55 protein-coding genes, 1 pseudogene and 1 riboswitch (1 of these 57 running past the window's edge) are annotated in these 54,953 nt (G+C 62.2%); of the genes and pseudogenes, 23 read left to right on the forward strand and 33 right to left on the reverse strand.

Going from position 1 to position 54,953, the window contains the following annotated elements:
• Positions 1-272, forward strand: a pseudogene (locus FF80_RS17325) (hypothetical protein); the annotation flags it as partial.
• A 76-nt stretch (positions 273-348) separates the two neighbouring features.
• Here FF80_RS17325 and uxuA read toward each other — a convergent pair.
• The 5 genes from uxuA to FF80_RS17350 form a co-directional block, all read right to left on the reverse strand.
• On the reverse strand, positions 349-1,551 hold the full coding sequence (gene uxuA, locus FF80_RS17330) for a mannonate dehydratase (protein WP_035102807.1): 1,203 nt from the start codon (positions 1,549-1,551) through the stop codon (positions 349-351).
• Complete coding sequence (gene ugpC / locus FF80_RS17335; RefSeq protein WP_035102808.1) at positions 1,548-2,639, reverse strand: sn-glycerol-3-phosphate ABC transporter ATP-binding protein UgpC; 1,092 nt, start codon at positions 2,637-2,639, stop codon at positions 1,548-1,550. The genes uxuA and ugpC overlap by 4 nt, the downstream gene beginning before the upstream one ends.
• Before the next feature lie 11 nt (positions 2,640-2,650).
• Positions 2,651-3,736, reverse strand: a complete 1,086-nt coding sequence (locus tag FF80_RS17340) for a carbohydrate ABC transporter permease (protein WP_035102809.1) — start codon at positions 3,734-3,736, stop codon at positions 2,651-2,653.
• Positions 3,729-4,727, reverse strand: a complete 999-nt coding sequence (locus FF80_RS17345; protein WP_081917519.1) for a sugar ABC transporter permease — start codon at positions 4,725-4,727, stop codon at positions 3,729-3,731. The genes FF80_RS17340 and FF80_RS17345 overlap by 8 nt, the downstream gene beginning before the upstream one ends.
• Positions 4,728-4,788: 61 nt before the next feature.
• The gene (locus tag FF80_RS17350) at positions 4,789-6,072 is read right to left on the reverse strand and encodes an extracellular solute-binding protein (RefSeq protein ID WP_035102810.1); all 1,284 of its coding nucleotides are present in this window, start codon (positions 6,070-6,072) and stop codon (positions 4,789-4,791) included.
• 282 nt (positions 6,073-6,354) lie between these two features.
• On the opposite strand from FF80_RS17350, the gene FF80_RS17355 reads away from it, so the two are divergent.
• From FF80_RS17355 to FF80_RS17365, 3 genes are read left to right on the forward strand one after another with little or no spacing between them, the layout of a single operon-like run.
• The gene (locus FF80_RS17355; RefSeq protein WP_035102811.1) at positions 6,355-7,371 is read left to right on the forward strand and encodes a Gfo/Idh/MocA family oxidoreductase; all 1,017 of its coding nucleotides are present in this window, start codon (positions 6,355-6,357) and stop codon (positions 7,369-7,371) included.
• A gap of 5 nt (positions 7,372-7,376) precedes the next feature.
• Positions 7,377-8,441: a Gfo/Idh/MocA family oxidoreductase gene (locus tag FF80_RS17360; RefSeq protein WP_035102812.1), complete on the forward strand. Its 1,065-nt coding sequence runs from the start codon at positions 7,377-7,379 to the stop codon at positions 8,439-8,441.
• 29 nt (positions 8,442-8,470) lie between these two features.
• A complete protein-coding gene (locus tag FF80_RS17365) occupies positions 8,471-9,211 on the forward strand; it encodes a FadR/GntR family transcriptional regulator (RefSeq protein ID WP_035102813.1) in 741 nt (246 codons plus the stop codon).
• Positions 9,212-9,228: 17 nt separating this feature from the next.
• Here FF80_RS17365 and FF80_RS17370 read toward each other — a convergent pair whose 3' ends face one another.
• Positions 9,229-10,287 (reverse strand): SDR family oxidoreductase, encoded by a 1,059-nt coding sequence (locus tag FF80_RS17370; protein ID WP_035102814.1) that lies wholly within the window; start codon positions 10,285-10,287, stop codon positions 9,229-9,231.
• A 111-nt stretch (positions 10,288-10,398) separates the two neighbouring features.
• Between FF80_RS17370 and FF80_RS17375 the strand changes: the two genes are divergently transcribed.
• The 3 genes from FF80_RS17375 to serA all read left to right on the forward strand — a co-directional run bounded on the left by FF80_RS17375 (position 10,399) and on the right by serA (position 14,336).
• Entirely contained in the window at positions 10,399-11,289 is an 891-nt protein-coding gene (locus FF80_RS17375) for a LysR family transcriptional regulator (RefSeq protein WP_035102815.1), read from the forward strand.
• A 129-nt stretch (positions 11,290-11,418) separates the two neighbouring features.
• Positions 11,419-12,591 carry a phosphoserine transaminase gene (locus FF80_RS17380; protein ID WP_035102974.1) on the forward strand — a complete coding sequence of 391 codons (1,173 nt, stop codon included), beginning with the start codon at positions 11,419-11,421 and terminating at the stop codon, positions 12,589-12,591.
• Between the two features lie 161 nt (positions 12,592-12,752).
• Positions 12,753-14,336: a phosphoglycerate dehydrogenase gene (serA, locus tag FF80_RS17385; RefSeq protein ID WP_035102816.1), complete on the forward strand. Its 1,584-nt coding sequence runs from the start codon at positions 12,753-12,755 to the stop codon at positions 14,334-14,336.
• A 62-nt stretch (positions 14,337-14,398) separates the two neighbouring features.
• On the opposite strand, the gene FF80_RS17390 is transcribed toward serA, so the two are convergent.
• On the reverse strand, positions 14,399-15,346 hold the full coding sequence (locus tag FF80_RS17390; RefSeq protein ID WP_052153710.1) for a DMT family transporter: 948 nt from the start codon (positions 15,344-15,346) through the stop codon (positions 14,399-14,401).
• Positions 15,347-15,502: 156 nt separating this feature from the next.
• Between FF80_RS17390 and FF80_RS17395 the strand changes: the two genes are divergently transcribed.
• The 3 genes from FF80_RS17395 (at position 15,503) to rpoH (ending at position 20,122) form a co-directional block, all read left to right on the forward strand.
• The gene (locus FF80_RS17395) at positions 15,503-16,792 is read left to right on the forward strand and encodes an adenylosuccinate synthase (RefSeq protein ID WP_035102817.1); all 1,290 of its coding nucleotides are present in this window, start codon (positions 15,503-15,505) and stop codon (positions 16,790-16,792) included.
• A 48-nt stretch (positions 16,793-16,840) separates the two neighbouring features.
• Positions 16,841-18,898, forward strand: a complete 2,058-nt coding sequence (locus FF80_RS17400) for a hypothetical protein (protein WP_035102818.1) — start codon at positions 16,841-16,843, stop codon at positions 18,896-18,898.
• Positions 18,899-19,249: 351 nt separating this feature from the next.
• Positions 19,250-20,122, forward strand: a complete 873-nt coding sequence (gene rpoH, locus FF80_RS17405; protein WP_035102819.1) for an RNA polymerase sigma factor RpoH — start codon at positions 19,250-19,252, stop codon at positions 20,120-20,122.
• 49 nt (positions 20,123-20,171) lie between these two features.
• Here the strand turns inward: rpoH and FF80_RS21150 are convergent, their stop codons facing one another.
• Positions 20,172-20,822, reverse strand: coding sequence for a hypothetical protein (locus FF80_RS21150; protein WP_152558417.1), 651 nt, complete (start codon positions 20,820-20,822; stop codon positions 20,172-20,174).
• Positions 20,823-20,901: 79 nt separating this feature from the next.
• Positions 20,902-21,570: a thiamine diphosphokinase gene (locus tag FF80_RS17415; RefSeq protein WP_052153712.1), complete on the reverse strand. Its 669-nt coding sequence runs from the start codon at positions 21,568-21,570 to the stop codon at positions 20,902-20,904.
• A 41-nt stretch (positions 21,571-21,611) separates the two neighbouring features.
• A riboswitch (TPP riboswitch) is annotated at positions 21,612-21,708 on the forward strand.
• Between the two features lie 74 nt (positions 21,709-21,782).
• Between FF80_RS17415 and thiB the strand changes: the two genes are divergently transcribed.
• The 3 genes from thiB to FF80_RS17430 all read left to right on the forward strand — a co-directional run bounded on the left by thiB (position 21,783) and on the right by FF80_RS17430 (position 25,231).
• Positions 21,783-22,787 (forward strand): thiamine ABC transporter substrate binding subunit, encoded by a 1,005-nt coding sequence (gene thiB, locus FF80_RS17420; protein ID WP_035102820.1) that lies wholly within the window; start codon positions 21,783-21,785, stop codon positions 22,785-22,787.
• A gap of 214 nt (positions 22,788-23,001) precedes the next feature.
• Positions 23,002-24,594, forward strand: a complete 1,593-nt coding sequence (locus tag FF80_RS17425) for a hypothetical protein (RefSeq protein ID WP_035102821.1) — start codon at positions 23,002-23,004, stop codon at positions 24,592-24,594.
• A complete protein-coding gene (locus tag FF80_RS17430; RefSeq protein ID WP_035102822.1) occupies positions 24,581-25,231 on the forward strand; it encodes an ATP-binding cassette domain-containing protein in 651 nt (216 codons plus the stop codon). Before FF80_RS17425 ends, FF80_RS17430 begins: the two co-directional genes overlap by 14 nt.
• A gap of 67 nt (positions 25,232-25,298) precedes the next feature.
• On the opposite strand, the gene FF80_RS17435 is transcribed toward FF80_RS17430, so the two are convergent.
• Complete coding sequence (locus tag FF80_RS17435) at positions 25,299-26,327, reverse strand: RluA family pseudouridine synthase (protein WP_035102823.1); 1,029 nt, start codon at positions 26,325-26,327, stop codon at positions 25,299-25,301.
• On the opposite strand from FF80_RS17435, the gene FF80_RS17440 reads away from it, so the two are divergent.
• Positions 26,326-26,679 (forward strand): DUF6476 family protein, encoded by a 354-nt coding sequence (locus FF80_RS17440; RefSeq protein WP_035102824.1) that lies wholly within the window; start codon positions 26,326-26,328, stop codon positions 26,677-26,679. The genes FF80_RS17435 and FF80_RS17440 overlap by 2 nt on opposite strands.
• A 140-nt stretch (positions 26,680-26,819) precedes the next feature.
• Here FF80_RS17440 and FF80_RS21155 read toward each other — a convergent pair whose 3' ends face one another.
• Both FF80_RS21155 and FF80_RS17450 read right to left on the reverse strand, forming a co-directional pair.
• On the reverse strand, positions 26,820-27,734 hold the full coding sequence (locus FF80_RS21155; RefSeq protein ID WP_052153713.1) for a hypothetical protein: 915 nt from the start codon (positions 27,732-27,734) through the stop codon (positions 26,820-26,822).
• 293 nt (positions 27,735-28,027) lie between these two features.
• Positions 28,028-28,552: a DUF1134 domain-containing protein gene (locus FF80_RS17450; RefSeq protein ID WP_244445817.1), complete on the reverse strand. Its 525-nt coding sequence runs from the start codon at positions 28,550-28,552 to the stop codon at positions 28,028-28,030.
• Between the two features lie 177 nt (positions 28,553-28,729).
• Here FF80_RS17450 and FF80_RS17455 point away from each other — a divergent pair, with 177 nt between their 5' ends.
• The 3 genes from FF80_RS17455 (at position 28,730) to FF80_RS17465 (ending at position 30,396) form a co-directional block, all read left to right on the forward strand.
• Positions 28,730-29,197 carry a YHS domain-containing (seleno)protein gene (locus FF80_RS17455; RefSeq protein WP_052153715.1) on the forward strand — a complete coding sequence of 156 codons (468 nt, stop codon included), beginning with the start codon at positions 28,730-28,732 and terminating at the stop codon, positions 29,195-29,197.
• Between the two features lie 73 nt (positions 29,198-29,270).
• Entirely contained in the window at positions 29,271-29,951 is a 681-nt protein-coding gene (locus tag FF80_RS17460; RefSeq protein ID WP_035102825.1) for a histidine phosphotransferase family protein, read from the forward strand.
• A gap of 79 nt (positions 29,952-30,030) precedes the next feature.
• Entirely contained in the window at positions 30,031-30,396 is a 366-nt protein-coding gene (locus FF80_RS17465; protein ID WP_035102826.1) for a response regulator, read from the forward strand.
• Here FF80_RS17465 and FF80_RS17470 read toward each other — a convergent pair.
• The 5 genes from FF80_RS17470 to FF80_RS17490 form a co-directional block, all read right to left on the reverse strand.
• Positions 30,393-31,652 (reverse strand): RNA polymerase sigma factor, encoded by a 1,260-nt coding sequence (locus tag FF80_RS17470; RefSeq protein ID WP_035102827.1) that lies wholly within the window; start codon positions 31,650-31,652, stop codon positions 30,393-30,395. The two genes, FF80_RS17465 and FF80_RS17470, sit on opposite strands and share 4 nt — an antisense overlap.
• Positions 31,653-31,751: 99 nt before the next feature.
• The gene (locus FF80_RS17475) at positions 31,752-32,120 is read right to left on the reverse strand and encodes a YciI family protein (RefSeq protein WP_052153716.1); all 369 of its coding nucleotides are present in this window, start codon (positions 32,118-32,120) and stop codon (positions 31,752-31,754) included.
• Positions 32,121-32,138: 18 nt separating this feature from the next.
• Positions 32,139-33,005, reverse strand: a complete 867-nt coding sequence (locus FF80_RS17480) for an alpha/beta hydrolase (protein ID WP_035102828.1) — start codon at positions 33,003-33,005, stop codon at positions 32,139-32,141.
• A gap of 85 nt (positions 33,006-33,090) precedes the next feature.
• On the reverse strand, positions 33,091-33,606 hold the full coding sequence (locus FF80_RS17485; RefSeq protein WP_035102829.1) for a DUF2867 domain-containing protein: 516 nt from the start codon (positions 33,604-33,606) through the stop codon (positions 33,091-33,093).
• Between the two features lie 119 nt (positions 33,607-33,725).
• Positions 33,726-34,433 (reverse strand): response regulator transcription factor CtrA, encoded by a 708-nt coding sequence (locus tag FF80_RS17490; RefSeq protein WP_035102830.1) that lies wholly within the window; start codon positions 34,431-34,433, stop codon positions 33,726-33,728.
• 432 nt (positions 34,434-34,865) lie between these two features.
• Between FF80_RS17490 and fliI the strand changes: the two genes are divergently transcribed.
• Both fliI and fliJ read left to right on the forward strand, forming a co-directional pair.
• Complete coding sequence (gene fliI / locus FF80_RS17495) at positions 34,866-36,194, forward strand: flagellar protein export ATPase FliI (RefSeq protein ID WP_035102831.1); 1,329 nt, start codon at positions 34,866-34,868, stop codon at positions 36,192-36,194.
• Positions 36,195-36,246: 52 nt separating this feature from the next.
• Positions 36,247-36,657 carry a flagellar export protein FliJ gene (gene fliJ, locus FF80_RS17500; protein ID WP_035102832.1) on the forward strand — a complete coding sequence of 137 codons (411 nt, stop codon included), beginning with the start codon at positions 36,247-36,249 and terminating at the stop codon, positions 36,655-36,657.
• A gap of 75 nt (positions 36,658-36,732) precedes the next feature.
• Here the strand turns inward: fliJ and FF80_RS17505 are convergent, their stop codons facing one another.
• The 5 genes from FF80_RS17505 to FF80_RS17525 all read right to left on the reverse strand — a co-directional run bounded on the left by FF80_RS17505 (position 36,733) and on the right by FF80_RS17525 (position 40,736).
• The gene (locus tag FF80_RS17505) at positions 36,733-37,110 is read right to left on the reverse strand and encodes a hypothetical protein (RefSeq protein WP_052153717.1); all 378 of its coding nucleotides are present in this window, start codon (positions 37,108-37,110) and stop codon (positions 36,733-36,735) included.
• A gap of 102 nt (positions 37,111-37,212) precedes the next feature.
• Complete coding sequence (locus FF80_RS17510; RefSeq protein ID WP_035102833.1) at positions 37,213-38,136, reverse strand: PRC-barrel domain-containing protein; 924 nt, start codon at positions 38,134-38,136, stop codon at positions 37,213-37,215.
• A gap of 72 nt (positions 38,137-38,208) precedes the next feature.
• Positions 38,209-38,835, reverse strand: coding sequence for a PRC-barrel domain-containing protein (locus FF80_RS21990; RefSeq protein WP_035102834.1), 627 nt, complete (start codon positions 38,833-38,835; stop codon positions 38,209-38,211).
• A gap of 353 nt (positions 38,836-39,188) precedes the next feature.
• Positions 39,189-39,644: a GNAT family N-acetyltransferase gene (locus FF80_RS17520; protein WP_035102835.1), complete on the reverse strand. Its 456-nt coding sequence runs from the start codon at positions 39,642-39,644 to the stop codon at positions 39,189-39,191.
• Between the two features lie 33 nt (positions 39,645-39,677).
• Positions 39,678-40,736, reverse strand: coding sequence for a putative zinc-binding peptidase (locus tag FF80_RS17525; protein ID WP_035102836.1), 1,059 nt, complete (start codon positions 40,734-40,736; stop codon positions 39,678-39,680).
• Between the two features lie 148 nt (positions 40,737-40,884).
• On the opposite strand from FF80_RS17525, the gene FF80_RS17530 reads away from it, so the two are divergent.
• On the forward strand, positions 40,885-41,496 hold the full coding sequence (locus tag FF80_RS17530; RefSeq protein WP_035102837.1) for a LysE family translocator: 612 nt from the start codon (positions 40,885-40,887) through the stop codon (positions 41,494-41,496).
• Here the strand turns inward: FF80_RS17530 and FF80_RS17535 are convergent, their stop codons facing one another.
• A complete protein-coding gene (locus FF80_RS17535; RefSeq protein WP_035102838.1) occupies positions 41,497-41,880 on the reverse strand; it encodes a VOC family protein in 384 nt (127 codons plus the stop codon). It lies immediately after the preceding gene.
• A 115-nt stretch (positions 41,881-41,995) separates the two neighbouring features.
• Here FF80_RS17535 and FF80_RS17540 point away from each other — a divergent pair, with 115 nt between their 5' ends.
• Positions 41,996-42,193, forward strand: coding sequence for a DUF2934 domain-containing protein (locus tag FF80_RS17540; protein WP_035102839.1), 198 nt, complete (start codon positions 41,996-41,998; stop codon positions 42,191-42,193).
• A 27-nt stretch (positions 42,194-42,220) separates the two neighbouring features.
• Here the strand turns inward: FF80_RS17540 and FF80_RS17545 are convergent, their stop codons facing one another.
• From FF80_RS17545 to fliF, 7 genes are all read right to left on the reverse strand, one after another.
• Positions 42,221-42,793 carry a histidine phosphatase family protein gene (locus FF80_RS17545; protein WP_035102840.1) on the reverse strand — a complete coding sequence of 191 codons (573 nt, stop codon included), beginning with the start codon at positions 42,791-42,793 and terminating at the stop codon, positions 42,221-42,223.
• 151 nt (positions 42,794-42,944) lie between these two features.
• Entirely contained in the window at positions 42,945-45,080 is a 2,136-nt protein-coding gene (gene flhA, locus FF80_RS17550) for a flagellar biosynthesis protein FlhA (protein WP_035102841.1), read from the reverse strand.
• Positions 45,081-45,205: 125 nt separating this feature from the next.
• A complete protein-coding gene (locus FF80_RS17555) occupies positions 45,206-46,573 on the reverse strand; it encodes a sigma-54 dependent transcriptional regulator (protein WP_035102842.1) in 1,368 nt (455 codons plus the stop codon).
• Between the two features lie 13 nt (positions 46,574-46,586).
• The gene (gene fliN / locus FF80_RS17560) at positions 46,587-46,877 is read right to left on the reverse strand and encodes a flagellar motor switch protein FliN (protein WP_052153739.1); all 291 of its coding nucleotides are present in this window, start codon (positions 46,875-46,877) and stop codon (positions 46,587-46,589) included.
• Positions 46,878-46,927: 50 nt separating this feature from the next.
• Positions 46,928-47,587 (reverse strand): hypothetical protein, encoded by a 660-nt coding sequence (locus FF80_RS21160; RefSeq protein WP_052153718.1) that lies wholly within the window; start codon positions 47,585-47,587, stop codon positions 46,928-46,930.
• Positions 47,588-48,661, reverse strand: coding sequence for a flagellar motor switch protein FliG (gene fliG / locus FF80_RS17570; RefSeq protein ID WP_035102843.1), 1,074 nt, complete (start codon positions 48,659-48,661; stop codon positions 47,588-47,590).
• A gap of 5 nt (positions 48,662-48,666) precedes the next feature.
• Positions 48,667-50,298 (reverse strand): flagellar basal-body MS-ring/collar protein FliF, encoded by a 1,632-nt coding sequence (gene fliF / locus FF80_RS17575; protein WP_035102987.1) that lies wholly within the window; start codon positions 50,296-50,298, stop codon positions 48,667-48,669.
• A gap of 157 nt (positions 50,299-50,455) precedes the next feature.
• On the opposite strand from fliF, the gene FF80_RS17580 reads away from it, so the two are divergent.
• Positions 50,456-51,070 (forward strand): glutathione S-transferase family protein, encoded by a 615-nt coding sequence (locus FF80_RS17580; protein ID WP_035102844.1) that lies wholly within the window; start codon positions 50,456-50,458, stop codon positions 51,068-51,070.
• Positions 51,071-51,150: 80 nt separating this feature from the next.
• Here the strand turns inward: FF80_RS17580 and FF80_RS17585 are convergent, their stop codons facing one another.
• From FF80_RS17585 to FF80_RS17595, 3 genes are all read right to left on the reverse strand, one after another.
• A complete protein-coding gene (locus FF80_RS17585; protein WP_035102845.1) occupies positions 51,151-51,429 on the reverse strand; it encodes a DUF1153 domain-containing protein in 279 nt (92 codons plus the stop codon).
• Positions 51,430-51,642: 213 nt separating this feature from the next.
• Positions 51,643-52,317, reverse strand: a complete 675-nt coding sequence (locus tag FF80_RS17590; protein ID WP_035102846.1) for a flagellar hook assembly protein FlgD — start codon at positions 52,315-52,317, stop codon at positions 51,643-51,645.
• A 10-nt stretch (positions 52,318-52,327) separates the two neighbouring features.
• On the reverse strand, positions 52,328-53,851 hold the full coding sequence (locus FF80_RS17595; protein WP_035102847.1) for a flagellar hook-length control protein FliK: 1,524 nt from the start codon (positions 53,849-53,851) through the stop codon (positions 52,328-52,330).
• A 266-nt stretch (positions 53,852-54,117) separates the two neighbouring features.
• Here FF80_RS17595 and mnmA point away from each other — a divergent pair, with 266 nt between their 5' ends.
• On the forward strand, positions 54,118-54,953 hold the 5' portion of the coding sequence (mnmA, locus tag FF80_RS17600; RefSeq protein WP_081917536.1) for a tRNA 2-thiouridine(34) synthase MnmA. Its footprint extends 313 nt past the window's final position; only the first 836 of its 1,149 coding nucleotides appear in the window; it begins with the start codon at positions 54,118-54,120; its stop codon lies off the right edge, out of view.

Raw genomic sequence — 54,953 nt, forward strand, 5'->3', positions numbered from 1 at the left:
AAGCCCGCTTCGGGGAAAAATCGATGCGGCTCTTTACACGCGATCTCGATGAAACCGCAGACCCGGCCGCCATCAAGGCATATTACGCTTCCAAGTTGCCGGGTTGGAGCGAGATGGCCTTGGCCGACGACTTCTACAAGCAGTCTTGGTCATTCGCGCTCATCAGTCCGGACGAGCGGTATGCGTTCGCCGCCATAGCCCTGACGCCGCAAGCTGCCGGGCATGCCGGCATAGTGCCCATGTCCGTGCTCACCAACCTGGGCGCAGACTAGGACCAATCGACATTCAACTGATGCTGGCCTGCTAATGGCGGTGTCGACTGGTCCTGGCTGCCGGACGAAAGGGGACTCATCGCGTTACGGCGAGCGCCCGCGCCACGCCCCTCAGTTCCGCCAGTCCCTTTAGCCGGCCGATCAGCGGATAGCCTGGCTGCCCGCCACGGTTCAGGTCGTCGAGAATGTCCTGGCCATGATCGGGCCGCATCGGGATTATTGAGTCGAGGCGTCCACTGGCCTTGCGGCGCGCCTCCTCGTCAATAATCGCCCTGATCAGTTCGACCATGTCGACGCTGCCGTCCAGGTGCTCGCTTTCATGGAACGAGCAACCCACGCTCTCGCCTTCCAGCCGCACATTGCGCAGATGCAGGAAATGCACGCGATCGCCCAGGCGCCGCATAATCCCAGCAAGATCGTTATCGGGTCGCGCCCCCAAAGCGCCGGAGCACAGGGTCATCCCGTTGGCCGCGTCCGGCACATGATCGAGCAGGGCGCGATAGTCGGCTTCGGTCGACATGATGCGCGGCAGGCCCATGAGGGAAAATGGCGGATCGTCGGGATGGCAGCAGAGGCGTATGCCGAGCCCCGCCGCAACCGGCACTACCTCTTCGAGAAAATCGAACAAATGCCGGCGCAATCGCTCGCTCGATATATCGCCATAGCGCGCCAGATGTTCCTGCACCGTGCTGACCGACAGTTTGTCAACAGCTCCGGGCAATCCCGCCAGCACGCTGGCCGCCAGCTTTTGTTTGTCGGCGTCGCTCATGTGTTTGAAGCGCGCCGTGGCTTCCGCCGCGACAGCGGGCGGAACGCTCCCGGCGGCGCCTTTGCGCTGCAATAGATGAATATCGAAGGCCGCGAAATCGACCGCGTCGAACCGCATGCAGGTGCCGCCATGCGGCAGGCGCCATGCCAGGTCGGTGCGGGTCCAGTCGATCACCGGCATGAAATTGTAGCAGACCGTATAAATGCCCGCTGCTGCCAGGTTTTCCAGGCTCAGCTTGTAATTGGCAATGTGCTCCCGCCAGTCGCCGGTCTGCCGTTTTATGTCCTCCGAAACCGGCAGGCTTTCCACGACAAGCCAGACAAGGCCCGAAGCGCGGCCGTCGAATGTCGTGCCGATCTGGGCCTGGCGTTTGGCGATCTCGCTTGCGGACCAGCTTGCCCCATCGGGAATATGATGCAGGGCGGAGACGATGCCCGTGGCGCCCGTCTGCATGATGTCGGAAATGGTGGTGACGTCGGACGGCCCGAACCAGCGCCAGGTTTCGATCATGCCTGGCGCTCGATGGCGGCGCCGCCGGCGCCGAACAGGTGCCAATGGTTTTCGCGCGGCGCGAGATAGAGTACGTCGCCGCGCCTGGCCAGGCTCTGCCCGGCCTCGTGCACCAGGATCGGCACTTCGCCTGCCAGGGTGCAATGCAAATAGCTATTGGCGCCATATTGCTCGGCGACACCCACAGTGACCGGCCAGCCGGCACCCGCATCGCGAGACACCACGAAATCCTCGGGCCGGATTCCCAGCGTCGCCGGAGCGGCTTCCATTGATTGGGCCAATGCGCCCGGCAGCGTCAGTGGCGGCAGGCCCGGCGCCTCGAACACAACCTGCCCGGGCGCAACGGCGGAGACCTTGCCCTCGACGAAATTCATGCGCGGAGAACCGATGAAGCCCGCGACAAACAGATTGCGCGGATGATTATAGAGTTCGAGCGGCGCACCGACCTGTTCGATAATGCCCTTGCGCAGCACCACGATCTTGTCGGCCATGGTCATGGCCTCGATCTGGTCGTGCGTCACATAGATCATCGTATTGCCCAGCCGCTCACGCAGCTTGGTGATCTCGACCCGCATCAGCACGCGCAGTTCCGCATCGAGGTTGGAGAGCGGCTCGTCGAACAGGAATATCTTGGGGTCGCGCGTGATGGCCCGGCCGATGGCGACACGCTGGCGTTGTCCGCCCGACAATTGCTTTGGCCGCCGTTCGAGCAATTGTTCGATCTGCAGCAGGCGGGCAGCGTCCGAGACGCGGCGGTTGATCTCGGCCTTGTCCATGCGGATATTCTCGAGCCCGAAGCTGAGATTTTCCCGCACCGTCATATGCGGATAAAGCGCATAGGACTGGAACACCATGGCCACGCCGCGATCGGCGGCAGGCACGTCGACGACGCTGGCATTATCGATGCGGATGTCGCCATCCGAGACGTCTTCAAGGCCCGCAATCAGCCGGAGCAGGGTAGATTTACCGCAGCCCGAGGGGCCAACGAAAACGACGAACTCGCCATCCGTGATCTCGAGATCAACGCCCGGAATGACCTCGACGGCACCGAAGGATTTCTTGACATTTTGAAGCGTGAGGTTGGCCATCAATATGGTCCTTACTTGATACCGGTCGAGGCAATGCCGCTGGTAATGTAGCGTTGCAGGAAGATGAAGGCGAAGGCGAGCGGCAGGGCCGTCAGCGTCGTCATCGCCAACAGGATTTCGTAGCGCACGCCATATTCGGTCTGAAACGAGGCCAGGGCCAGTTGCAGCGTGTAGGACTCGCGCCGGGTCAGCACGACCAATGGCAACAGGAAGTCGTTCCAGCGCGACAGGATCGAGAAAATCGCCACCACCGCCAGAGCCGGCGAGGATAGCGGCAGGATGATGCGCCAGAAGATGCGCCATTCGCTGGCATGGTCCATGCGCGCCGCCTCGATCAATTCGTCCGGGATGGTCAGCATATATTGCCGCAACAGGAAGACGCCGGTCGGCGTGGCCACTGTCGGCAGGATGACACCCCACAGATTTCCAACCAGCCCGAGCTGGGCAACGATCATATAGGTGGGAACCAGCACTACCGTTGCCGGGATCATCAGCGTGGCGAGGATCGAAACCAGGGCTATGTTGGAGCCGCGGAAGCGGTATTTGGAGAGGGCAAAGGCCGCCATGGAATTCATCACCAGGGTGATGGCGGTGGCCACCACGGTGATGAAGAGGCTGTTGAACAGATAGCGCCAGATCTGCCCGCCCGAACTGGTCAGCAGGTTGGTATAGTTCTCGGTGGCAAGATATAATTGCCGGACCGGCGTGGCATCACCCACCGGCACGACGATCCGCTCCTCCGGATTGGCGGGGTCCACCATCTGCGCCTGAATGCCGACGCGGCGCAATTGCGCCAGCCGGCGGCTTTCGCCGTCTTCGCCCACCACGTCAAACAATGGCAGGGGCTCGTCATGGCCCTCCACCACAGCGGTCTGGTTGGCATAGGGCAGCAGGGTCGGGGGGAACTCGGTCAGGTTTGCCGGTGTCTTGAACGACGAGATGGCAACCCAGAGCACTGGCGTAAACATCACCACCAGCCCGAGGAACAGGTAGAGATAGGTCAGCCAGTCGGTCCAGTCGAGCCGTTTGCGCCCGCGCCGGCGCGTGGCGAATTCGACGATCGACAATCCCGGCTTTGCTTGGCTCAGATCAGTCATTATTGCCACCTCGCGAAATGCGCATCTGGATGCCGGTGAAAATCAGGAGCGCCAGGCCGAGGAAGAGCGAGGCGGCGGCGGCGAGGCCAAAATTGCGGGGCTGGGCGGCGAAGCCGACTTCGTAGATGTACTGGACCATCAGCATGGTCGCCGAGCCCGGGCCGCCGCCGGTCAGCACATAAAGCTCGTCGAAGGTCTGCACCGAGCGGATGACCGCGAGAATGAAAACTACCAGCATGACGGGCTTGAGCAGCGGCAGCGTGATCCGGGTGAACACGCGCCAAGGCGAGGCAGAGTCCATCTTGGCCGCCTCGTAGACATCCCGGGGGATGGCCTGCAGCCCCGCCAGAAGGATGATCGTATAGAAGCCCATATGAGCCCAGACGGTCACGAAGACCGACCAGAAGAATGCCGTATTGGGGAAGATCAGCCAATTGACCGGCGTCAGGCCGGCCGCCGAGATCAAGCCATTGAGTGCCCCGTTACGCTGCAGGATCCATTGCCAGGTCAGCGCCACCACAACGGGGGACAGCATGACGGGGAAAAAGAAAATACCGCGGAAGAATCCCCGGCCGACAATGTCGCGGTTAAGACAGATGGCGGTCAGCAAGGCGATGGCAATCATGCAGATCACCTGCACTGGCACGAAGACCATCGTATTGCCCAAGGCCCGCCAGAACAGGTCGCGCGAGCAGGTCGACGGATCAAGATAATTGGTACAGTCGAGCAGGCTCTGATAATTGGCGCCGCCGACAAAGGGACGATCCCAGGGGAACAGCCGGTCGCTGCCGCTCATCGAATAGAAGACGTTGATGAACACCGGTAGCAGAGCGAACAGAATAACGGCGACCAGGTTGGGCAGCAGGAACACCCATGGCATCCGCTTGATGCCCACCCCCCGCTGGATACCGGACATTGCCGGCTCGATGAGGCGCGCCGGCAGTGACAGGATCGCGCCGGCGGCTGAGGCGAGTTGAACCCTTGCGCTCATGAGACTGTTCCTTGAACTGGATAGATGGGGGCCGCCCCATCGAGCGGGGCGGCCACCGCAATCAGGACTGACCGCCCGCCGCTTGAATGGCGAGATCGACGTCTTCCTCGATGCGTTCCATCGCGGCATCGACCGTCAATTCACTGTTGAGCACCTGGCTGATGCGGGTGGTCAGCGCGTTCATCATCGCCCGCTGGTAGCGCCAGCCCTGGAAGCGGTAGGCTGCGGCATCCATCTTGGGGATCTGGTTGATGAATGTGGCCAGCGCTTCCGAGGTTCGGGCCGAGGCGGTTGGATACTCCACCCCATTGGCGATTTGTGACGCCGCGGACGGAATTTCGACTTCGGTTGAGATGTAGTGGTCGAGGTTTTCCGGCTGGGCAAAAAAGTTGATCAGTTTCCCGGCAATCTCGGCATTCTGGGTATGGGAGAAGACCGTCATGGCGCCGCCGCCCGGCATCACGGTGCATGAGGATGGACCGCAAGGCGCCGGAACGACGGCCCAGTCAAACAGATCGCCGACTTCGCTATCCATCTGCGCCAGGGTCCAGGAGCCGCCGAAATAGAGGACGGCATTGGCGTTGAGGAAATCGGAGAACAGTTCGCGATGGGTCGCGCCGCCAACCGCCCCCCACAGATCCATCGGCATGGTGCCGTCCTGATGCCAGGCGACGAATTGTTCGATCGCGGCACGCAGGCCATCGTCGACCACTGGACGCCCCTGCTCATCGACCAATTGCGCGCCATAGCTGATGGCAAGGCTGGCAAAGCGGTGCCCTGAGCGGTCCATTTCCATGGCAAATTCGGTATTGGTGGCCTCTGCGACCTGCCGCGTTGCCTCGGCCCATTCCTGCCAGGTTGCGCCCTCGGCGGGAACCGGCACGCCGGCCTGCTCGAACAGGGTCAGGTTCACGTAGGCGCCGTTGACGGTGAGCGTCGTCGGCATGCCGTAAATGGCGGTGCTCGTTGCATCGCCGCCGCGCAGCCATTGCAGCGTCTGGCCCCATTCCTTCTCAAAATAGGCCGCGTCAACATAGGGCGTGATGTCCTGATAGAATCGGCTCAGCCCGCCCAGGTCGGTGATGATGGCAATATCGGGTCCTTCGCCGGCCTCAAGCTGCACGGGCAGGCTTTCCACCAGCGTCTGGTAGCTCACCTCCTCCACAACGACAGTGACGCCGGGATTCTCGGCCTCGAAGGCTTTTCCCATTTCGGCAAAGATCTCGCCGCCGGTTCCAGTGTCGCCGGCCCATAGGGTGATCTGCTGAGCGTGAGCGGCGGTGATGGGCGCGAGTGCAAGCACCAAAGCCAGCGCGGTGGTGGTCCTCAATGTAGTGCGTTTCATTCCAATTCCTCCTCCAGGAATGGGCTGCGTCTGAAACAGCCGTTATCGCCAAACTTGTTTTGGTAAGACCACAATGTCAAGCCTCTTGGTATTACCAGATTGAGCGAGGCGCCTCGGTAAGCCATTAGACCCAGCACTTGTGGTCGATAAATCCATATTTTGACGACAAAATCTGACTATCTGGTCAGCCATTAGTTCTTGACAGAAAAGCTGAATGCCTATCTGGTTTAACCAATTGACGAGCCCGCATTGGCTCTTCGGTAGCTGGAGGAATTGCCTGAAATGGTTAGATTTGCGGTCGTTGGCATCGACCACGGACATATTTTCGATCATGCCAAAGGTCTGATCCGGGCCGGCGCCGGGTTTGCCGGCTATTGCCCCAAAACCTCCATCCCGAGCCTGGTCGAGAGCTTTGCGCAAGCCTATCCCGATGTTCCCCAGATCGATCGTGAAACGCTCTTTGCCGATCCCAGCATCGACGTGATCTGCATTGCCGCTATTCCGCGTGACCGCGCGGGCCTGGCGATCCAGGCCATGCGGGCGGGCAAAGATGTGATGGTCGATAAGCCCGGCCTCACCACCTATGCCCAGCTCGAAGCCGTGCAGCAGGCCGTGGCCGAAACCGGGCGCATCTTCTCGATCTGCTTCACCGAGCGGCATTGCGTCCGCTCTGCGGTCAAGGCTGGCAAGCTGGTCGCTGCAGGCGCTGTCGGCCGGGTCATCCAGACCCTGGGCACCGGGCCGCATCGCCTGGGCAATTCCCGGCCCGACTGGTTCTGGCAGCATGACGCATTCGGCGGCATCATCGTTGACATCGCCTCCCACCAGATCGATCAATTCCTGTTCTATACCGGCTCCGAAACCGCCGAGATCGTCGCGTCGCAGGTCGCCAATTTCGCCAATCCGCAAGCGCCTGAATTCGAGGATTTCGGCGATCTGCTGCTGCGCAGCGACAGGGCCTGCGGCTATGTCCGCGTCGATTGGTTCACCCCGGACGGGCTGCCGACCTGGGGCGATGGAAGGCTGACCATATTGGGCACCGAGGGCTATATCGAGCTGCGCAAATATGTCGATATCGCCGGCCGGGACGGCAAGGACCACCTTTTCCTGGTCAACAAGCATGGCGTAGAACATATCGATTGCTCGAATGAAGAGCTCGACTACTTCGCCAGCTTTGCCGCCGATGTCCGCGACCGCAGTGCGACCGCAATGTCGCAGCAACATGTCTATGAAGTCTGCCGGCTGTCCCTCGATGCCCAGAGCAGAGCTGTCAACATTTCTTCCCAGCCTAAAGGATAGATCCCATGACCCGGAAACTGCGCGTCGGCTTGATTGGCGCCGGCATCGCCCAGCGGCACCTGGCCGGTTACAACTGGAACAAGGACCTGTTCGAAGTTCCCGTGCTCTGTTCCCTTGATGAGGACCGCGGCCGCCAGGCCGTCGCCGAATATGGCGTTGGCGAATATACCAGCGACGTCGAAACGCTGTTCGCGCGGGATGATCTCGATGTCATCGACATCTGCACGCCGCCCGATTCCCACTTCGCCCTTTCCAAGCGCGCCATCGAAGCGGGCAAGCATGTCATCTGCGAGAAGCCGCTCTTCGGCTCGATCGCCGATGTCGATGCGATGAGCGAAATCGTCGGCAAGACCGATCGCAAATTCATGCCGATCTTCCAGTATCGCTACGGCACGGGGCTGCAAAAGCTCAAGCGGCTGATCGAACTGGGTCTGGCCGGCAGGCCGTTCCTCACCACCGTCGAGACGCATTGGTGGCGCGGCCCGGCCTATTACGAGGTGCCGTGGCGCGGCAAATGGGCCAGTGAACTTGGGGGCGGCCTGTTGGGCCACGCCATCCACGCCCATGACATGCTCAACTATGTCCACGGCGCCTGTGCCGAGATCTTCGCCCATGGTGCGACCCTGGTGAACAAGATCGAGGTCGAGGACACCATGACCCTCTCGGTCAAGATGGCCAATGGCTCGCTCGCCGCCCTGTCGATGACCCTGGGGTCGCGCAAGGAGATTTCCCGCCTGCGCTTCTGCTTCAGCGACATGGTGGCCGAGAGCATTCTGGAACCCTATACGATGGGGCGCGATCCCTGGACCTTCATCGCCGGCACGCCGGAACACCAGGCCAGGATCGATGCGGCATTGGCTGACCACCAGGTCACCGAAGACGGCTATACAAGACAGTTCGAGTTGTTCCACCAGGCGGTGATGGCTGGCGGGGAGCCGCCCGTAACCCTGGAAGATGCGCGCAATTCGCTTGCTTTGGTGACGGCTGCGTATCATTCCCAGAGAACGGGCCAGCCGTCACAATTGCCAATCACGCCAGCGCATCCGCTTTATGGCTCCTGGCTCCCTTGACCGGCGGGTCGACGGCTGGGAGGCCAAAGATGCAAAAGGACCGGAGCTATCCGCGGCTGCAGGGCAATCAACGGCTCTACCAGGTCGTCGCGCGCCAGATCGCCAGGCTGATCGAGCAGAACGCTGCCGATAAGTCCTGGCGCATGCCCTCCGAGCGGGAACTGGCCGAAGAACTCTCGGTCAGCCGTCCGGTCATCCGCGAGGCGGTGATCGCGCTGGAAATGCGCGGCATTGTCGAAGTGCGCGGCCGGGCCGGGATCATGGTCCTGCCCAGCAGGCTGTCGCAGGTGAGCTTCGATCTCTCGGTAAGCGATATCGGGCCGGGCCCGTTCGAACTGCTGGAGGCGCGGCTTGCCATCGAGTCGAGCGCGGCGGCGCTGGCCGCCGAGCGGGCGACCAATTACGACATCCTGGTGCTGGAAGAATGCATCGCCCAGATGGAGCAGGAAACCGAAGTGGTCCTGCTGCAGGAAAAAGGCGACCGCGACTTCCACATGACCATCGCCAGGATGACCAACAATGCCATCATCGTCTCGATGATCGAGGCGCTATGGGCACAGCGCGATGAGTCACTGATGTGGAAGAAGCTGCACGAGCACATCCACGCCGAAAGCGTGCGCCCGCTCTGGATCGGGGATCATCACGCGATCGTCTCGGCCTTGCGCATGCGCCATCCCGATGCCGCCTACAAGGCGATGGCGCGCCATATCCGCAACGTCACCAATGAACTGCTCGAAGCAGACGAACGCGGCCGCGTGATCACTGAGTAGCGCCCCGGCAGTAGGCGCTAGCTGATGATCTTGCGGGCACGCAGGTCGTCGAACACCGAAAAGAACATTGCCGCCGTGTCGATATGTTCGTGAAAGCCCAGGCGCCGTGCTTTCGATCCGTCGGCGAAAAAGTCGTAGTTCCAGCTAAAGACGGCATCACCGAAAGGCCAGGACGATACCTGCGAATAGCTGATGTCCGCGAGGTTGTGGCGGTCCACCATCTGCGCCCATAGGGGCTCCTTGTCGGCCATGATAGCGGACAGCTGCATCGGCAGGGGCGGCGCCACATCCATTTCGAAATAGGCCGCGATCCTGGGCCACATTTCGCTCCAGCGAAACAGGTCGCCATTGGTGATGTTGAGAGCCTGGTTTGCACAGGCCGGTGTGGTGGCTGCCCAAATGGTGGCCCGCGCCAGCAGCCCGGCATCCGTCATCTCCAGCAGGCTGTCATAGGCGCCCGGCTTGCCCGGAAAGCGGAGTGGCAGGCCGAGTTCCCTGGACATGCTGGCGTAAATGGCGATCACCATGGCCAGGTTCATCGGGTTACCCAGTCCGAAACCGATAACCACCGAAGGACGCAGGGCGGACCATGTCCAGCTCTGGCCGATTTGCCGCCGTTCAAGAAATGCCTGCTGGTCGATATTGAATTCAGGCGGCATGTGGTTGGCGTCACTCTCGCGCGCTGGTGTCTTGAAGGGCCCCAGATGGGCGCCATAGACCTTGTAGCCCTGCATCAGGCTGATGTGCTGCAACCGCTGGGCGACGGGCTCGATAGCGTCGACTACATTGACCAGCATTGCCAGGTTTGGCGGCACCAGCGCGGCCCAACTGGGGCGATCCTGGTAGGCCGCATAAAAGATATGCGTGACCTCCGACAGTTCGGCGAGGGCCTGGCGGGTAGCTTCGCGGTCGAGCAGATCGACAGCGATATAGCGGACACGCTCCCTCGAGACACCACCCCGGCGTGACAGCCCGACAATATCCCAATCGTCCAGTGTCAGCAGATGATCGATAAGATTGCCGCCAATTACGCCATTGGCGCCGACCACCAGGGCGGTTTTTCGTGTTTCGGACATGCTGTTCTCCAAGCGCCCCCGATGGGCGATGGCGCAGCATCATTTATTTGTTCATGGCGCAGCAGGCCGCTAAATATACTATCAGTTATAAGGAACACTTTGGGTGCTTTGATGGATGTCCTGGCCGCTATGGGCGTATTCGTGCGGGTCGCCGAACTGGGCAGCCTGTCTGCGGCAGGCCGGGACCTGAACCTGTCCCAGCCTGCCGTCAGCCAGAAAGTCAGCGCGTTGGAGCGGCATCTGGGCGTGCGGTTGATCAATCGGACCACCCGTCAAGTGGCACTCACTGAAGCAGGCCGGACATATTATGCGCGGGCCAGGCCGGTGCTCGCCGCGGTCGATGAAGCGGCCGAACTGGTCGCTGGCGCGGACGCTCCATTGCGGGGCCACCTTCGCATCCAGGCGCCAACCGGCTTTGGCCAGATGTATCTTGCCGATATCGCAATCGCGTTTCAGCTGGCACATCCCGGGCTGACCACCGAATTGATGCTGGACGACCGCTATGTGGACCTGACCGAGCAGGCGGTCGACCTGGCCGTTCGCTTCGGCACCCTGCGATCCTCCGGTCTGGTTGCGCGCCGGCTCGGCACGCTCCGGCGCATTCTAGTTGCCGCGCCAGCCTACCTTGCCCGGCATGGCACGCCCGGGACGCCGGAAGAACTGTCGGCGCACCGGCAGGTGCGGTTCAGTTGGGCCGCGACGGACGATTCCATGCCGTTGACGGGGCCGGCCGGGCCGCTGCATGTGGCGGTGCAGACCAGTTTCCTTGCCAACAATACTTTCGTACTCACCAAGGCGCTGGTGGCCGGCCTTGGCTTGGGAGGCGCGCAATTGCCCCAGATACGGGCTGAACTTGCCACGGGCAAATTGGTGCAGATCATGCCGGCCTATCAATATGCGCCGCTCGAGGTGCATGCCGTCTTTCCCACCTCGCATTTCCTGCCGGCCAAAGTCAGGGCATTCACCGATCACCTCAAGAGTGCTTTATCAGAAATCATCTGAGGCGCGCCCGAGAGAGCCCTTCGCTTTCCCCCTTGTGCTTTTTGGGGCGCTCCGGTACTTGCTGGTCTCAGGACATCTTGCCCTAACGCAAGACGCATAGACCTGGGAGGGTCGCTGAAGATGGCTGCAATGCCCCTGACCGCGCCGGCGGTGAAACCGGCTAATCCGAATTTTTCGTCGGGCCCATGTGCCAAGCGTCCTGGTTGGACGGTTGAAGCGCTGGCCAATGCGCTGGTTGGGCGGTCGCACCGCTCCAAGCCGGGCAAGGCCCGCATTCAGCGCGCCATCGATCTGACGCGCGAACTGCTCGAAGTGCCGGCGGATTACCGCATCGGCATCGTGCCGGCTTCCGATACCGGCGCCGTCGAGATGGCGCTGTGGTCCATGCTGGGCGCGCGCGGCGTCGATATGTTGGCCTGGGAGAGCTTTGGCGAGGGTTGGGTCACCGACGTGAGTAAGCAGCTCAAGCTCGAAGACGTGCGCATCCTCAAGGCCGGTTATGGCGAGCTGCCCGATCTCACCCAGGTCGATTTCGACCGCGACGTGGTGTTCACCTGGAATGGCACCACTTCGGGCGTCCGCGTCGAGAACGGCGACTGGATCGCGGCAGACCGCAAGGGCCTGACCATTTGCGACGCCACCTCGGCAGCCTTTGCGCAGAATCTCGATTTCGCCAAGCTCGATGTGGTGACCTTCTCCTGGCAAAAGGCGCTGGGCGGGGAAGCCGCCCATGGCGTGTTGATCCTGTCGCCGCGTGCTGTCGAGCGGCTCGAGAGCTTCAAGCCCGACCGCCCGCTACCCAAGATTTTCCGCCTGACCAAGGGCGGCAAGCTGCTCGAGGAAGTGTTCGAGGCCGCAACGATCAACACGCCCTCGATGATCTGCATCGAAGACGCGATCGACGCCATGGAATGGGGTAAATCCCTCGGTGGTTTGAAAGCGATGCAGGCCCGCGCCGATGCCAATTTCAAGGTGCTGGCCGATTGGGTCGCCAAGACGGATTGGGTGGACTTCTTGGCCAAGAACCCGGCCAACCGGTCCAATACTTCGGTGTGCTTCTCGATCGTCGATCCGGCCGTGACGGCGCTCGATGCCGACAAGCAGGCAGCCTTTGCCAAGGCCATCGTCTCCCGGCTCGACAAGGCGGGCGTCGCCTATGATATCGGCGCCTATAAGGATGCTCCCTCGGGCCTGCGCATCTGGGCCGGCTCGACCATTGAAGCGTCGGATCTCGCCGCGCTCGTGCCGTGGTTGGATTTTGCCTTTGCCGAAGAAAAAGCCGCGCTCAGCGTCGCTGCTTAGATCTCAGTACCCCCTCCCAACCTCCCCCTGATAGGGGGAGGAGCTGATCGAGTTTTTGGCACGATATCGCCCGGAACGCGGAGCTGTCTCTCCTCCTATCAGGGGGAGGCCAGGAGGGGGTATCCCACTCAAAAAACCGTCAAATCTCAGGGATTACCCAAATGCCCAAGGTTCTCGTTTCCGACAAGCTCAGCCCCACCGCCGTCCAGATCTTCAAGGATAATGGCGTGGAGGTGGATTACCTGCCCGATCTGGGCAAGGACAAGGACAAGCTGCTCGAAGTCATCGGCCAGTATGATGGCCTGGCCATCCGCTCGGCCACCAAGGTGACCGAAAAGATCATTGCCGCGGCCACCAATCTGAAGGTGATCGGCCGGGCCGGCATCGGTGTCGACAATGTCGATATCCCCGCGGCGACCAAGAAGGGGATCATCGTGATGAATACCCCTTTCGGCAATTCGATCACCACGGCCGAGCATGCCATTGCCATGATGATGGCGCTGGCCCGCCAGCTGCCGGAGGCGGATGCCTCGACCCGCGCGAGCAAGTGGGAAAAGAACCGCTTCATGGGCGTCGAAGTCACCAACAAGATTTTGGGCCTGATCGGGGCGGGCAATATCGGCTCGATCGTTGCCGACCGGGCGCAGGGCCTCAAGATGAAGGTCGTTGCCTTTGACCCCTTCCTGACGCCGGAACGCGCCCAGACCATGGGCGTCGAAAAGGTCGAGCTGGACGAGTTGCTGGAGCGGGCCGATTTCATCACGCTGCATACCCCGCTGATCGACGCGACGCGCAATATCATCAGCGCCGAAGCCCTGGCCAAGACCAAGAAGGGCGTGCGCATCATCAATTGCGCCCGTGGCGGCCTGGTCGATGAGGCAGCGCTATATGATGCGCTCAAGTCCGGCCAGGTTGCCGGCGCCGCGCTCGATGTATTCCTGGCCGAGCCGGCCGAGAATAACCCATTGTTCGAGCTGTCCAACGTGATCTGCACCCCGCATCTGGGCGCTTCGACCACTGAAGCGCAGGAGAATGTGGCGTTGCAGGTGGCCGAACAGATTTCGGCCTATCTGATGACCGGGGAGATCACCAATGCGCTCAATTTCCCGTCCATCTCGGCCGAGGAAGCTCCGCGCCTGACCCCCTTCATCAAGCTCGCCGAAGTGCTGGGCTCGTTTGCCGGGCAACTAACCGAAACGGCGATCCAGGGTATCAAGATCGAGTTCGAGGGCGATGTAGCCAGCATGAATACCCGCCCCATGGTGGCCGCCGCTCTGCATGGCGTGCTCAAGCCCCTTTTGGCCGAGGTCAACATGGTCTCGGCGCCGCAGGTGGCCAAGGATCGTGGCGTCAATGTCGAAGTGGTCACCCGCGAACAGCAGGGCGCTTACGAAAATTATATCCGCCTGACAGTGCTGACCGAGCGGCAGGAGCGCGCCGTGGCCGGCACGGTCTTCGCCAATGGCAAGCCGCGCATCATCCAGGTCAAGGGCATCAATATGGAGGCCGAACTCAGTCCCTCCATGCTCTATGTGACCAATGAGGACAAGCCGGGCCATATCGGCCGTCTGGGCACGCTGCTTGGCACGCTTGGCATCAATATCGCCAATTTTAACCTGGGCCGTGTCGAAGTGGGGTCGGACGCTATCGCGCTTGTGTCCATCGATGGCACGCTGACCGAACCCCAACTGGCCGAAATCGCCGCCCTCGAGGGCGTCAAGCAGGCCAAAGCGCTCAAGTTCTAGTCTTTGTGAGTGTTGGAATGCTGGGGCCGGCGCGCAAGCGTCGGCCTTTTTTATGAGGTTTGCTACACGGTATTCCGCCGTGCCGCCCATTCGGCCAGCACGATGCCGCCAACGATGATGGCGGCGGCCAGATAGTGATAAAGCTCCAGCCGTTCTCCCAGCACCAGCACCGAGCCCAGCGCGCCAAACACCGGGATCAGGTTGTGGCTCGGCGCGGCGCGGTTGGGGCCGACCAGTTCGACGCCGCGGGCATAAAACACCTGGCTGAACATGGAGGGAAAGATCATCACATAGAGGATGACGGCCCAGACCATTGGCGACATTTGTGGAATGGTGCCCAGGGACGTAAGGCCGGGTCCGAACAGCTGGAGCATGGCGAGCCCAGTGATCGCAGCGCCGGAAAAGGCCACCGCCATGAAGCTCATCATATGCACATTGGGACGATATTTGAGCGCCAGCGTATAGGCGGTGTAGGCCAGGCATGCCAGGATCACGAAGCCATCGCCGATATTGATGTCGAGGCCGACAATGCGCCCGAGATCGCCATGCGTGGCGGTGAGCATCACGCCCGTGATGGCGATGATGACGCCGGCGATCTGGAGTGGCTTCACCCGGGCGCGGAAGACGATGAAATTGGCGGCCAGGATCATCATCGGCAGGGCCGCCTGCACGATGGCCGCGTTGACGCCCGTTGTGGTGCCGAGGCCCACATAGAGCAACACATTGAACAGCGCATAGCCGATCGCGCCAAAGGCCATCAGCAATGGCCAGGTGCGGCGGATCACGGGCCAGTCCTGCCGCAAATATCCCCAGGAAAACGGCAGGATGAACAAAGTCGCGCCCAGGCAGCGCGCGGCGAGCAGCAGAAACGGGTCGATTTCGCCTACCACCAGCTTGGCCGCAACCACATTGCCGCCCCAGAATAAAGGGGCCAGAATGAGCAGCAAATAGGGCTGATCGAGCAGGCGGGCGGAAATGCCGCGATTTTCGGACTCTAGCGGCTTTGTCATCGGGACCCGGGTGATGTAAGGACAGTCGGACTTATCAGTTATTCGGCCGCGTTAAAACTCGACAAAGGTGGCCGGGAGGACAGACGTCCAAGTGTTGGATGGATGTGGCAGCTCGCGCCGGCCCTCGCCGGTTGCGCTCTCTTGAGGAAGACTTTTATGGCGAATGTGGTTGTCGTCGGCTCGCAGTGGGGCGACGAGGGCAAAGGCAAGATCGTGGACTGGCTCAGCGAGCGTGCCGATGTGGTGGTGCGCTATCATGGCGGCCACAATGCTGGCCACACGCTGGTCATCGACGGGGTGAGCTATAAGCTGGCGCTGCTGCCCTCGGGCCTGGTGCAGGGCAAGCTCTCGGTCATCGGCAATGGCGTGGTAGTGGATCCCCATCATTTCGTAGCGGAGATGGCCAAGCTGCGCGGGCAGGGGGTCAAGATCACTCCCGAAATCCTGCGCATTGCCGACAATGCCCCCCTGATTCTGTCGCTGCATCGCGAACTCGATGCGATTCGCGAGGATTCCAATTCCGGCCTCAAGATCGGCACCACCAAGCGCGGCATCGGTCCGGCCTATGAGGACAAGGTGGGCCGCCGCGCCATCCGCCTGATCGACCTCAGCGAGCCCGAAACGCTGATGCCCAAGATCGAGCGCCTGCTCGGCCATCACAATGCGCTGCGCCGCGGCATGGGCCTGGTCGAAATCGAAGCGCAGAAGATTTACGACGAGCTGGCTTCGGTTGCCGCCGAAATCTTGCCCTTCATGGACCGCGTCTGGCAGGTGCTGGATGACAAGCGCAAGGCCGGCGCCCGCATCCTGTTCGAGGGCGCGCAGGGCGCTCTGCTCGACAACGATCACGGCACCTATCCGTTCGTCACCTCCTCCAATACCGTTGCCGGTCAGGCCGCGGCCGGTTCGGGCCTTGGCCCCACCGCCATCGGCTATGTGCTGGGCATTACCAAGGCCTATACGACCCGCGTGGGCGAGGGGCCATTTCCCTGCGAGCTGGATGACGACATCGGCCGTCACCTGGCCGTTGTGGGCCGCGAAGTGGGCGTCAATACCGGCCGGCCGCGCCGTTGCGGGTGGTTCGATGCTGTCCTCGTGCGCCAGACCGTCAAGACCTCGGGCATTACGGGCATTGCGCTGACCAAGCTGGACGTGCTGGACGGGCTCAAGGAGATCAAGATCTGCGTCGGCTACGAGCTGGACGGATCACGAATTGATTACTTGCCTGCCTCAATGGGAGCACAGGCGCGCGTTACCCCGATTTATGAGACGCTGGAGGGATGGTCGGACACGACGGCCGGCGCGCGCAGCTGGGCCGAATTGCCGGCCCAGGCGGTCAAATATGTGCGCTATATTGAAGAGCTGATCGGGGCCCCAGTTGCCATGCTGTCGACGAGCCCCGAACGCGCCGACACCATCCTTGTCGTTGACCCATTCCAAGACTGAGTTTTTTTGTTACAACACGTGCTGCAAATTGTGAGTACCAAGTAACCAATGGCGGACTACAAAGAGCTGTTGCGCCGGGCCATCTCGGCGTTGCCGGAGAATAACGGGGCCGCACGGCGTGCGGTGTATGAGAAGGCGCGTTCGGCCCTGGTGGGGCAATTGCGCGCCATCACGCCGCCATTGCCGGCGCGCGATATCACCCAGCACCGGCTGCAGCTCGAAGATTGCATCCGCCAGGTCGAACAGGAGGCCAGCGAGGCCGTTATCTCGCTGGGTCGCGACACTGCGTTTGCCAATAAGCCCACGCCCCGCAGCGAGCCGGTGATCGCACCGGCTCCCGCACCCATCGAGGCCGCGCCACCCCAAGCAGCGGAGCCGCCACCGGCAATCATCCTGCCGGCCCAGCCGCTGGAAGCGCCCAAGCCCGTTGAATCCGCCAAACTGGTCGAATCTCTCAAGATGTCCGAGGCGCCAAAAACGGCCAGCGTGACCTCGATCGAGGATATTATCGAGCAGGCCGCGTCCGTGGGCGGCAGTTCGGTCAATGTCGAGCCGGCCAAGGACGAGCCCGAAGCCCCCAAGCCCGATATGCGCCCGATTCCTTCCATCGTGGCGCGTGCCGAAGCGAGCAAGAGCGGTCCGAGTTCGCCCCTGCCAGGAGCCTCCAATGTGCGGCCGCTCGAAGCTCCAGTTAAAGGTCCGGGCTTCGAGCCGCTGCGCGAGCCCTTGCCCTTTGCCGCCAATTCGACTGGCGAGGCGCTGCGCGGGCGGGCCGAGCCATCGGCTGGCAATCAGGCCCTGGCGCGCCAGCAGGTCATTGTCCCGCTTGAAGTAGTCCGGCCCACGGCGGACGATACTGCCGAAGTCGAAACGGCGCTGTCGAGCGTTCGCGAAGTCGAGGTCGAACCGGCCACCAGCGATCCGCGCGAAGCCGAAAGCGCCATGGCCACTGCCATCGAAGTGCTGGACCGTGAAGCGCGCGGCGAGCCGGGCCCGGCGCTGCCCGAGCGCGAGAAAACCAGTGCCACCGAGCGCGGCGCCTTTGCCATGGCCCCGGCCGAGACCGAAGAAACCACCGGCGATGCCGGCTTTGCCGCTGCACGGCCCGAGGCGCGGTCCGGCGCGGGGCTGACGATTTTTCTCGTGGTCTTTGCCATCCTGCTCGCCGGTGTCGGCGGCGCGGGCTTCTGGGCGTGGCGCGAGGGCTATGTTGATCTCGACCAGATGTTCGGCCAGGCGCAGCCCAATGTGACCGAGACGGCCGCCACGGCGCCGCAAACCCTGACGCCGACCTTGTCGTCCCCTTCGGGGGGCGATGCGCCGCCTGGTACTGCCGACAATCCCACCGGCCCCGGCAACACCGCAACGACCCCGGCGGCCGAACCGACCGGCGCGCTGCTGCCGGGCCTTGAAGTCGAAGATCGTCTGGAGCCGACGCCTGAACCGGTCGTGCCCAATGCCGACCAGCCGGCGCTCCCGGGCATCGATGGCGAGATCAAGACCGAAGAGCGCCTGCCGGGCGAGGATACCAGCGTTGCCGCGACCGATCCGGCCGCGTCCGTCGATCCGGCCGTGCTGGCCGGCAGCCAATCGCTGCTGCTCGAAGCCTCCCAAGATGGCCGCACCGGCGCCGTGCCCTTCTCGGGCACGATTGCCTGGAGCGAGGGCACGGACGAACTTGGCCTGCCAACCCTGGTCGGCAAGGCCAGCATTCCGGCGCGCAATCTGGGCGTCGAGCTGATCATCCGCAAGAATGCCGACCCCAGCCTGCCCGCCAGCCACCTGATGGAAGTCAATTTCCAGGTCAGCGACAGCTTTATCGGGGGCACCATTGCCGGCTTGCCCGGCGTGTTGCTCAAAAATGAGGAACTGGTGCCTGGCACGCCGCTGGTCGGCGCCTCGGCCCGCGTCGTGGGCAACTCGTTCCTGTTCGCCCTCAGCGCCGCGGCGACCGACACCACGACCAATACCGACCTGCTGGAAAACCGCAAATGGATCGATCTGGCCGTGGTCTACGGTACCGGCCGCAACGCGATCATCACGCTCGAGAAAGACGACACGGCCCAGGCCCTGTTCCAGAAAGTGTTCACTACCTGGGGCGGTTAGCGCCCCAAGGGTATCAGGGGGAGGTGCCGGGTGGATGTTTCGGCATCCCACCCGGTTACTAGAAAATCGTCCGCTCCTGCGCTAGAATGGTTCACGCAAACGCTACTGCCCGGCGCCCAAGCGCCCGGCAACCATTGCATATTTGTAACGTTCCTTACCAATTCGCGCTCTTACAATCGGCAAGGCGCTACCTATATATGCCTTACGTCCGGGGAGTATGCCGAAATGGATATTCCGGGGGACTGATCCGCCCGCGCCATGCGTTGAACGGCGCCGCTACAATCGGCTTTTTCGCAATGTAGCGGCAATCCGGCGCCACTAGCCTGGGGGATATCAGAAAGGGGTGCATTCATGGCCCAGACAAATTTGCCGGTGCTCTCCGCCGAAGGCGGACTGAGCCGTTATCTTCAGGAAATCCGCAAGTTCCCGATGCTGGAACCGGATGAAGAATACATGCTCGCCAAGCGCTACAAGGAGCACGCCGATCCTGGCGCGGCCCAGAAGCTCATCACCTCCCACCTGCGCCTCGTGGCCAAGATTGCCATGGGCTATCGCGGCTATGGCCTGCCCATTTCCGAGGTGATCTCGGAAGGCAATGTGGGGCTGATGCATGCGGTCAAGCGCTTCGAGCCCGAAAAGGGGTTCCGCCTCGCCACCTATGCCATGTGGTGGATTCGTGCCGCCATTCAGGAATATGTGCTGCGCTCCTGGAGCCTGGTCAAGATCGGCACCACTGCCGCGCAAAAGCGCCTGTTCTTTAACCTGCGCAAGGTGAAGGGCCAGATCGCTGCGCTCGACGATGGTTCACTCCATCCCGACCAGATCAAGCAGATCGCCACCACGCTCAACGTCACCGAGGACGATGTGGTGTCGATGAATGCGCGCCTGTCGGGCGACGCCTCGCTGAACTCGCCCATGCGGGCCGACGAGGGCGCCTCCGAATGGCAGGATTGGCTGGTCGATGACACGCCGAGCCAGGAAACCACGCTAGGCGAAAGCGAAGAATATTCCGAGCGCATGGGTCTATTGACCACTGCCATGGACGTGCTCAATGAGCGCGAACGCGCCATCTTCAACGCTCGCCGCCTGCAGGAAAATCCGGCAACGCTGGAAGAGCTGGCCCAGCAATATGACGTCAGCCGCGAGCGCATCCGCCAGATCGAGGTCCGTGCCTTTGAAAAGGTGCAGGACGCCGTCAAGGAAGCCGCCCGCAGCGCTGCGTGAGCGTAGCCGATGAAGTTACAAAAGGCGGGCCTGGTGCCTGCCTTTTTTGTTAGCGCGGTACGGTCTGCATCCATTGCCAGAATGGATCATCGGAGGTTTCCGATTCCATCAGGGCAATGTTCCTGACGATGTCCACCCCCCGTTGGGGGATCACGACATTGAAGGTCTTGGCGACGAACCTGCGGAATTCGCCTGGCGGCCTATAGGGCAAGACATTATCCACCCCCAGGATCATGACTAGGTCGGCATGTTCTTTTTCCGGCGTTATGGCGAGGGTCTCCGGCCAGCACAGTTCGGAATAGCCGATAGCCATCAGCCGCAGCATATCGACGGGGTCTGTGGCCAGCACACAGGTCATGGTCGAGCCGGAACCGGACCCCATATGCACAATGCTGACACTGCCATCGTCACCCCGCCACAGCGCCGCATATGAGCCCTCGCCGCCCGTGGGAATAATGGGCGCCAACCGCTCGACATAGGCCGGGTCCTCAGTACCCAGCCAGGCGGCGACGTGGCCGGAATCCACGGGCTTAAAGCCAGTCTCGCTCATGAGTTGGGCACTGGCGGGCTCAAGATAGGCAATAGGCCCATCACGCACAAAGTCATTGGCCGCCATCCAGTCCATGGTCGTAACAAAGGCTGCCGGCAAGGTCATGCCCTGCGGCAGCGAGGCGGCGACCTGCTGGGTAAAACTGCTCATGGCCCATGCGTCCTGCCGGATTGAAAGACCGAGTGAAAGCCCGGCCAAACCCGTCAGCACATGTCGGCGATGTGTCATGTTACCCTCCCATCAAATCCCAGAGCCGCGTCTTGCCCAGGATCAGCAGCCAGGGCGTGTCATCGGCCGGGACGATCTCGACCCGTCCGCCGAGTCCCTCGTTGGAGGTGCCGAGCCGTCCGCCCGGCGCCAGCGTCAATCGGTCCAGCGGATAGAGCAGGCGTTCGGAGCGGGTAAAGCTGACTTCAACGAGGGGGTAGATCGACACCCGCTCGCCCTTGGCGGCCTCGAAGCCGAACGGGCCGATTACGGCCAGCGCCACATCGACCTCATCCACCAGCAGCAGACGCCGCCTGGGCGAAAATTTCAGCATCGCATTGAGCGCCGACAAGGTGTGGTCGAGCCGCTTGCCGGTCATGCCCAGGGCCAGGGTCAGCGGTGCTGTAGTCGAATAGAGGGCTTTTTCGAAATCGGTGGTTTCCTGCTCGGCCAGGTGGATCACCCTGGTGCGGGTTTCCCAGCCGGCCCGGTCGGAAAGGGAATCGAGGTCGCCGATGATCGCCGCCGGGGTAAGACCCGCTGCGCCAATCGCGTCACCCCCGCCATCGGCACCCACCAGGGCCACGCCGCCCTCGGCCAATTCGACCAGTAAAGCGGGGTCCACGACGCCCCCGCCGACAATGGCCAATGGGCCGTCAAACACGATGGGCAGCCCATCCGCGCCGCTCACGGAAGTCTCTTGCACTGTCACAATTCTCGCACTAAGTCTGGGGCATCTCGCTGGGGTGTTCCGGGTTTCCGGAGCTGAGAATTACCCATTGAACCTGAACCAGGTCATGCTGGCGGAGGAAGTTCGAGATGGCAAGAGCGTCTCGGTGCGCCCATGCCATTGACACCTGTCCCTTCACACATGGCCGCATGAACCGATGAAGGGATGACCCCATGGTCAAATCCACCTCTGTGGCGCTTGCGGTCCTTGCCGGACTGTTCGCAGCTCCGGCATTCGCCCAGGACGCGCCAAACCTCAATATCTACACCTATGACAGCTTCGCCGCCGATTGGGGCCCCGGCCCGGCGCTCAAGACCGGTTTTGAAGCGATCTGCGGCTGCACGGTGACTTTCGTCGCGGCCGACAGCTCCATCGGCGCCCTGCGCCGCGTGCAGCTCGAAGGCGCCACCAGTGAAGCCGATCTCATTGTGGGGCTCGACACCGCCATTGCCGGGGAAGCCCGCGACACGGGACTGTTTGCCGAGCACAATTTCTATTTCGACGAACTGACCCTGCCCTATGGCTGGACCGACAAGAATTTCGTGCCCTTCGACTACGCCCATTTCGCCTTCGTCTATGACACGGACAAAGTAGCCAATCCGCCCAAGTCGTTTGAAGAATTGATCGCCATGCCCGACGATTTCAAGATCGTCATCCAGGACCCGCGTTCGGCCACCCCGGGCCTGGGCCTCGTGCTGTGGATCAAGGCCGCCTATGGTGATCGCTCCCCCGAAATCTGGGCCGGCCTCAAGCCGCATATCCTGACCGTGACGCGCGAATGGAGCGAGAGCTATAATCTGTTCCTTGAAGGGGAGGCCGATATGGCGCTCTCCTACACCACCTCGCCCGCCTATCACATCGTCGAGGAAGATGACGACACGATCAAAGCCGCCCTGTTCGAGGAGGGCCATTTCGCCCAGACCGAAGTGGCCGGCGTGCTCAAATCGTCCAAGCACCAGGAACTGGCTTTCCAGTTTCTCGATTATCTGACCTCGGCCGGCGCGCAGCAGATCATTCCGACGACCAATTGGATGTTTCCCGTTGTTGACCTTGGGGGTGAATTGAACCCGGCCTTTGGGAGGTTGCCGCAGCCGGAAAAGACGCTGACCCTGCCGGAGGCCGGGATCGAGGCAAATTCGGCGACCTGGATCGATGAGATGCTCAAGGCTATTCAGTAGGGATGGGGCACACCGCCGCCCCGAACTGGAAGCAGCACTCTCCCGTTGCTCCCAGTGCTCTTTCGTCCCCTCGCCCCTCAGGGGAGAGGGCCAGGGTGAGGGGTGCGATGCTGGGTACATCGCATTTGTTGCAGCATCGCACCCCTCACCCGGCGCTACGCGCCGACCTCTCCCCTGAGGGGCGAGGTGAAGCTAGCCGCCAGTCGGTGTTTCCATGACCATTCTGCCCCACCGCCCTGCGCGCATTGCCGCCGCCGCGGCCTTGGCACTCGCCATCGCCATCCTGATCGGTCTGGTGCTGTGGTCTATCTTCAGCGCCGCCACCGATCAGGCCAGCGGCGCAGGGCGCGTGGACATTCCCCATCTGTTGCGGATGACCTCGATTCAGGCGGGGCTGACCACCGTGATTTCGCTGACCGTGGGCATGGCGCTCGCCTGGGCGCTGAACCGGTTGCGGTTTCCCGGCCGCGATCTGGTTGTCGGGCTCTTTGCCTCGGCCATCGTCACCCCCGGCATGGTGGTGGCGTTTGGCCTGCTCTCCATCTGGGGTCGCAGCGGCTGGATCAATCAGGCGAGCAATGCCCTGTTCGGCACCTCGATCGGCAATCCAGCTTTCGGGCTCCCGGGTATCCTGTTTGCCCATGTCATTCTCGATGGCGCCTTTGCCGCCCGCATCATGCTGGCCCGGCTAGACGCCATTCCCCAGCCCCGCCTCAAGACCGGGCAATCGCTCGCCCTCTCCGCCTGGCAACGCTTCGCCATCATCGATTGGCCCGCTTTACGTGGCACCCTGCCCGGGCTGGGTGCCATCATCTTCCTTCTCGCCTTTACCAGCTTTCCCATCGTGCTGCTGCTCGGCGGCGGGCCCGCCAACCAGACGCTGGAAGTGGCCATCTATGCCGCCGTCCGCCAGGATTTCGACCTGCGCGCGGCCGTGCTACTGGCGCTGACGCAGATCGGGGTTTGCTCTGTGGTCATTCTTATCGCCTCGGCGCTGGCACCCATTCCCACCAGCCTTGGCCCGTCCACGACGCCAAGCTGGCGCGATGGCATAGCGGCACGACTGCTGCAGGCCGTGGTCCTGATCCTGTGCACCATCGCCTTCGTGCTGCCCCTCGCCTCGGTACTGGTCAATGGCATGCTGGTCGGTTTCGGGCGCCTGCTGGCGCAGCCGGCCTTCTGGTGGGCGGCGCTGTCGAGCCTAATCATCGGAGCCAGCTCGGCCCTGCTGACGCTGGTGCTGGCTATCACCCTTGCCATGGGCCGTGGCGCCACGGCCAATGGCGTGATCCGTACTATTCTGGGCATGCCGGCCTTTGCCTATCTGGCGGTGCCCGCCGTGGTGCTGTCGCTGGGCTTTTTCCTCCTGGTCCGCAATCTGGGCGTCGCGCCGGCATTGGCCGCGCCCTATGTGGTCATCCTGGGCAATAGCCTGCTGGCTCTGCCCTTCGCCATGGCCACCCTCGGACCACCCTTCGAGGCCATTGCGCGGACGCGTGGCAAGCTGATCCGCTCGCTTGACCTGTCAGGCTGGCGGCAATTCATCGCCGTCGAATACCCCCTATTGGGCAAGGATATCGGCGTCATGCTGGCGCTGGCCTTCTGCTTTTCGCTGGGCGATCTTGGCGTTATCGCGCTCTTCGGCACGCAGGATTTCCAGACCCTGCCGCTGCTGATGTTCCGCGCGCTCGGCGCCTATCGCGGCAGTGACGCGGCCGCTATCGCGTCCATCCTGCTGATCGGCACCATCATTGCCTTTGTCGGCCTGCCCAAGCTGTTCGAGAGGATCGCCAATGCTGCGCGTTGAAGACCTGAGCTTTGTCCATGCCGGCCAAGCCAGGCGCTATCGCTTCGACATGTCGGCGGCGCCGGGCGAAATCACCGCCATTTCCGGCGCCAGTGGCTCGGGCAAATCCACCCTGCTCGATCTGCTGGCGGGCTTCCTCACGCCGCTGTCCGGGCGTATCGATCTTGATGGCGCTAACCTCGTGCCCCTGCCGCCGGAATCCCGGCCGGTGTCGCTGCTGCTGCAATCGGACAATCTGTTCGATCATCTTTCGGCCGGCCGGAACGTGGCGCTGGGCCTGCCGAGTGGGACGGCAAAAGGCGTCGTAGCTCAGGCTGTCGAGACGGCGCTGTCGGAAGTGGGGCTGGCTGGGCTCGGCCAGCAAACCGCTTCGACATTGTCCGGCGGGCAAAAGCAGCGCGTTGCCCTGGCACGCACCCTGGTGCGCAATCGCCCGATCGTGCTGCTGGACGAGCCCTTTTCGGCGCTGGACGACAAGGCCCGCGCGGCGACACGGGAATTGGTCAGGGCGCTGACGGTCGCGCATGACTGGCACACGATTTTGGTGAGCCATCATATGGACGACATCACTGCCATCGCCAGCCGGCGGTATCGGCTGGAAGCGGGGGAATTGGTGGTTGAGGAGTACTCGCGTTAGCTGAAGCCAGAGAGCCTGGATCGGCACCTCGCCGCACGGTGGAGGGAGACGACTGAGAGATATGATCCTATCGCGCAAAAGCCTTGTTGAAGGGCTCGAGCGCATCTTCGAGCGCCTGCAGATCAGGCGGCAGCGGGGCTTCGAAGAACATTTCCTCGCCCGTTGTGGGATGCTCGAAACCCAACTCGGCCGCATGCAGCGCCTGGCGGCCCAGCGCCTGGATGGGTCCGGCGACTTCGGGCGGCAGTTTGTTGATCTTGGTGGCATAGCCCGAGGCATAGACTGTGTCGGCCACCAGCGGATGGCTGATATGGGCCATATGCACGCGGATCTGATGCGTGCGGCCGGTTTCGAGGTGGCATTGCACGCGGGTAATATCCCAGCCCGCATCGCCGAACCGCGCCTCGACGAAATAATGGGTGATCGCCTCGCGGCCATCCTTGCGCACGGCCTGTTTCAGCCGGTTATTGGCGTCGCGGCCCAGCGGCGCATCGACCGTGCCCTTGGCGGTTTCGGTCGAACCCCAGACAAAGGCGATATAGGCGCGGTGCAGCGGGCCGGTGCGGCCGTGATCGGCGAATTGATCGGAGAGATGCTTATGGGCATGCTCGGTCTTGGCGGCAACCATGACCCCGGACGTGTCGCGATCGAGCCGATGCACGATACCCGGCCGGCGCACGCCGCCAATGCCCTGCAGGCTTGCCCCGCAATGATAGATCAGCGCATTGACCAGCGTGCCCGAAGGACTGCCCGGCGCAGGGTGCACCACCATGCCGACGGGCTTGTTGATGACGATGAGCTGGTCATCCTCATAAAGGATGTCGAGCGGGATGTTTTCGGGCTGCGGTTCGGGATCTTCGGGGGGCGGGGCGACAAGAATGATTGTCTCGCCCGCGCTGACGCGGTACTTGGGCTCACTGACAATTGCCCCATTGATGCTGACCGCCTGGTTCAGGATCAGGTCCTTGAGGCGGTTGCGGCTCAGCACAGCATGCGCCTTGGCCAGCACGGCATCGAGCCGCCCGCCAGCCAGGGTCTCATCGACAACGATCTCGACCGCCTCGCCCTCGAATTCTTCTTCGGTATTTTCGGCCATGAGCAATCCTAACGAGACTGGGCCCGATGGCCCCTATGTAAACGAGCCATTGTCGCCCGAGGCGCAGGCTGCGCTCGCCAAGGCGCGCCGCTCGTTCCGGTTTTCAATCAGCATTCTGTTGCTCGGCTTTATGGCGATTGCCCTGGCGCTTGTCTATCGCGTGATGCGCGATGCACCCCCGCCCGCCGTGGCCGAGAGCGTTGCCATACCGGCTGGCGCGGCAATTGTCTCGGCCGTCGTGGCCGATGGGGCAATCAATGTGACCTATACCGTGGATGGCGTGACCACGCTGGGCCTGTTCGATCAGGCAACGGGGGAGTTGACCCGCAGCGTGGTGATCGGGGCGGAATAGCCCAACCCCACAGTGTCATTCCCGCGAAAGCGGGAACCTCCGTTTGCTTCGCAGGCACCTTAAACAGAGGTTCCCGCTTTCGCGGGAATGACACCGTGATTGTTGAACGAGCGTGCCCCGACCGGAAGGCCCTACCGAACCTACCGCCCCTGAATTTCCTTGAGCGCGGTCAACCGGTCCGCCACTGAACTGCGGCGCTTGCCGCCCTTGGCCTTGGGCAGCATTTCCAGTTTTTCCCCATCATCGGCAAAGCGCTGCACGCGCTCGAACAGGCTTTCTTCCTGCGTCGCCGTGAGCGGGGCGGCCTGGTGGTCGGCGGCATAGACCACGCGGCTGACGCGGGCGGCGATATCGCTGAGCCGCTCACGCAATTGGGCTTCATCCGCCCGCTCGCTATCCCAATCGGCCAGAATGCTCGATTGTACTGCCAATACCCGCTGGCGCAGTGTGTCCGCCTCGGCTTCGAGGTCGAGCTTTTCGGCCAGAGGCGGCTCGGCACTGGTCTCGGCCAATAGCGCATTGAGCCGGGTTTCGGCGCTGGCAATGCTGGCTTCGGCCGTGGTCAGGGTGTCCTCGGTTTCGGTCTCCGGCTCGGGTGGGGCCGCAAACTCCGCCTTGCTGGCTGCAAGTTCACGTTCGCGCATGCGCAGGCGCTGGGCCAGATCGGTGCTTTCGCGCTCCAGCTCGAGAATGCGATTGCGCAGCTCGGCCTCACGGGCTTCGAGCTCCCCGACAATGGCATGATGTTCATCACGCTCGGTCTGCAGCGCCCCGCCCAGATCGGCCCGCTTCTGGTTGACCTCGCTCAGCTGTTCGGCCAGCCGCTTGCGCAGCGCCTCGACATTCATTTCCAGCTTGCGGGTCGACAGGGCAAATTCAGCGCGCAGCTGGTCCTTGTCGGCGCGGAATTCGGCCATGGTGATGGGCGTGGCGGCCTCGATCCGGCGCTTGGTCAGCCGCACGGCGCGCTTCCACACTGCGGGCATGACGATCAGCCCCACCAGCACGGCAAGCAGCAGCCCCAGGGCGAAATACATGATGTTCTCGATCATCATCCTGCGTAATCCGAGGCCATGCGCGTCCGCTCATTTCCTGTCGAGCGTGGTCTTATCTGCCAGCAAAGCATAGGCGCCGCCATCTTTGCCACCGGTTAACCCTAACCGGTTTGGCCGGTTCCGTCACGACGGGGCGAGGGCCTTATACCGGTTGGGTTCGGCGCCAGAATAGTCAAACTTGCGTCAGAAAAACCCCTGGGACCAATCGAGCTTCAGCCAAAGTGGCAGTCCAGTGCCGCTTCACTTCTCCCTGGGGGGAGGTGAGCAGCCTATGCAGGCCGCGAGACGCTGGATCAGAAGGGGTTCCAGGTCGGCTCATTGGTGAAGTTGAGATAGCCGATATTGATGCCCAGCCGCGCGCCGACACCCGAGCGGATCGGCACCATGACCACATTGCCGCGCTTGATCACTGTCATGCCGAAGCCACCCACGACATAGGCGGAGCCGTTGACGCCGGCATAGCGGCCCAGCACATCCTGAATCTGGGACAGGTTATAGACCAGCATCATCACCTTGGAGCCGTCGCCGCCAATGTCGAAGCCGATCGAGGGGCCCTGCCAATAGACGGCATATTGGCCCACATTGCGGGTATAGACCGTGCCTTCGCCATAGCGGGCGCCGGCAAACAGGGCGCCCCCGGCGTCCTCGCCCAGAATATAGCCATTGGGCAGGCCGAACTGGCTGACGGCGCGTTCGACCAGCGAAGCAAGGCCCTGCGAGGTGGAGCCGAAGAATTGCTTGCCGCTTTCGACCAGTTCCTCGCCCGAATAGCTGTCGCTGAGCGAGCCCTGGGCGAAGGCCGTGACGGGGGCCAGCATGGTGGCAACCAGGGCAAGGGTGACGAGGATGCGCTTGAGCATGGGACGAACTCCTGGCGGGCGGCGCGGCCGCAATTACGAGGACCTTAAGGTTTGTTACCCAAAATCCGCTTTCGGCTCACAAGACGCGCCGATCATGGCTCGATGATGAAGCAAAGCTGTAAACAAATCTTAACCATGCTTGCCTTTGTTCTGCCGCTTTTCGGGGCGGTTTGCGGAGGTATTGTGGCGGTGCGCGCGCAGTCGGTGGTCACTTCCATCGTCACCGACCCGCTGACCGGCATTGCCATTTCCGGCATGGACCCGGTCTCCTATTTCACCGAACCGGCGCCATTGCAGGGACGGGGCGATATCGAATTCTCCTGGGGCGGGGTGGCGTGGACCTTCGCCACCATGGCCAATCGGGACATCTTCAGCCGCTCCCCTGACACCTATGCCCCCCAATTCGGCGGGCATGGGGCCATGGCCATGGCGCGGGGCTTTCTGTCGGACAGCGATCCGCGCATCTACACGGTCTTCAAGCAGCGGCTTTACCTGTTCTATTCGCCCGGCAATCGCGAAGCATTCCTCCTCGCCCCCGACGCAGCAGCGATCAAGGCCGAAGAGAATTGGCAGGTTCTGTCCAAAACGCTCTCGGCGCAGTAAGGGGTCCTAGTGCGGAAGGCGATCCGCAACTAATGTTCCCTGTAGTGATTCCCTGCCGCTTCCGGAGACTTTCATGGCTGACATCATCGAGCTCAAGGCCACCGATCTGGCCGCCATGCTGTGCAGCCGGGTCTGCCACGACCTGATCAACCCGATCGGGGCGATCGGCAACGGGCTCGAAGTGCTGGGCGATCCCAACCAGGGCGACATGGCCGAGGGCGCCCGCGACCTGATCGCCAGCGCCGCCAGGCAGAGCCGGGCCAAGCTCGAATTTGCGCGGCTGGCCTATGGCGCCTCCTCGACCTCGGGCACCGATATCGATACCCGCGAATGCGAGCGCGTCGCCCGCATCCTGTTCGAAATCGAGAAGGCCGATCTCGAATGGAACGTGCCGCTGATCCTTTTGCCCAAGCACAAGGCCAAGCTGTTCATGAACATGCTTTTGATCGCGGCCGGCTCGGTGCCGCGCGGCGGGCAGGTGACGGCTTCGATCACGGGTGAAGCCGGTCAGGAAAAGTTCGAATTCACCTCCAGGAGTGATCCCGAGAAGCGGCAGAAGACTCTGGTACCCTCCGGTTCGGCCGGATTGCTTTCGGGCATTCCCGATGAGGGTTTTGTCGACGCGCGGGGCATCCAGCCGTTCTATACGGGGCTGCTGGCGCGCATGACCGAGATGGATATTTCCATCGGGCTCGAGAACGACCAGTTCTTTCTCAATGCGATCCCCAAATCGGCCATTGCCGCCGCTCAATGACAACAGTCCGCTAACCAATTCCTAAGCGGAGTGACGCTATTGTGTACCCGGTGTCAGCCGCTGTGGAGCTTGCCCGGATATGAAATCCTGCCTGATCGTCGATGATTCCACCGTCGTGCGAAAAGTCGCGCGCCGGATTCTGGAAGACCTCGACTATATCGTCGAAGAAGCCGAAGACGGGCAGGAGGCATTCGACAAATGCCGGCAGGAAATGCCGGACGCTATACTGCTCGATTGGCAAATGCCGATCATGAGCGGGCTGGAGTTCCTCAAGCTCCTGCGCGGCTATATTGGCGGCGAGAAGCCCTATGTGGTTTATTGCACGGTCGAAAACGACATTGGCGCCATCGCTATGGCGCTTAAGGCCGGCGCCAGCGACTATATGATGAAACCCTTCGACCGGCGGATTCTGGAAGCCAAATTCGAGCCGCACCTGGCGGCCTAACCGGCCTCGGCGCGGTTGAGCAGATAGGTTTTTTCTCGTTCATTATGAGTGAGTTGCGCCGCGCGGCGGAACTCCAGCATGGCCTCGGTATGCCGTCCCAACTTGCTCAACATATCCCCGCGCACCCCATAGAGCAGATGATAGTTCTTGAGCGCCGGATCGTCCTTGATCGTATCGATCAAAACCAGCGCCGCTGCCGGTCCTTCAGCCATGGAAATGGCGACGGCGCGGTTTAATTCTATGACCGGAGAAGGAGTTACCTGGGCCAGCGTCGCATAAAGCGCGACGATGCGGGGCCAGTCGGTATCCTGGGCATGACGCGCCCGGGCATGGCATGCGGCGATGGCGGCTTGCAGGGCATAGGGGCCATTGGCGCCGCCCAATTCCTCGGCCCGGGCAAGCGCGGCAAGTCCGCGGCGGATCAGCAACTGGTCCCAGTGGGCACGATCCTGATCCTGCAGGAGGATAGGATGGCCCTTGGCATCGGTGCGGGCGCCGAGCCGCGACGACTGAATTTCCATAAGCGCCACAAGGGCATGGACCTCGGGCTCGTCAGGTGCGAGGCGGGCGAGAACACGACCCAGGCGGGTGGCTTCCTCACAGAGTTGGGGGCGCATCCAGTCATCGCCGGCCGTGGCCGAATAGCCTTCATTGAAGATGAGGTAAAGCACACCCAGCACCGAGGCGAGCCGCTCGGCACGCTCAGGACCGCGCGGCACTTCGAACGGAATATTGGCCTCCGCAATGGTCTTTTTGGCCCGCACGATGCGCTGTCCGATGGTCGGCTCGGCCGCGAGAAAGGCGCGGGCAATTTCCTCGGTGGTGAGCCCACCCAACAGGCGCAGGGTCAGCGCCACACGGGATTCGGCGGGCAGGATGGGATGGCAGGAGGTAAAGATCAGCCGCAGCAGATCATCCCCCACATCGTCATCCATGGCGTCATGCAGGGTCTCGATCTGGTCGGGAATGTCGGTTTCGATGCCATGGCCGACCTCGACCAGCTTGGTCGCGGCCATCTTCTTGTGGCGGAAATAATCGATGGCGCGGCGCTTGGCGGTCTGGGTCAGCCAGGCACCCGGGTTCTTGGGCACGCCGCTATCGGGCCAGGTCTTCAGCGCAATGACCAAGGCATCCTGCGCCAATTCCTCGGCGAGGGAAATGTCGCGCACCATGCGGGTCAGGCCCGCGATCAGCCGGGGCTGTTCGAGCTTCCAGACGGCGGTGATGGCGCGGTGGGTGTCGGACTGGCTGGTCATGGCGGGATGAAAGCAGGATGAGGCGAATGGCGCAAGCGGGGGGACGAACAAGTTCCCACGGACTCATCCCGGCACAGGTCGAGATGAGTCCGAACTTGGCTAAGCGACGGCGTTGACAGCGAAATCGGCCGTCTCAAACACCTGGCGTAGTTCGATTTCTTCGCCATTATCGAACGGGATGCGGCGGCACCAGGCCAGCGCCTCTTCGTGGGATTTGACGTCGATGAGCCAGAAGCCGCAGAGCAATTCGCGTGTTTGGGTGAAGGGGCCTTCGGTGACGGTGATCCGTTCGCCATCAAAGCGCAGGCGAGTGCCCTGGGAGGAGGCCATAAGTCCTTCGCAATGCAGCAGCACGCCGGCATCGATCAGGGCCTCATTATACTCCTCCATGGCCGCGAAAGCCGAGGCGGTGGGCATGATGCCCGCCTCGGTTTCCGGTGTGGCCTTGACCAGGATCATGAAGCGCATTTTGCTGTCCTCCGGGTCCTATTGCATGAAGCCGGCCGGCGTCTCGCCCTTGAGGAAGGGCTCGATAAAGGCGTGCAGCAGTTCGGTCTGGTTGATGACGGCGGTGTGCGAGGTGGCCGGCAGGATAGCGAGGCGCGAGGGGGAAAGGGGCTGGCCCATATCGCCCATTTCGCCGCCGCCCAGCAGGCGGAACAGCGCCACATTGTGCTCCAGAGTGGAGACATCGGCGTCACCGGCAATGATCAGCATAGGGGCCTTGAGCGCCTTAACATCTGCTTCCCAGGCCATTGGCTCCTTTTCCAGCGCGATGAGCTTTTCGACCAGCGCACGGAAACCGTCCTTGTTGACGGCCAGCTTTTTGTATTCGTCCTCCATCGGCGTGCCCACGAACATTTCGGGCGCCATTTGCGGGATGAAGGCGGTGAAGGCCGGCTGCCAGCCGGAGACGTCATAGGCGACCGAGGCGGCCACCAGTTGATCAACCTTTTCGGGATGGCGAATGGCCAGTTGCAGCCCGGCAGCGGCGCCCATGGAATAGCCAAATATATCGGCCTTTTCGAGTTCGACCGCATCCATGAAGGCCGCCACGTCGTCGGCCAGATTGGGATAGGTGATCGGGCGGTCGATGTCGTTCGTGCGGCCATGTCCCTGGAATTCCAGCGCATAGACGGTGTGGGTCTTGGCCAGCGTGGGGATGATGTCGCCCATGCTGGGAATGGTCATATAGGCGCCGTGCAGCACGACCAGCGGGTCGCCGGAGCCGGAGACCTCATAATACACCTGCATGCCATTGACCTCGACCGTGTCCCCTTTGGGTTCGGATTGGGCCAGGGCGGTTGATGTCAGCAGGATGGCGGCGGCGATGGTGGCGGTGGCGCGGAACATGGGGCTCTCCTCAGATTGGCTGTTCTGAGAAGACTACGATTGGCCGGCTGTGATTTCGACACGGCGTGAAGATTTTGTTCAGGCGTCAGTTGCTGGCCGTCAGCCCGAGCTTGCGGGCATTGGCGAGGCAGCGTGCGACGATGAGGCGGTGGAAAGGGTAGACCCCGGCGAGATAGGCGCGGCCGAACAGATTGTGCGGACGCACCCAGGTGCTGAGGCTAACGCAGTCGGTGGCTTCGTCCTTAAGGATCGAGACGCGGAAATCGAGATGCTTGTCGTTGGTGCCCAGGATGACCTCGGCGGGCGTCGCCGAATGGACCGCGAAAATGCCGGAATAGCTGCAGTCATTGATCTGCTCGAGGGTGGGCGGGGCTATGTCGGCTTGGCTGCCGATCTTGAGGCCGAAGGGTGCCATCAGCAGATTGCGCAGGCCGAGCAGGAGGTGCACCCAGCCGGGCATGTTGAAGAAAATGGCGATGGTCAGCCCGGCCGCATCGGGGGCGGGGTGGGGCAGGGGCACGCTCTGGCTGTCGAGAAAGTCGCCTGGGCGATAATATTGCATCAGGGCGCCATCTGGCGGATAGCGGAAAGCCTTGGCCATGCTGTTCTCCGTCTCGAAACGGAAAATAGCGAAAGGGGCAAACAAAAGCCCCGCGCGACACTGTCGCACAGGGCTGGTGAATTGTCGCAGTGGGCGATGCGGTCGCCCGCAGCGGCTGATCAGGCGACGTTTTCGGAATAGGCTTCGTTCTCGTCGGGCTCGCGCAGCACATAGCCGCGGCCCCAGACGGTTTCGATGTAGTTCTTGCCGCCCGTGGCCACACTGAGCTTCTTGCGCAGCTTGCAGATGAACACGTCGATGATCTTGAGTTCGGGCTCATCCATGCCACCATAAAGGTGGTTGAGGAACATTTCCTTGGTGAGCGTGGTACCCTTGCGGAGCGAAAGCAGCTCCAGCATCTGGTATTCCTTGCCGGTCAGGTGCACGCGCTGGGTCTGGACTTCGACGGTCTTGGTGTCGAGGTTGACGGTCAGCTCGCCGGTCGAGATGACCGACTGGGCGTGGCCCTTGGAGCGGCGGACAATGGCGTGGATGCGAGCGACCAGTTCGTCCTTGTGGAACGGCTTGGTCATGTAGTCGTCGGCACCGAAGCCGAGGCCGCGCACCTTATCCTCGATACCGGCCAGGCCGGACAGGATGAGGATCGGGGTCTGCACCTTGGCGACGCGGAGGGTGCGGAGCACCTCGTAACCGCTCATGTCGGGCAAGTTCAGATCCAGAAGGATGATGTCGTAATCGTAGAGTTTTCCGAGATCGACGCCTTCTTCACCGAGATCGGTGGTGTAGACGTTGAAACTTTCGGACTTGAGCATCAATTCGATGCTCTGCGCTGTGGCGCTGTCGTCCTCAATAAGGAGTACCCGCATTAATATTCCCCTTGTCATTCGTTCCTGCTGGAACACATGAGGTCCGGCGGGTGGCTGCCGCCTCATGTCCAACCCTACTGGATATGACTGAACCCTAAGCCCAAATAGTTAACAAAGTTTAATTCGGTTCCGCAATACGCAAACAGCATTAGGATGAATTAAGTTTAAGTTATTGAAATTTAACGGTTAATTCTATCCATTTTTCTTAATAAAATGGTTTAAGAAGGTGTTGCAAGCGACTCTGTCGACTCGAGCAATCGCGGCTATGTCAGGGGTTTAGGGCAGGGTGCGCGGCACGGCGCAAACGGAGTGCCCCGACACTGGTAATAGCGCTTTTTGCTTAACGTTGCGTTACCATCTGATTCGCGGCGGCGGCTGCAAATGCGGCGGCGGAAACCATGTCCTGCCACAGTGATGAACGGGTCTGAACCGATGAAGGCGCTGATTTCAGCCATCGATGCCATCGACGATGTCGAAGTGTTCGGCCGGGTGAAATCCGTGCAGGGCCTGCTGATGGAAATCGTCGGGCCGGTGCGCGAATTGCGCGTGGGCGGGCGCGTCAGGATCGAGACCGTCAATGGCGAGCATCTGGCCGGGGAGATTATCGGCTTCAAGGGCGGGCATGCGCTGTGCCTGCCATTCGGGCAATTGGCCGGGGTGAGGCTGGGCTGCAAAGCGGTGTTTCAGCGCCATGAGGGGGCGGTGTTCCCATCGGAAGGCTGGCTGGGCCGGGTGGTCAATGCCAATGGCGAGCCGATCGATGGCAAGGGGCCGGTGCCGCGCGGGGCGGTGGCTTATCCCCTGCAGCAGAACCCGCTTTCGGCGCATGATCGGGTGCGGGTGGGCGAGCCGCTAGACCTGGGTGTGCGGTGCCTCAACACTTTTACCACTGTATGCGAGGGGCAGAGGCTGGGCATTTTCGCCGGCTCGGGCGTCGGCAAATCCGTGCTGATGTCCATGCTGGCGCGCAATACCAATGTGGACGTTGCGGTGATCGGGTTGATCGGCGAACGCGGGCGCGAGGTGCATGAGTTCATCCAGGAATATCTGGGCGAGGAGGGGCTGGCCAATGCGGTCGTAGTGGTGGCCACGTCCGACGAAGCAGCGCTGATGCGGCGGCAGGCGGCCTATATGAGTCTGGCGCTCTCCGAATATTTCCGCGACCAGGGCAAGCGCGTGCTGTGCATGATGGATAGCCTGACCCGCTTTGCCATGGCGCAGCGCGAAATTGGCCTGGCCATCGGGGAGCCGCCGACGGCGAAGGGTTATCCGCCCACGGTTTTCACGGAATTGCCACGATTGTTGGAACGGGCGGGGCCGGGAACGCCGGCAACGGGTTCTGTTACCGGTCTCTTTACCGTTTTGGTAGAAGGTGATGATCACAATGAGCCCATTGCGGACGCCGTTCGCGGTATTCTGGATGGGCACATCGTAATGGAGCGCGGGATTGCCGAACGGGGTCGTTACCCGGCAGTCAACGTGCTCCGGTCCATCTCGCGCACCATGCCAGGGTGCGTTCCGGTCGATGTGCGGCCGGTCCTGGCCAAGGCGCGAGAGCTCATGTCCATATTTTCGGACATGGAGGAGCTGATCCGGCTGGGGGCTTACCGGAAAGGGTCAGATCCGAAAGTGGACCGCGCGATTGCTGTCTATCCCGCGCTTGAGGCTTTTTTGGGCCAAAGCCGGGAGGAAATGACAACAATTGCCGAGGGCTATAAAATGCTCGAGGCGATTGTGGCCGAGGCAGGCGCAGCGGTCTGAAGGGGCTGTGTATTGGCCCTGGAACTGACTTGATGTGTAAGGAGTACAGGTCTTGAAATCGCGCAGCGAGAGCCTCATACGGCTCAAGAAGTTCCAGGTGGACGAAAAGCGCCGCCAGGTCAGCCAGATCGAAATGATGGTCAATGACTTCGAGCGCATGGCCGGCGAACTCGACCAGCAGATCGAAATCGAGCAGACCAAGACCGGCATTTCGGATGTGGCCCATTTCGCCTATTCGACCTTTGCCAAGGCCGCCATGGCGCGGCGCGATAATCTGCTGGCCTCGGCCAGCGATATGCGCAGCAAGCTCGAAACGGCGCAGGACGCCCTGGCGGAAGCCATCGAAGATTTGAAGAAGGTCGAATTGCTCGACCAGCGCGAACACCAGCGCGAAGCCGCCGACCAGCTCAAGGTCGAGCAGGCCGAATATGACGAAATCGGCCGGTTGCGGTTCCGCAACTGAACTGATCTTGGAAATGGAATGAGGAAGGCCCGCTGATGCGGGCCTTTTTGTTTTGGCTCAGGCGAAGGCGAAGGCCTAGCGCTGCTTTTTTGCGAGGTCGACTTCGACGGTGGAGGTTTTGTCCGTGAGCCGGTTGGCCATCACTTGCAGCTCGTGGACTGAGTAGGGGCCGCTGAGCATGATGCTGGTGCCCAGGATGGGGGATTGGATCATGGGGGAATTGATGATTTTGCCATCGATGCTGACATCGACGGTCTTGCCGACATGTTCGGTGGTGAACTCGGCAATGGCCTGCTGGCCGGCGGGGGTGAGCTCGATTTGCAGGTTATCGAAACCGGAGAGGGGATCGGTGACGACCTTGGCGAATTCGACCATGAGGCGAATTGGCTTGGCCAGGGCGGGGGTGAGGCAGATGAGCAGGGCGAGGGCAATGATGAGGATATGTCGAAGCATTCGGGGATGGTAACGCGGAATTGGGTGCTCCGCATCTCTCCCGTGGCTCCCCAATGCAATCTTCTCCCCTTGAGGGGAACCGATCCTGCCTGCCACGCTGGTTCAGGGCGTGATCACCATACGTTGGGTGGCCCGCTCGGCCTCGTAGGTCTGCGGGTCGTATTCGGGTTGGGCTTCGAGTTGGTCGCGGGAGGTGTTGAGGAAGAGGTAGCGCTGCCCGTTAGTGTCGGAGGAGAAGGTCAGGTTTTCAAAGCCGACCGCGACCGGCTTGGCCCCGAGGCCCAGGAAGCCGCCGACATCGATGATGACGGCATCCGAGTTGCCCTGGGGTGTGAGCACGACATCGCTGATGGTGCCGATCTGTTCGTCATTGAGGCCGTAGACGGGGATGCCGCGCAATTCGCCGGCGCTGAGATCGGCTTGGTCGACATTGGTCAGGCCGGAACGGTCGGGCGTGGTGGTGATCAGCGGGCGCTCCGGCTGGTCGGTGGTGAGAGAGGGGGCAACGGGGCTGGCGTTGGGATTGCCGTCGACCAGCTGGTCTTGTTCCTGCTGCGTGGTGAGGGCGGGTTTGCCGGTGGATTCTTCGCTGTCGGTCCAGATGAAGGCTGGGGCTTCGGCCAGTTCCTCCCGGGTGGTTTCGAGTACCCAGCGGCGGGTGCCGTCGTCGCGCTCGGCCCAGGTGAGTTCGGCGAAGTCCACCGCGACGTCCTTTTCCCCGATGCCCAGAAAGCCGCCCACGCCGATCACCACGGCGGAAATACCCATGCCCGAGGTGATGACCATATTGTTGATGGTGCCGACCTCGCGGGCATTGTCGGCCACCGAAGTATAGACTTTCTGGCCCAATAGTTTGGTCACCAGCACGTCCTGATCATCGGCCGCGTAGCCTTCGGACAGCACGGTTGGCGGCGTGAGCCCGCTTTGTTCAAGCTCGCTGGGAACGGCGGGAGCGGGCGCGGCGTCCTGGGCAAAGGCGGGGTTGGCCAGCAGCAGGAGGGCAGTGGCAGTGGCGAAGTGGCGCATGAATTATCCTTGAGCCGGAATGCAAAGGGCCGGCCCGAAGGCCGGCCCTCATGCTCACAATTCCCGAAGGGGTCAGTTGGTTGCGGGAGCAGGCGCCATGGCGTCACCATCGGCAGGGGCCGCGGGGGCCATCCCGTCGGCGGGGGCAGTGGTATCGACCGGCTCATCCTCGGCCCAGACGAAGTCGGGGGCCGCGGTCAGCGCTTCGGCGGTGGTAGGCAGGACCCAGCGTTCGGTATTGTCGGCGGCCAGGGTGAATTCGAGCTGGCTGAAATCGACGGCCACGGCCTTTTCGCCAATGCCCAGGAAGCCGCCAACCCCGATCACCACAGCGGTGATCTGGCCGCCTTGGTCAAAAACGATATCGGAGATATTGCCGATTTCCTCGGCGTCATCACCGGCGGACGAGTAGACGGGCTGGCCGATCAGCCGCGTCCCCAGATTATCGGTATCGGCAGCGGTGTAGCCGGCCGACATGTCCCAGGGCTCATTGACATCGGTAGCCTGGGCGGCGCCGGTATCGACAGGATCGGCAGGGGCCGGAGCGGCGGGCGCTTCAGGAGCCGCCGGGGCTTCGGTGGTCGCGGGGGCTTCGGTGGTTGCCGGGGCTTCGGGTGCAGGTGGGGTGGCTTCCTGTGCGATCGCGGGGGCCGCAAGCAGCAGGGCCAGCGCCGAAGTGGTCAACAGGGTGCGGATCATTGTAGGCTCCTCAGGTTCATCGGTTCGGTGAACAGGGCCGTGCGGTGCAAAACTTGCGAGGTGGCGCACCGTGCGGCCCATTTATGAGGGGTCAACGTCACGAGTGCGCGAGATGTTCCGCACCGATTTTTCGTGGCTTTGAGGGAACCAAATGAAAAGACCGGCTCTCAGGCGAGGCCGGCCTTCTCCGCCTCCCTGGGCGGTTTTTCGTTCTTGGATCGTGCGGCGCCACAGGCGGCACGCAATGCTCCCGACATCGCCGACCATAGCGCAGCAGGGATGGCGGGGCACGCAGGACCGTTGGGCAGGCTTAATGGGTTGCTAACTGGTTAACGGCGGCGATGTAATCCAAACTAGCTCAAGACAGCCGTGTCGCGGTCGTAGCTGCGCATGGCGCGGTGGGGCATGCCGCCATCCTGGAATTCGGGACCGAAGGCGGCAAAGCCCAGGCGTTCGTAGAAGCCGAGCTTGTCGGACTGGGCGGTGAGATAGAAGCGCGCGCGGCCCCGGGCTTTGGCATATTCCATGGCGGCAAGCATCAGGGCCTTGGCTATGCCCCGGCCGCGGAAGGCGGCGCGTACGGCGACGCGCCCGATCTTGGTGTGCTCGGGCTTGTCGAGCAGGCGCAGGGTACCGACCACGTCGCCTTCAAGAATGGCGACGAAATGGGTGGCGGTGAGGTCGTCGGCATCGTTTTCCTCTGTTTCGGGGACTTTTTGTTCCCAGACGAAAACTTCGCGGCGCAGCGCGAAGGCAGCATTGCAGAGCGTGGAGAAAGGTGGGGCGGTGAGGATGGTAATGTCGGACATGGGCGGAGAATAGTCGAAGCGATGGCGCGGTGGCTAGGTCATTTGGCCATGCACCAGATCATGCACGAAGCCGAGTTTTTCGATCACTTGGGGCGTGAGAATAAAAGGATAGGCGTCGGGGTGGCCCATGGCGCGGTTGAGATTGTTCAGCATGGACGCAAGAGGAATCCAGTTATCCGCCACGGTCTGCATATCGAGGGTGGTGTAGGGGTCGAAATCAACGCCCATGGCGAGGAACTCATCTTCGGTCTTGGGACGGGCGCGGACGCCGAAAGCGGCGGCCATTTCAACCGTGTCAGTGATGTGCAGGTAATGGGCAAAGGTTTCGGCAAAATCTTCCCAAGGGTGGGCACTGGCATAGGCACTGATATGGGTTTGCGGCCAACCGATGGGTGCGCCATTGGCGTAGTAATTGGCCAGGCTTTGCGCGTAATTGGCGGTCTCATCGCCGAACAACGCGCGGAAGCGCTCGATGGCGGGCGTGGTGGCGACCAGCAGATCCCAATAATGGTGGCCGATTTCGTGGCGGAAATGCCCGAGCAGGGTGCGATAGGGCTCGCCCATGGCGGTACGGCGGCTTTCGCGCTCGGCATCGTCGGCTTCGGCCAGGGCGATGGTGATGATGCCGCTGTCATGGCCGGTCATCACTGGAGTGGGTTCAACGGGTATATCGGCCAGGAAGCGGAAGGAAAGCCCGTGTGCCGGGTCCTCGGTGCGGGTACGCAGCGGCAAATGCAGGCGCAGCAGGGAATAGAACAGGCGCTTCTTGGCGCGCTCGATGACCTGCCAGCGCCTCAGATTGCTGGGATCGGCAAGGGCGGGAATGGTGTCATTGTGCCGGCAGGCGGCGCAATAGACATCCCCGCCGGGATTGGCGGGCACCAGCCAATTGCAGGCGCCATGCCGGGCGTTCTCACAGAACAGATAGGCCTCGCCGGAAAAGACCGGACTGCTCCAATGACCGCCGCCCTCGACCAGCGACACCAGGGCGTTGCGATCGGACAGATAGCCGAGCTGGTGGCCGCAACGTTCGCACACCGCATTTTCGAAATAGACGGTGTTACTGCAATGGTCGCAGACGAAGAGTTTCATTGAGCGTGACCCCTAGGCCGTGGGCGGATAATGCACGAGGGCGCGTGATGTTCCTAGGGAGAATGGCGAGAGCCGGGGTGCGTGGACGGACCCATTATGGGCATGATCTGGTATAAGACCCCCAAGGCTGTTGCGCCGGAGGGCGGATATGAGCATCGAATTTTTGATTACCACGCTGATCGTGGTCGTCTCGCCGGGCACGGGCGCACTTTACACCATCGCAGCAGGGCTGAGCCGGGGCGCAAGGGCGAGTGTGGTCGCGGCGTTTGGCTGCACGCTGGGGATCGTGCCCCATATGCTGGCGGCGATCACGGGTCTGGCGGCGATCCTGCATACCAGTGCATTAGCGTTCGAGATCATCAAATATCTGGGCGTCGCCTATCTGCTCTATATGGCCTGGGCCACGTTGCGCGAAACCGGTGCGCTCAGCGTCGAGCAGGATGTAGCGCATAAATCGGCGGGCAAGGTGGTCTTTGAAAGCGTGCTGATCAATATTCTCAATCCCAAGCTGTCGATCTTCTTTTTTGCCTTCCTGCCGCAATTTGTGCCGGCGGATGCGCCCAATGCCCTGCCGCAAATGCTGGAATTGAGCGTGGTGTTCATGGGTATGACTTTTGTGGTGTTCGCGCTTTACGGGCTGTTTGCCGCGTCGATCCGCGGGCATGTGATCAGCCGGCCAGCCATAATGACGTGGATGCGCCGGACATTTGCCGGAGCGTTTGTGCTGCTGGGCGCGCGGCTGGCGCTGACGGAGCGGTAATCAGGCGTTATTGAAGCCCTGTGTGGTGGCGAGCCACCAAGTTGTGCCCGAGGGGTCCGTGACACCGCAGCGGCGGTCGGCGTCGCCCTTCTGGGCAGGTTCCTGCACCACCTTGCCGCCGGCCGCCCGGGCCAACTCGAAACTTTGATCGACATCGGGAACATAGACATGAATATGGGCGCTGCTGGTGGCGCCAGGCGCCTGGCCGAGCATGAGTACTGTATCGTCGATCTTGAATTCGATATGACGCAAGGCGCCACTCTCGTCGCGATGCTCCAGCGTGGGCTCGTCGCCAAATACGGCTTTGATGAAGTCGAGCACGGGCTTGGCGTCGCTGACGATCAGGTAGGGCGAGAGGCTATTGTGGCCGGCTGGCTTGTACATGGTTTCACTCCGTTTGATCACCAATGAACGTCGTGGCTAGGTGGTTCCAACCTGGGCAACCAGGGGTCTGGCCAAGCGTTTTGTTTGATATCAACCCATGTCGCGGAGATGAAAGATGATCGGATGGGATGAAGGAAAAATTCGCAACCGGGCCTATCTGTTGTGGGAGCGCGCCGGATGGCCGCAAGGCCGGGATCAGGAATTCTGGCACAGGGCCGAGGAAGAATTGGCGCGCGAGGATCAGCTCGATCTGTCCAAGGAAGATACCGAGATGAAGAAGCCGCCAGTGCTGCCGGGTCATCTTCTGCAGTAGTTTTGGGCGAGCTAGGGGGCTCGGCAGTTACTCGATGAAGTTGACCTGACCATCTTGCAGACGATAGAAGCCGTTCTGAGGAACTGGGAGGGTGAGCATTTCACGTTGCGAGAGGCCGAGATAGACACCGCGGATAATTCTGCCGGTTAGCCCGTGAGATATGGCGATTGTGGGCGTAGCGACGATGTCGGCCAGCCAAGCGCTCGCGCGGGCGCGGATTTGCTCGAAAGTTTCGCCGTCTGGCGAGCGAAAATACCAGTCGAACGCGTCGGTGCCGTTCAGCGCGTCAGGATATTCCTGGCCAATCTCATAAAGGGTCATGCCGTCCCATGATCCGATAGTAACTTCCATCAGTCGGGGCTCGTCCTTCACGAAAAGGGGGATCGAGGCGGCTATGCGGCCGGCGGTTTGACGGGCGCGACCGAGGGGGCTGACCTGGAGTTCAAAGTGATCGGGGTTGGGGATTTCCTCGGCAAGGCGGCAGGCAATCAAGTCAGCCTGGGCGATACCCTTGAGGGTCAGAGGAGAGTCCAATTGGCCTTGGAAACGTCCCTGCGTGTTCCAGACGGTTTCTCCATGGCGGAGCAGGTAGAGGGTCATTGGACAATTCTCCTTGTGAGGGCGCCTCGCTTAGTGCCGTTGCAGGCCTGCGGCAATCTCGGCCGGGGCGATGTGGGCAGGGAGAGCCGCCTTGATGGCTTCGAATCCAGGGGGATTTCGAGATGGCCTGTGAGAGACACTTTGCCCACAGCTAGATGCTCCCCACCGTCTTGAGGCGGATGCGGGGGTGGACTTCGTTCTGGCTCATGACCACGGTTTGCGGGCGGAAGCGCTCGATAATGGCGCGGACATGGGGGCGGATGCTGGGGGAGGTGATCAGCACCGGCAGCTCGCCCATCTGGGCGGCGCGTTCATAGCCCTGCTGAATGCCGGCGATGAATTGCTGCAGGCGGGATGGGGCCATGGCCAGATGCCGGTTGTCGCCATCGCCCACCATGGCTTCGGCGAAGTCCCGCTCCCATTGCGGGGAGAGAGTGAGCAGCGGCAGGTTTCCATCCGGTCCCAGATTGGCGGCGCAGATCTGGCGGGCGAGGCGCGAGCGGACATGCTCGGCAATCATCTGGGTGGAGCGGCCGGGGCCGGCGATTTCGGCAATGCCTTCGAGAATGGTGGAGAGGTCGCGGATCGAAATGCGCTCGGTCAGCAGGGTCTGTAGCACGCGCTGCACACCCGAGACCGAGATGAGGCCAGGGATGATGTCTTCGGCCAGCTTTTGCTGGTCCTTGGGCAGGCCCGAAAGCAGGGATTGCACATTGGCGTAGTTGAGCAGGTCGGAAACGTTGGCCTTGAGCACCTCGGTCAGGTGCGTGGAAATGACCGTGGAGGGATCGATGATGGAGAGGCCGCGCAGTTCGGCTTCGTCGCGCAGGGCCGGCTCGATCCAGGTGGCGGGCAGGCCGAAAGTAGGCTCGGTGGTGTGATGGCCGGGCAGGTCGATCTGGTTGCCCATGGGGTCCATGACCATCAACTGATTGGCGAAAATCTGGCCGTGGCCGGCCTCGACTTCCTTGATGCGGACTTTGTAATCGTTGGGCTCGAGCTGCATATTGTCGAGGATGCGGACCGGGGGCATGACGAAGCCCAATTCGGTCGCCAATTGCCGGCGCAGCGCCTTGATCTGCTCGGTGAGACGATCGGAGCCGCTTTCGTCTTCCTTGACCAGGCTGAGCAGGCCATAGCCGAGTTCGAGCTTGAGTTCGTCGATCTTGAGGCTGTCGGAAATGGGGGCCTCGGCCGCGGGGGCATTGGCGCCACCGGGCTGGCTGGCTTCATGGGCTGACTTCAGATCGATCTCGGCCTGCCTTTCGTCCTTCCTGCTGGCCGAGCGCCAGGCAAGGTAGCCCACGCCACCGGCGATGGCGAGGAAGGGAATGACCGGCATGCCGGGCAGGAAGGCGAGCAGGCCCATGACGGCCGAGGACATGCCTAACGCGCGGGGATAGCCGGTAAACTGGGCGGAGAGGGCCTTGTCGGCCGAGCCGGTGACGCCGGATTTGGAGACCAGGATACCGGCGGCGGTGGAGACGATGAGCGCGGGAATCTGGGAGACCAGGCCATCGCCGATGGTTAAAAGAGTATAGACATTGCCGGCCTCCTGAATGGTGAGGCCTTCCTGCATCATGCCGACGATCATGCCGGCGATGACGTTGATGAAGGTGATGATCAGGCCCGCAATGGCGTCGCCGCGGACGAATTTACTGGCGCCATCCATGTTGCCGAAAAAGGCGCTTTCGCCTTCCAGATCGGCGCGGCGCTGCTTGGCAGTGGCTTCATCGATCAAGCCCGAGCTGAGGTCGGCGTCGATGGCCATCTGCTTGCCGGGCATGGCATCGAGATTGAAGCGGGCGGCGACTTCGGCGATGCGGCCAGAGCCCTTGGTGATGACGATGAAGTTGACGATCACGAGGATGGCGAAGACCACGACGCCGATGATGAAATTGCCCCGCATGACGAAGTGGCCGAAGGCCTCGATGACGTGTCCGGCCGCGGCAGTGCCGGTGTGGCCGTCCGACAGGATGAGGCGGGTGGTGGCCAAGTTCAGACCCAGCCGCAGCATGGTGGCGATCAGCAGCACGGTAGGGAAGGAAGAGAATTCGAGCGGCTTCTGGATGAACAGGGCCGTCATCAGGATCATGACGGAAAAGACGATGGACACGGCCAGCAGCGCATCGAGCAGCAAAGGCGGCATCGGCACGATGAGAATGACGATAAGGCCCATGACGCCGGCGGCAAGGGCGATGTCGCCCGAGCGGAGCAGGTCGAAGACCGAGCTGGCGGTGGGGATTTTGAAGGCTGGGCGCGGGCGGCCGGCTGGGAGGTCAGTCATGAGATTGGCCCAAAGGTCAAAATAGGCCTCATCCTGAGCTGGTCGAAGGCTGGGGTCGTGGCACCGCCGCGGGCACGACCTCGTGGTTCGACGGGCTCACCATGAGGTCTACTGATAAATGTCATTCAGGCCACTGACCGTCTCTCGCCGGGGTCGGGCACATTGGTGCCTTCGTCGGAATATTGGTTGAGTTTGTTGCGCAGGGTACGGATCGAGATGCCCAGGATGTTAGCGGCGTGGGTGCGATTGCCCAGGGTGTGATCGAGGGTATCGAGGATCAGGTCGCGCTCCACATCGGCCACGGTGCGGCCGACCAGGGCCGCGGACATGGTCTGGGCAGTTTGCGCCAATTGGGCCGACAGGGTGCTGGCACTGGCGGCTTCGATCAGGCCCATGCCATCGGGCAAAACGATCGCGTCGGGGCCGATAATGTCGCCCGGGGAGAGCAGGACGGCGCGATGCAAGGTGTTTTCCAGCTCGCGGACATTGCCGGGCCAGGGCGCCTTGAGCAGGGCATCGCGGGCTTCGGCGGAGAGGGCGCGTGGGGGCAGCCCGTTCGCCTTGGCGTATTTGGCGACGAAATGCTCGGACAAAGCCACGATGTCGCCGGGGCGGTCGCGCAGCGGGGGCAGCTTGAGATTGACCACATTGAGGCGGAACAGCAGGTCCTCGCGGAAACTTCCTTCGCGCACGGCCTCGTTGAGATTGCGGTTTGAGGTGGCCAGGATGCGAATATCAACCGGGACGGGCTTGGTGCCGCCGACGCGGTCGATGATGCGCTCCTGAATGGCGCGCAGCAACTTGGCCTGCAGGCGCACGTCCATTTCGCTGATTTCGTCGAGCAGCAAGGTTCCGCCCGAGGCTTCCTCGAACTTGCCGATGCGGCGGGCGATGGCGCCGGTAAAGGCGCCTTTCTCGTGGCCGAACAGCTCGGATTCGAGCAGGGCTTCAGGGATGGCGGCGCAATTGACCGAGATGAAGGGCTTGCCGGCGCGCTTACTACGGGCGTGGACGTGTTTGGCGATGACTTCCTTGCCGGTGCCGCTTTCGCCCGTGATGAGAATGGAGGCGTCCGAGCCGGCGATCTGCTCGGCCATGCGGACGACACGGTCCATGGCCGGGTCGCGATAGAGGAATTCGGAGCTGTCGCGGGCAACAGCGGCGATAACGGCAGCTATCAGTTCGGCATCGGGCGGCAGGGGAATGTATTCCTTGGCGCCGGCGCGGATGGCGTTGACGGCGGCAGCTGCGTTGGTCTCGATGCCGCAGGCGACGACGGGGATGGCGATGCGCTCGGCTTCAAGGCCCGCGATGAGCCCGGCAATGTCCATCATGACATCGACCAGTAACAGATCGGCGCCGCGCCCGGCGCGCAGGGCCGCAAGCGCGATTTCGGTGGAGGGGGCGTGAGCTACCTTGGCGCCGCCATCCATGGCCATTTTGGTGGCGGTGCTGAGCTGGCCTTCAAGAGCCCCGACGATGAGGAGACGCATGGTTCCGGACTCCTTACTGGGGTTTGATGATTTCAGTCATGGTGACGCCGAGCCGGCCTTCGACCAGCACGATTTCACCACGTGCGACGAGCCGGTCATTGACGAAGATTTCGACGGCCTCGCCGACCTGGCGGTCCAGCTCGATGACGGTGCCGGTATTGATACGGAGCAATTGGCTGACCGGCATCTTGGTGCGGCCCAGCACGACCGAAATGCGGACATGCACGTCGAATACGGCTTCAAGGTCAGCTGCGCTGCGTTCGGTATAGGTCTCGGGGCCGCCGCGCTGGCCGGGGACACTCATTTCCTCGAAGGTGATGCCTTCAGAGCCGGCAGTGTCATTGGGATCGGGGATCAATGTCCGGTCTCCTCTTGGTTCGCAGCGGCGGATGCGCGCGTGTTGAGATAAGCTGAAATGGCCTTGTCGATGCCGGCTGATATGGCGGCGATGTCCCGGACCAGGCCGCCATCGACCCATTCGAGGCGCCCGTCGCTGAGGCGCTGGTCGGGATCGCCCATGACGACGAGGCGCCCGGCAAAGCCGGAGGTCTGCATATGGGCAGTAGCGACATCGCGGATGGCGTCGGCAATATCGGGATGGCAGCGGATGACCAGATGCGGCACGCCATTGAGGCTAGCCATGCATTCGGCAATCAGCGCGTCGAGTTCGACCGTGGGGTGGCGGGCCAGCAGATGCAGCGCCAGCTTGCGGCCAATGCTGGCGGCCAGCTCGACCGCATCGCGGCGGCTCTGAATCATGGCGTCATCGAGGGCAGCGGCCATTTCGCCGGTACGGGTGGCGAGCGTTCCGGCGGCGGCGGCAAGGGTTTGCGCGGCCATGGCGGTGGCGTTCTTTTCACCCTGGGCGACGCCCTCGGCATAGGCATCCTCGCGCGCCTGGGCGACGAGCTGGGCAACCAGGTCTTCGGGCACGGTGGGGCGAATGGGCGCCATCGCGGGGGTGGGGCGTTCGCCCAGGTCCAGATCGAAGGTGAAACGTGCTGCCTGTGCCACTTACGCCACCATCTGGTCGTCGGATTTGGTCTTGAGGATGATGATCTCGCCCTTGGCGGCGAGGTCCTTGGCGGTGGAGACCATGCGGCCCTGCGCTTCGTCGACATCCTTGAGGCGCACCGCGCCCATGGTTTCCATGTCGTCGCGTAGCAGCTTGGCGGAGCGTGCTGACATATTGGAAAAGAAGAAATCCTTGATAGTCTCGTTGGCGCCCTTAAGGGAAAGGGCCAGTTCGCGCTTGTCCATGCGCTGCAGCAGGGTCTGCATGGCGGAGGCTTCCAGCCGCGTCAGGTCTTCGAAAGTGAACATCAGCGCCTTGATGCGCTCGGCGTCTTCGCGGCTGTTTTCCTCGAGCGAGGTGATGAAGCGCGCTTCGGTCTGGCGGTCGAAACTGTTGAAGATTTCGGCCATCTGCTCGTGGCTGTCGCGACGTTTGGTGTGGCTGAGCGTGGACATGAATTCGGTGCGCAGGGTGGTCTCGATCTTTTCGAGGATTTCCTTTTGCACCGGATCCAGGCCCAGCATGCGCTGCACCACGTTCATCGCCAGCTCCTCGGGGAGAATGGCGAGGACCTTGGACGCGTGGTCTGGCGCGATCTTGGAGAGCACCACGGCGATGGTCTGGGGATATTCGTTCTTGAGATAGGCGGCGAGCACGTCTTCCTGAACGTTGCTCAGCTTTTCCCACATATTGCGGCCGGCCGGCCCGCGGATTTCTTCCATGATGGAATCGACGCGGTCGGCGGGCAGGAATGAGAGCAGCAGGCGTTCGGTGGAATCGGTGTTGCCCGACAGCGAGCCATTAGAGGCAATGGTGGTGACGAACTCGATCATCAGGTCATCAAGCATTTCCTGGGTGATCGGGCCCAGTCGCACCATGGCGCGGGACAGGGTCTTGATTTCCAGCTCGTCCAACTCGTCGAAAATGGGCTTGCCGTAATCGGGGCCGAGAGCGAGCAGGAGCGCAGCGGCTTTCTCGTCGCCACGCAGCACACGTTGCTCGCCACCGCCGACCACCAATTGGCGGGGGGCGGTGATGTCTGGAATGTCGGTGGATTGGGAAACCAGGGCCATCTCGGTTACGCCGCGTTACCCAGCCAGTCGCGCACGATCAGCGCGGCCTGCTTGGGATTTTCTTCAACAAGGGTGCCGACTGTCTTGAGGGTCTGCAATTGGGTTTCGCCCATGGAGCGGGCATTGGCGACCCAGGCGGGGGTCTTGTCGCGCGGCTCTGTGGCGGGTTCCGCCAGAACCTCGCCATTGGCGGCGAGCACGCCGTGATGGCTGACTTCGGCGGCGGTGGGCAGAGCCAAGGCCTGACTCTCGGGGGTCAGCACCCGCTTGAGCAGCGGGCGCATGACGAAGAAGACCAGGGCCAGGGCGATGAGCAGGGTGACCGCCATTTCGGCGCCGTTCATCAGATCGTCGCGGGTGAAATCGAGCAGGCCGGCCGAGGCATCCGTACCGGGCGTTGCCAGTTCGGGACGCTCGGCGAACTGCATATTGACCACTTCGACGCTGTCGCCGCGGGTTTCCGAATAGCCGACCGCGGAGCGGACCAGGGTGAGGATCTGGGCGATCTCGTCGGCCGTGCGCGGCGTATAAACCGGAGCGCCTTGCGGATCGGTGGTATAGACGCCATCGACCACGACAGCGACTGAGAGGCGCTTGACGGCGCCGGCTTCGGTGACGGCGGTCTGGGTGGTCTTGGAAATCTCGTAATTGGTGACTTCTTCGCTCGATGTGCCCTGCTCGGAGGTGCCTGCGGCGCCATTGTTCTGGCTGGCGCCGGGCAATTCATTGGCGACGGTGACCTGGCCGGTGGCGCCATTGGACAGGTTCTGGTTTTCGCGCAGCTGGGTGGAGCGGACGACCTGCCCATCAGGATCGAAGGTTTCCTGGGTGGTGGTGGAGCGATTGAAATCGATCTCGGCGGCAACTTCGACGCGGGCGCGGCCAGGGCCAACGACATTGGCCAGCATGTCTTCGACGCGAGTGCGCAGTCGATTTTCAAAACCCAGCGTGCGCTCCGCAGCCTGGCCTGACATGGCACCCACGGCATCGCCTTCGGTGCCCGAGGCGAGCAGATTACCCTGGTCATCGACGATGGAAACGCGGGTGGGTGTCAGCCCTTCGATGGCAGAGGCCACCAGATGCTGGATGGCGCGGATTTCGCCATTGGAAAGCTCGCCCCGCACGGACAGCACGATGGAAGCCGAAGGATCCTTGCGCTCACGGCGGAACAGTTCGCGCTCGGGTAGTACGAGATGCACGCGAGCCGACTTGATACGGGTGAGCGAGGCGATGGTGCGGGCCAGTTCGCCCTCAAGGGCGCGAACATTATTGATGTTCTGCACGAAGCTGGTGGCACCCAGGGTCGATTGCTGGTCGAAGATTTCGTAGCCGACCTGGCCGCGCTGGGGCAGCCCGGAACTTGCCAGGCTCATGCGCAGGGTCGTGATCTGGTCGCGAGGCACCAAAATGGTGTCGCCATCGCCGCGCAACTCGAAGGGCACGTTGGCCGTCTGCAGTTCGGTCACAATTGCCGAAGAGTCTTCGAGCGTCAGCCCGGTATAGAGGGGAGCCAGATTGGGCGTCTGCGCCCGCATGACCAGGAAACCGAAGAAGCCGAGTATCAATACCGCCACGGTCGCCATGGCCGCGAGACGGGGCAGGCCGATGCGATTAATGAGCTGGGTAAGATTGTCCACGCCGGCACTCGATTCGAAGGGGGCCACGCGACGCAAACGAACACCGGGACCGATGGGCAAAAATTACCTAGCAGATGGTAAACATTGTCTTAACTCCCCGTTGCAGTTTGCGAATTTGGGCAGAAAGTGCCGGGTTGAGTGAAGGAAAGGTGAAGCGATGAAGGTTTTGGGGCGGGTTACCTCGATCAATGTGCGCAAGGTGCTGTGGGCATTGGACGAGTTGGGGCTAGGTTATGAGCGGGAAGACTGGGGCCTGCCGCTGCGCGATCCGAAGGTGCCGCAATATCTGGCGCTCAATCCGAACGGGCAGGTGCCGGTGCTGATCGAGAACCAGTTCGTGCTGTGGGAAAGCAATGCCATCCTGATCTACCTGGCCGAGCGGGAGGGGCAATTGCTGCCCAGCCAGCTCGAATTGCGGGCGCTGGCGCTGCAATGGCTGCTCTGGCAGGCGAGCGAACTCAATCCGCCCTGGGGTTATGCCGTCAATGCGCTGATCCGCAAGACGCCGGGCTATGACGATGCAAGCAAGGTTGCGGCGTCAATCGCGGCTTGGGGCAGCAAGATGGCTATCTTGGAAGGACAATTGGGGCGGGGGCAGGCGTTTGTTGCAGGGGATGAATTCAGCATTGCTGATATTGCGATTGCACTATCGGTGCATCGCTGGATGAGCCTGCCAGCCGAGAAGCCGGAATTTGCTGCGGTGGCGGATTATTATGAGCGGGCGATGAGCCGGGAGATCGGGGCGAGGTGGATGGCGCCAGAGACGCCGTAGCTATTTTGTGTCACCAGGGCCAGAAACAACAAAACCCGCCGCGGCGAGCCGGGCGGGTTTTGCTATTCAGTTAGCCAGGATCAGCCCTCGCGGTAATGCTGGATCCAGGTGGTCCTGAGGCCGGCAAGGCCGTGTTTATCGATAGCGGCCTGCCAGTTTAGGAATTCATCGACGCTCAATGTGTAGCGATCGCAGGCCTCTTCAAGGCTGAGCAATCCACCGCGCACTGCTGCGACGACTTCGGCTTTACGGCGGATGACCCACCTCCGCGTATTGGCGGGGGGAAGGTCTGCAATCGTGAGCGGACTACCGTCCGGTCCGATAACGTACTTAACGCGTGGACGCATTTGTACGGTCATTTTACTCTCTACTCAAACCTGACCATATAAGTTCAGAGAGTAGGGCAATGGCCTTAAAATTCAGCTAAGGGGAAACTTACAACAGGTTAAGAATGCGCTGCGATTTCAAAGGATTGAATCGCGGTTGTGACAGCCTGATACAGCCCTCTTTTGCTGCGCCCCGGGTGGGCACAAGCCGCTGGCCAATAAAAGGTTTGGCTTGAACTGGGTTGATCAGCTCTCAGTATCGGCGGGCGGAACGCGCACGTCGGTAACGTCCGAGAGCAGGATCTTGCCCGCCCCGACTGTCAGGATGGGCTGGGCGCCCGAGAAGTCGACGGCGGTGACGACGCCCACCGTGGAGGTCGACACCTTGATAGTATTGCCCGACAGATTGGTGCCCTTGATCTCGATCGTATAGGTGCCGTCGGGCTGGGTGTTGCCGTCCGAGCCCTTGCCGGTCCACAGGAAATTGCCCGGGCCTTTGTCCAGCGAGCCGGTCTCGGTATAGACCACGCGGCCATTGGCGTTCTTGATGGTGACGGTGGCATTGGCGACCTGCGCCTCGGCATTGAAGGCCCAGGTGGCGCCGCCATCCTGGAGTTGAGCGGTGGTGCCGGCGGCGGTCACCTGCTTGCCGATATAGGAGACCGCATCGGTCTTGCTCGAACTCTGGGTGGATTGCAGCAGGCTTTCGAGGAATTCATTGGTCTTGAGTTGCTGCTCGACGCCGGTGAACTGCACCAATTGGGCGGTGAACTGGTTGGTATCCAGCGGATCCAGCGGGTTCTGGTTTTTCAGTTGCGTGGTCAGGATGTTGAGGAAGGTATCGAAATTCTCGGCAATGGTAGTGCGCGAGCCGCTGAGGGCACTGGTATTGGAGCTTCCCGAAACGCCGTCGACTGCCATGACCTGATCCTTACGCGATAATGTTGACGCCGCTGGCCGTGAGGCTGCCGCGATAAAGGTTGATGGTGGGCGCGGGCGCCTCGTCGGCTTCGCCGCCGGTTTCGTTGCCGCCGAACAGCGAGGGGCGGCCATTGCGGTCTTCGCCCTGCTGGCCGCCGCCACTGAAGGGGCTCTGCTTCAGCGAGAATTCGAGATTGGTCTTGGCGCCGTCCAGCCCGGCCTGTTGCAGTGCGCGTTCCAGCCCGCGCTGGTCGCGCTGCATCAAATCGAGGGTTTCGGCCTTTTCGACCGTGAGGCGTGCATTGACGCGGCCGGAGGCGTCGATATCTAAGCGCACATCGATGCGGCCGAGTTCGGCCGGGTCGAGCCGGATCTGGAAGCGAGTATTGCCGTCACTGGCCTGGCGGGCGACTTCGAAGGCCAGTTGCGGCAGGTTGAGCTGCTGCTGGCTGGTCTGGTAGCCCGCGTGGACGACGCGAGGGGCGAGCAGGGGATCGATGCGGGCAGTTTGCTGCTGGGCCTGAGCGGCCTGACCGTCGGGCTGTTGTTTGTCGACGGGGGCCGCGACGGGGATAGCGGTGGTCTTGAGGTCGCGCTCGGGCGGCTTGCCATTGTCGGGCTGCGGATCGGCATCGCCCTTGGGATTGTCGCCGATGGTGGGCTTGGCCTCGACTTCGGTTTTCGCGGCAAGCTCAGGCTCAGCCACGGGTTCGGTCTTGGCTTCAGCGGTTTTGCCGGTGATGGCCGGTTCGGTCAGCTTGAGTTCGGGCGCCGCCAGCGGTTGGGCGTTGGCGGTGGTTTCAACCTTGATGGCGGTACTGGCGGCGAGCCTGTCGAGTGCGGCCTGCAGCTCGGGATCGAGCTCGGCGCTGGTCGGATCCATGCCGAGGGCAGCAAGCGCTTCGGGTGCGGCATCGCCGGCACTGAGATTCTTGGCGAGGGCCGCGAGTTTATTGCCCATATCGGCCAATTGCTGGGCGAGTTCGGCATTGGCCGAGACATCGGTGGCCGCATTGCCGCCTTGCAGCGATAGCGCGAGCGGGGCGAGAGCCTTGGCCAATAGATCGGTGGCGCTGGTGCCGGCCGCGCCATTGGCCAGGGCTGTCAGCTCTGCCGCACTGGGCAGGCTATCGAACGAAACGCCCAGGGCCTGGGCCAGTGCCTCGAGCGCCGCGGTGAGATCGGCCATTTCCTGGTCGGTTGGGGCTTTGCCCGCCTCAAGGCTAGCGCTGAGCCTGGCGAGGCGATCGAGCAGGTCTGCCAGTTTGCCTTCGGGCGGGGCCGGCTGAATGGGCGTGGCGGCATCGACAGCAGCAGCAACGGCCTGCGGATCGTCGGCTTTGTGGTCCTCAGCATCCGCACTGGGTTTGGACGGTTCGCTGGCGGGTGTGGGCTTGGCGGGAGCGGGCGCAGATTTGCTGACATCGTCGAGCAGTTCGGCAAAGGCGTCTTGCCGCGGCAGAGCCTGGCCACCGAGGCTCTTGCTGAGAGTGCCGGTGGCGGTTGAGGTCAAGACGGTCAGATTTGATGCCACGCTAAGCGGACCCGTGAAGTGAGATTAATCCGGGAACAGCACTGCAAGAGGGGTGCCAAGTGGCGGATGCACCCATTGTTGTTTTAATTCAATGAGTTGAACTCCGCGTGGGACAGCGTCAGCAGGTCCCGCCCCGGCAGAAAAAGCAAGCGGCGGCAATTGTTGCCGGGTGTTGCAGCGCATTGCACGAGCGGGCGGAAGGGAGTATGGAGCGGGCCTTAAATTCGTCCGCTGGCCCTTGAACCCAACCGGATAAAGGAATGATGTTGAACTCGCTTGATATTGCCAAGCGTCCCGAAGACACGCGCATTGTTGTCGCGATGTCGGGGGGCGTGGATTCTTCGGTCGTGGCGGGCCTGTTGGCCCGGCAGGGTTATGACGTGGTTGGGGTGACGCTCCAGCTCTACGATCATGGCGAAGCCACCCACCGCAAGGGCGCGTGCTGCGCCGGGCAGGATATTCATGACGCGCGGCGCGTGGCCGCGACGCTGGGTATTCCCCATTATGTACTCGATTATGAAGAGCGCTTCAAAAAGAGCGTGATTGCGCCCTTCGCCAATGCCTATCAGCAGGGCGAAACGCCGGTTCCGTGCATTGCCTGCAACCAGTCGGTCAAGTTCGTCGACCTGATGGCGGTGGCACAGGATTTGGGTGCTGACGCCCTGGCGACGGGGCATTATGTGCAGAGCAAGCTGGGTGCGGATGGGCGGCGGCAGCTGTTCCGGCCGGTCGATGCAGAGCGGGACCAGACCTATTTCCTGTTTGCCACCACGCAGGAGCAGCTCGACTATTTGCGCTTTCCCCTGGGCGGCATGGGCAAGGCCGAGGTGCGCGAGATGGCGCGTGAGATGGGGCTGGAAATCGCTGAAAAGCACGACAGCCAGGACATCTGCTTCGTGCCGCAGGGCAAATATGCCGACATCATCCGCAAGATGCATCCCGAGGCGGTAGCGACGGGCGAGATCGTGCATCTCGACGGCCGCGTACTGGGGACGCATGAGGGGATCGTCAATTATACGATAGGGCAGCGCAAGGGCCTGGGCATTGCGGCGGCTGAGCCGCTGTATGTGATCAAGCTCGAACACAAGACCGGCCGCGTCAT

Origin of the sequence: Devosia sp. LC5, assembly GCF_000735585.1 — a bacterium.
GTDB lineage: Bacteria > Pseudomonadota > Alphaproteobacteria > Rhizobiales > Devosiaceae > Devosia.

What these genes read in the sequence shown, in the direction of transcription:
- FF80_RS17365 (WP_035102813.1), top strand. Translation starts at nt 8,471, where the DNA reads ATGCAAAAGGACCGGAGCTATCCGCGGCTGCAGGGCAATCAACGGCTC.
- rpoH (WP_035102819.1), top strand. Translation starts at nt 19,250, where the DNA reads ATGGCCCAGACAAATTTGCCGGTGCTCTCCGCCGAAGGCGGACTGAGC.
- FF80_RS17435 (WP_035102823.1), bottom strand. Translation starts at nt 26,327, where the DNA reads ATGGCCGAAAATACCGAAGAAGAATTCGAGGGCGAGGCGGTCGAGATC.
- FF80_RS17465 (WP_035102826.1), top strand. Translation starts at nt 30,031, where the DNA reads ATGAAATCCTGCCTGATCGTCGATGATTCCACCGTCGTGCGAAAAGTC.
- FF80_RS17360 (WP_035102812.1), top strand. Translation starts at nt 7,377, where the DNA reads ATGACCCGGAAACTGCGCGTCGGCTTGATTGGCGCCGGCATCGCCCAG.
- FF80_RS17485 (WP_035102829.1), bottom strand. Translation starts at nt 33,606, where the DNA reads ATGGCCAAGGCTTTCCGCTATCCGCCAGATGGCGCCCTGATGCAATAT.
- FF80_RS17590 (WP_035102846.1), bottom strand. Translation starts at nt 52,317, where the DNA reads ATGGCAGTCGACGGCGTTTCGGGAAGCTCCAATACCAGTGCCCTCAGC.
- uxuA (WP_035102807.1), bottom strand. Translation starts at nt 1,551, where the DNA reads ATGATCGAAACCTGGCGCTGGTTCGGGCCGTCCGACGTCACCACCATT.
- FF80_RS17585 (WP_035102845.1), bottom strand. Translation starts at nt 51,429, where the DNA reads ATGACCGTACAAATGCGTCCACGCGTTAAGTACGTTATCGGACCGGAC.
- FF80_RS21150 (WP_152558417.1), bottom strand. Translation starts at nt 20,822, where the DNA reads ATGAGCAGTTTTACCCAGCAGGTCGCCGCCTCGCTGCCGCAGGGCATG.
- thiB (WP_035102820.1), top strand. Translation starts at nt 21,783, where the DNA reads ATGGTCAAATCCACCTCTGTGGCGCTTGCGGTCCTTGCCGGACTGTTC.
- FF80_RS17490 (WP_035102830.1), bottom strand. Translation starts at nt 34,433, where the DNA reads ATGCGGGTACTCCTTATTGAGGACGACAGCGCCACAGCGCAGAGCATC.
- FF80_RS17440 (WP_035102824.1), top strand. Translation starts at nt 26,326, where the DNA reads ATGAGCAATCCTAACGAGACTGGGCCCGATGGCCCCTATGTAAACGAG.
- FF80_RS17345 (WP_081917519.1), bottom strand. Translation starts at nt 4,727, where the DNA reads ATGAGCGCAAGGGTTCAACTCGCCTCAGCCGCCGGCGCGATCCTGTCA.
- FF80_RS17425 (WP_035102821.1), top strand. Translation starts at nt 23,002, where the DNA reads ATGACCATTCTGCCCCACCGCCCTGCGCGCATTGCCGCCGCCGCGGCC.
- FF80_RS17460 (WP_035102825.1), top strand. Translation starts at nt 29,271, where the DNA reads ATGGCTGACATCATCGAGCTCAAGGCCACCGATCTGGCCGCCATGCTG.
- FF80_RS17470 (WP_035102827.1), bottom strand. Translation starts at nt 31,652, where the DNA reads ATGACCAGCCAGTCCGACACCCACCGCGCCATCACCGCCGTCTGGAAG.
- ugpC (WP_035102808.1), bottom strand. Translation starts at nt 2,639, where the DNA reads ATGGCCAACCTCACGCTTCAAAATGTCAAGAAATCCTTCGGTGCCGTC.
- FF80_RS17450 (WP_244445817.1), bottom strand. Translation starts at nt 28,552, where the DNA reads ATGCTGGCCCCCGTCACGGCCTTCGCCCAGGGCTCGCTCAGCGACAGC.
- FF80_RS17380 (WP_035102974.1), top strand. Translation starts at nt 11,419, where the DNA reads ATGCCCCTGACCGCGCCGGCGGTGAAACCGGCTAATCCGAATTTTTCG.
- FF80_RS17455 (WP_052153715.1), top strand. Translation starts at nt 28,730, where the DNA reads ATGCTTGCCTTTGTTCTGCCGCTTTTCGGGGCGGTTTGCGGAGGTATT.
- FF80_RS17540 (WP_035102839.1), top strand. Translation starts at nt 41,996, where the DNA reads ATGATCGGATGGGATGAAGGAAAAATTCGCAACCGGGCCTATCTGTTG.
- flhA (WP_035102841.1), bottom strand. Translation starts at nt 45,080, where the DNA reads ATGACTGACCTCCCAGCCGGCCGCCCGCGCCCAGCCTTCAAAATCCCC.
- FF80_RS17580 (WP_035102844.1), top strand. Translation starts at nt 50,456, where the DNA reads ATGAAGGTTTTGGGGCGGGTTACCTCGATCAATGTGCGCAAGGTGCTG.
- FF80_RS17475 (WP_052153716.1), bottom strand. Translation starts at nt 32,120, where the DNA reads ATGCGCTTCATGATCCTGGTCAAGGCCACACCGGAAACCGAGGCGGGC.
- FF80_RS17545 (WP_035102840.1), bottom strand. Translation starts at nt 42,793, where the DNA reads ATGACCCTCTACCTGCTCCGCCATGGAGAAACCGTCTGGAACACGCAG.
- FF80_RS17555 (WP_035102842.1), bottom strand. Translation starts at nt 46,573, where the DNA reads ATGCGTCTCCTCATCGTCGGGGCTCTTGAAGGCCAGCTCAGCACCGCC.
- FF80_RS17520 (WP_035102835.1), bottom strand. Translation starts at nt 39,644, where the DNA reads ATGTCCGACATTACCATCCTCACCGCCCCACCTTTCTCCACGCTCTGC.
- FF80_RS17350 (WP_035102810.1), bottom strand. Translation starts at nt 6,072, where the DNA reads ATGAAACGCACTACATTGAGGACCACCACCGCGCTGGCTTTGGTGCTT.
- FF80_RS17390 (WP_052153710.1), bottom strand. Translation starts at nt 15,346, where the DNA reads ATGACAAAGCCGCTAGAGTCCGAAAATCGCGGCATTTCCGCCCGCCTG.
- FF80_RS17535 (WP_035102838.1), bottom strand. Translation starts at nt 41,880, where the DNA reads ATGTACAAGCCAGCCGGCCACAATAGCCTCTCGCCCTACCTGATCGTC.
- FF80_RS17400 (WP_035102818.1), top strand. Translation starts at nt 16,841, where the DNA reads ATGGCGGACTACAAAGAGCTGTTGCGCCGGGCCATCTCGGCGTTGCCG.
- fliN (WP_052153739.1), bottom strand. Translation starts at nt 46,877, where the DNA reads ATGAGTGTCCCCGGCCAGCGCGGCGGCCCCGAGACCTATACCGAACGC.
- FF80_RS17480 (WP_035102828.1), bottom strand. Translation starts at nt 33,005, where the DNA reads ATGTTCCGCGCCACCGCCACCATCGCCGCCGCCATCCTGCTGACATCA.
- fliG (WP_035102843.1), bottom strand. Translation starts at nt 48,661, where the DNA reads ATGGCCCTGGTTTCCCAATCCACCGACATTCCAGACATCACCGCCCCC.
- FF80_RS17375 (WP_035102815.1), top strand. Translation starts at nt 10,399, where the DNA reads ATGGATGTCCTGGCCGCTATGGGCGTATTCGTGCGGGTCGCCGAACTG.
- FF80_RS17355 (WP_035102811.1), top strand. Translation starts at nt 6,355, where the DNA reads ATGGTTAGATTTGCGGTCGTTGGCATCGACCACGGACATATTTTCGAT.
- FF80_RS17505 (WP_052153717.1), bottom strand. Translation starts at nt 37,110, where the DNA reads ATGCTTCGACATATCCTCATCATTGCCCTCGCCCTGCTCATCTGCCTC.
- FF80_RS17370 (WP_035102814.1), bottom strand. Translation starts at nt 10,287, where the DNA reads ATGTCCGAAACACGAAAAACCGCCCTGGTGGTCGGCGCCAATGGCGTA.
- FF80_RS17510 (WP_035102833.1), bottom strand. Translation starts at nt 38,136, where the DNA reads ATGCGCCACTTCGCCACTGCCACTGCCCTCCTGCTGCTGGCCAACCCC.
- serA (WP_035102816.1), top strand. Translation starts at nt 12,753, where the DNA reads ATGCCCAAGGTTCTCGTTTCCGACAAGCTCAGCCCCACCGCCGTCCAG.
- fliI (WP_035102831.1), top strand. Translation starts at nt 34,866, where the DNA reads ATGAAGGCGCTGATTTCAGCCATCGATGCCATCGACGATGTCGAAGTG.
- FF80_RS21155 (WP_052153713.1), bottom strand. Translation starts at nt 27,734, where the DNA reads ATGATGATCGAGAACATCATGTATTTCGCCCTGGGGCTGCTGCTTGCC.
- FF80_RS17530 (WP_035102837.1), top strand. Translation starts at nt 40,885, where the DNA reads ATGAGCATCGAATTTTTGATTACCACGCTGATCGTGGTCGTCTCGCCG.
- FF80_RS17340 (WP_035102809.1), bottom strand. Translation starts at nt 3,736, where the DNA reads ATGACTGATCTGAGCCAAGCAAAGCCGGGATTGTCGATCGTCGAATTC.
- FF80_RS21990 (WP_035102834.1), bottom strand. Translation starts at nt 38,835, where the DNA reads ATGATCCGCACCCTGTTGACCACTTCGGCGCTGGCCCTGCTGCTTGCG.
- FF80_RS17430 (WP_035102822.1), top strand. Translation starts at nt 24,581, where the DNA reads ATGCTGCGCGTTGAAGACCTGAGCTTTGTCCATGCCGGCCAAGCCAGG.
- FF80_RS17525 (WP_035102836.1), bottom strand. Translation starts at nt 40,736, where the DNA reads ATGAAACTCTTCGTCTGCGACCATTGCAGTAACACCGTCTATTTCGAA.
- FF80_RS17395 (WP_035102817.1), top strand. Translation starts at nt 15,503, where the DNA reads ATGGCGAATGTGGTTGTCGTCGGCTCGCAGTGGGGCGACGAGGGCAAA.